Annotated in this window: 52 protein-coding genes and 1 tRNA gene (2 of these 53 only partly in view); 23 read left to right on the top strand and 30 right to left on the bottom strand. The window is 73.9% G+C overall.

The genetic code is table 11. The features are described 5' to 3' along the window. The 5 genes in view from HBO46_RS03610 to HBO46_RS03590 are tightly spaced (at most 58 nt apart) and all read right to left on the bottom strand, a layout consistent with a single transcriptional unit that may run on beyond the window. Positions 1-2,754 carry the 5' portion of a PKD domain-containing protein gene (locus tag HBO46_RS03610; RefSeq protein WP_166136699.1) on the bottom strand. 432 nt of this gene lie to the left of the window's left edge, so only the first 2,754 of its 3,186 coding nucleotides appear in the window; its start codon is at positions 2,752-2,754; the stop codon falls past the left edge of the window. Positions 2,755-2,777: 23 nt separating this feature from the next. Then, positions 2,778-3,341 (bottom strand): glycosyltransferase, encoded by a 564-nt coding sequence (locus HBO46_RS03605; protein WP_166136702.1) that lies wholly within the window; start codon positions 3,339-3,341, stop codon positions 2,778-2,780. Then, positions 3,338-3,793, bottom strand: a complete 456-nt coding sequence (locus HBO46_RS03600; protein WP_191480199.1) for a glycosyltransferase family protein — start codon at positions 3,791-3,793, stop codon at positions 3,338-3,340. Before HBO46_RS03600 ends, HBO46_RS03605 begins: the two co-directional genes overlap by 4 nt. Then, positions 3,793-5,226: a sugar transferase gene (locus tag HBO46_RS03595; RefSeq protein WP_166136705.1), complete on the bottom strand. Its 1,434-nt coding sequence runs from the start codon at positions 5,224-5,226 to the stop codon at positions 3,793-3,795. The genes HBO46_RS03600 and HBO46_RS03595 overlap by 1 nt, the downstream gene beginning before the upstream one ends. Positions 5,227-5,284: 58 nt before the next feature. After that, a complete protein-coding gene (locus HBO46_RS03590) occupies positions 5,285-5,992 on the bottom strand; it encodes a helix-turn-helix transcriptional regulator (RefSeq protein ID WP_166136708.1) in 708 nt (235 codons plus the stop codon). 537 nt (positions 5,993-6,529) lie between these two features. On the opposite strand from HBO46_RS03590, the gene HBO46_RS03585 reads away from it, so the two are divergent. Continuing rightward, positions 6,530-7,936, top strand: coding sequence for a sensor histidine kinase (locus HBO46_RS03585; RefSeq protein WP_166136711.1), 1,407 nt, complete (start codon positions 6,530-6,532; stop codon positions 7,934-7,936). Further along, a complete protein-coding gene (locus HBO46_RS03580) occupies positions 7,929-8,618 on the top strand; it encodes a helix-turn-helix transcriptional regulator (protein WP_166136714.1) in 690 nt (229 codons plus the stop codon). The genes HBO46_RS03585 and HBO46_RS03580 overlap by 8 nt, the downstream gene beginning before the upstream one ends. Before the next feature lie 5 nt (positions 8,619-8,623). Here HBO46_RS03580 and HBO46_RS03575 read toward each other — a convergent pair whose 3' ends face one another. From HBO46_RS03575 to HBO46_RS03560, 4 genes are all read right to left on the bottom strand, one after another. After that, entirely contained in the window at positions 8,624-9,373 is a 750-nt protein-coding gene (locus HBO46_RS03575; protein WP_166136717.1) for a lytic transglycosylase domain-containing protein, read from the bottom strand. A gap of 117 nt (positions 9,374-9,490) precedes the next feature. Continuing rightward, complete coding sequence (locus HBO46_RS03570; protein ID WP_166136720.1) at positions 9,491-10,291, bottom strand: 3'(2'),5'-bisphosphate nucleotidase CysQ; 801 nt, start codon at positions 10,289-10,291, stop codon at positions 9,491-9,493. 300 nt (positions 10,292-10,591) lie between these two features. Continuing rightward, the gene (gene pth, locus HBO46_RS03565; RefSeq protein ID WP_166136723.1) at positions 10,592-11,185 is read right to left on the bottom strand and encodes an aminoacyl-tRNA hydrolase; all 594 of its coding nucleotides are present in this window, start codon (positions 11,183-11,185) and stop codon (positions 10,592-10,594) included. 53 nt (positions 11,186-11,238) lie between these two features. Continuing rightward, complete coding sequence (locus HBO46_RS03560) at positions 11,239-11,886, bottom strand: 50S ribosomal protein L25/general stress protein Ctc (protein ID WP_166136726.1); 648 nt, start codon at positions 11,884-11,886, stop codon at positions 11,239-11,241. Positions 11,887-12,229: 343 nt separating this feature from the next. Here HBO46_RS03560 and HBO46_RS03555 point away from each other — a divergent pair, with 343 nt between their 5' ends. After that, entirely contained in the window at positions 12,230-13,009 is a 780-nt protein-coding gene (locus HBO46_RS03555; RefSeq protein ID WP_166136729.1) for a hypothetical protein, read from the top strand. 43 nt (positions 13,010-13,052) lie between these two features. Here the strand turns inward: HBO46_RS03555 and HBO46_RS03550 are convergent, their stop codons facing one another. From HBO46_RS03550 to HBO46_RS03540, 3 genes are all read right to left on the bottom strand, one after another. Beyond that, positions 13,053-14,033 carry a ribose-phosphate diphosphokinase gene (locus tag HBO46_RS03550; protein ID WP_449866940.1) on the bottom strand — a complete coding sequence of 327 codons (981 nt, stop codon included), beginning with the start codon at positions 14,031-14,033 and terminating at the stop codon, positions 13,053-13,055. 129 nt (positions 14,034-14,162) lie between these two features. Further along, positions 14,163-15,635, bottom strand: a complete 1,473-nt coding sequence (gene glmU, locus HBO46_RS03545; protein ID WP_166136732.1) for a bifunctional UDP-N-acetylglucosamine diphosphorylase/glucosamine-1-phosphate N-acetyltransferase GlmU — start codon at positions 15,633-15,635, stop codon at positions 14,163-14,165. A gap of 1 nt (position 15,636) precedes the next feature. Then, positions 15,637-15,715: transfer RNA gene (locus HBO46_RS03540), tRNA-Gln, on the bottom strand. 105 nt (positions 15,716-15,820) lie between these two features. On the opposite strand from HBO46_RS03540, the gene HBO46_RS03535 reads away from it, so the two are divergent. After that, positions 15,821-16,945 carry an ATP-dependent DNA ligase gene (locus HBO46_RS03535; RefSeq protein WP_191480198.1) on the top strand — a complete coding sequence of 375 codons (1,125 nt, stop codon included), beginning with the start codon at positions 15,821-15,823 and terminating at the stop codon, positions 16,943-16,945. Then, positions 16,945-17,544, top strand: a complete 600-nt coding sequence (locus tag HBO46_RS03530; protein ID WP_207949888.1) for a hypothetical protein — start codon at positions 16,945-16,947, stop codon at positions 17,542-17,544. Before HBO46_RS03535 ends, HBO46_RS03530 begins: the two co-directional genes overlap by 1 nt. A 234-nt stretch (positions 17,545-17,778) precedes the next feature. Here the strand turns inward: HBO46_RS03530 and HBO46_RS03525 are convergent, their stop codons facing one another. Next, a complete protein-coding gene (locus HBO46_RS03525; protein ID WP_166136735.1) occupies positions 17,779-18,864 on the bottom strand; it encodes a DNA polymerase domain-containing protein in 1,086 nt (361 codons plus the stop codon). 86 nt (positions 18,865-18,950) lie between these two features. On the opposite strand from HBO46_RS03525, the gene HBO46_RS03520 reads away from it, so the two are divergent. Next, on the top strand, positions 18,951-20,237 hold the full coding sequence (locus HBO46_RS03520) for a GNAT family N-acetyltransferase (protein ID WP_166136738.1): 1,287 nt from the start codon (positions 18,951-18,953) through the stop codon (positions 20,235-20,237). Positions 20,238-20,244: 7 nt separating this feature from the next. Here HBO46_RS03520 and HBO46_RS03515 read toward each other — a convergent pair whose 3' ends face one another. Then, the gene (locus tag HBO46_RS03515) at positions 20,245-20,772 is read right to left on the bottom strand and encodes a mycothiol transferase (RefSeq protein ID WP_166136741.1); all 528 of its coding nucleotides are present in this window, start codon (positions 20,770-20,772) and stop codon (positions 20,245-20,247) included. A gap of 44 nt (positions 20,773-20,816) precedes the next feature. On the opposite strand from HBO46_RS03515, the gene msrB reads away from it, so the two are divergent. Further along, entirely contained in the window at positions 20,817-21,233 is a 417-nt protein-coding gene (gene msrB / locus HBO46_RS03510; protein ID WP_166136744.1) for a peptide-methionine (R)-S-oxide reductase MsrB, read from the top strand. 173 nt (positions 21,234-21,406) lie between these two features. Next, positions 21,407-22,792 (top strand): FAD-binding oxidoreductase, encoded by a 1,386-nt coding sequence (locus HBO46_RS03505; protein WP_166136747.1) that lies wholly within the window; start codon positions 21,407-21,409, stop codon positions 22,790-22,792. A gap of 45 nt (positions 22,793-22,837) precedes the next feature. On the opposite strand, the gene hemQ is transcribed toward HBO46_RS03505, so the two are convergent. The 5 genes from hemQ to HBO46_RS03480 are packed head-to-tail and all read right to left on the bottom strand — an operon-like array spanning position 22,838 to position 27,239. After that, positions 22,838-23,548, bottom strand: coding sequence for a hydrogen peroxide-dependent heme synthase (hemQ, locus tag HBO46_RS03500; protein WP_166136750.1), 711 nt, complete (start codon positions 23,546-23,548; stop codon positions 22,838-22,840). Between the two features lie 46 nt (positions 23,549-23,594). Then, a complete protein-coding gene (gene hemG, locus HBO46_RS03495) occupies positions 23,595-25,007 on the bottom strand; it encodes a protoporphyrinogen oxidase (RefSeq protein WP_166136753.1) in 1,413 nt (470 codons plus the stop codon). A gap of 50 nt (positions 25,008-25,057) precedes the next feature. Next, complete coding sequence (locus tag HBO46_RS03490) at positions 25,058-25,576, bottom strand: flavin reductase family protein (RefSeq protein ID WP_166136756.1); 519 nt, start codon at positions 25,574-25,576, stop codon at positions 25,058-25,060. After that, complete coding sequence (locus HBO46_RS03485) at positions 25,573-26,088, bottom strand: NAD(P)H-dependent oxidoreductase (protein ID WP_166136759.1); 516 nt, start codon at positions 26,086-26,088, stop codon at positions 25,573-25,575. Before HBO46_RS03485 ends, HBO46_RS03490 begins: the two co-directional genes overlap by 4 nt. Beyond that, positions 26,085-27,239 carry an LLM class flavin-dependent oxidoreductase gene (locus HBO46_RS03480; protein WP_166136762.1) on the bottom strand — a complete coding sequence of 385 codons (1,155 nt, stop codon included), beginning with the start codon at positions 27,237-27,239 and terminating at the stop codon, positions 26,085-26,087. The genes HBO46_RS03485 and HBO46_RS03480 overlap by 4 nt, the downstream gene beginning before the upstream one ends. Before the next feature lie 243 nt (positions 27,240-27,482). On the opposite strand from HBO46_RS03480, the gene HBO46_RS03475 reads away from it, so the two are divergent. Continuing rightward, a complete protein-coding gene (locus tag HBO46_RS03475; RefSeq protein ID WP_166136765.1) occupies positions 27,483-28,409 on the top strand; it encodes a LysR family transcriptional regulator in 927 nt (308 codons plus the stop codon). Here HBO46_RS03475 and hemE read toward each other — a convergent pair. Beyond that, entirely contained in the window at positions 28,391-29,491 is a 1,101-nt protein-coding gene (gene hemE / locus HBO46_RS03470; RefSeq protein ID WP_166136768.1) for a uroporphyrinogen decarboxylase, read from the bottom strand. The genes HBO46_RS03475 and hemE overlap by 19 nt on opposite strands. A 69-nt stretch (positions 29,492-29,560) precedes the next feature. On the opposite strand from hemE, the gene HBO46_RS03465 reads away from it, so the two are divergent. Both HBO46_RS03465 and HBO46_RS03460 read left to right on the top strand, forming a co-directional pair. Further along, complete coding sequence (locus HBO46_RS03465; RefSeq protein ID WP_166136771.1) at positions 29,561-30,196, top strand: DUF3000 domain-containing protein; 636 nt, start codon at positions 29,561-29,563, stop codon at positions 30,194-30,196. Next, complete coding sequence (locus HBO46_RS03460) at positions 30,196-31,554, top strand: HRDC domain-containing protein (protein WP_166136774.1); 1,359 nt, start codon at positions 30,196-30,198, stop codon at positions 31,552-31,554. Before HBO46_RS03465 ends, HBO46_RS03460 begins: the two co-directional genes overlap by 1 nt. 357 nt (positions 31,555-31,911) lie before the next feature. Here HBO46_RS03460 and HBO46_RS03455 read toward each other — a convergent pair whose 3' ends face one another. The 3 genes from HBO46_RS03455 to HBO46_RS03445 all read right to left on the bottom strand — a co-directional run bounded on the left by HBO46_RS03455 (position 31,912) and on the right by HBO46_RS03445 (position 35,288). Then, positions 31,912-32,316: an HNH endonuclease signature motif containing protein gene (locus tag HBO46_RS03455; protein ID WP_166136777.1), complete on the bottom strand. Its 405-nt coding sequence runs from the start codon at positions 32,314-32,316 to the stop codon at positions 31,912-31,914. After that, the gene (locus HBO46_RS03450; RefSeq protein ID WP_166136780.1) at positions 32,253-33,221 is read right to left on the bottom strand and encodes a DUF222 domain-containing protein; all 969 of its coding nucleotides are present in this window, start codon (positions 33,219-33,221) and stop codon (positions 32,253-32,255) included. The genes HBO46_RS03455 and HBO46_RS03450 overlap by 64 nt, the downstream gene beginning before the upstream one ends. A 666-nt stretch (positions 33,222-33,887) precedes the next feature. Further along, a complete protein-coding gene (locus tag HBO46_RS03445; RefSeq protein WP_166136783.1) occupies positions 33,888-35,288 on the bottom strand; it encodes an ABC transporter substrate-binding protein in 1,401 nt (466 codons plus the stop codon). Positions 35,289-35,418: 130 nt separating this feature from the next. Between HBO46_RS03445 and HBO46_RS03440 the strand changes: the two genes are divergently transcribed. After that, positions 35,419-36,225 (top strand): hypothetical protein, encoded by an 807-nt coding sequence (locus HBO46_RS03440; RefSeq protein ID WP_166136786.1) that lies wholly within the window; start codon positions 35,419-35,421, stop codon positions 36,223-36,225. A 43-nt stretch (positions 36,226-36,268) separates the two neighbouring features. Here the strand turns inward: HBO46_RS03440 and HBO46_RS03435 are convergent, their stop codons facing one another. The 3 genes from HBO46_RS03435 to hrpA all read right to left on the bottom strand — a co-directional run bounded on the left by HBO46_RS03435 (position 36,269) and on the right by hrpA (position 41,532). Then, complete coding sequence (locus HBO46_RS03435) at positions 36,269-36,784, bottom strand: type II toxin-antitoxin system PemK/MazF family toxin (RefSeq protein ID WP_224769359.1); 516 nt, start codon at positions 36,782-36,784, stop codon at positions 36,269-36,271. Positions 36,785-36,985: 201 nt separating this feature from the next. Next, a complete protein-coding gene (locus HBO46_RS03430; RefSeq protein WP_224769358.1) occupies positions 36,986-37,579 on the bottom strand; it encodes a hypothetical protein in 594 nt (197 codons plus the stop codon). Between the two features lie 53 nt (positions 37,580-37,632). Then, positions 37,633-41,532, bottom strand: coding sequence for an ATP-dependent RNA helicase HrpA (hrpA, locus tag HBO46_RS03425; RefSeq protein ID WP_166136789.1), 3,900 nt, complete (start codon positions 41,530-41,532; stop codon positions 37,633-37,635). A 200-nt stretch (positions 41,533-41,732) separates the two neighbouring features. On the opposite strand from hrpA, the gene HBO46_RS03420 reads away from it, so the two are divergent. From HBO46_RS03420 to HBO46_RS03405, 4 genes are all read left to right on the top strand, one after another. Continuing rightward, positions 41,733-42,884, top strand: coding sequence for an acyl-CoA dehydrogenase family protein (locus HBO46_RS03420; protein WP_166136792.1), 1,152 nt, complete (start codon positions 41,733-41,735; stop codon positions 42,882-42,884). A gap of 12 nt (positions 42,885-42,896) precedes the next feature. Next, the gene (locus HBO46_RS03415) at positions 42,897-44,087 is read left to right on the top strand and encodes an acyl-CoA dehydrogenase family protein (RefSeq protein ID WP_166136795.1); all 1,191 of its coding nucleotides are present in this window, start codon (positions 42,897-42,899) and stop codon (positions 44,085-44,087) included. Between the two features lie 9 nt (positions 44,088-44,096). Then, positions 44,097-45,119, top strand: coding sequence for a phosphatase PAP2 family protein (locus HBO46_RS03410; RefSeq protein WP_166136798.1), 1,023 nt, complete (start codon positions 44,097-44,099; stop codon positions 45,117-45,119). Positions 45,120-45,199: 80 nt separating this feature from the next. After that, the gene (locus HBO46_RS03405; RefSeq protein ID WP_166136801.1) at positions 45,200-47,047 is read left to right on the top strand and encodes an FG-GAP-like repeat-containing protein; all 1,848 of its coding nucleotides are present in this window, start codon (positions 45,200-45,202) and stop codon (positions 47,045-47,047) included. Here the strand turns inward: HBO46_RS03405 and HBO46_RS03400 are convergent. Genes HBO46_RS03400 through HBO46_RS03390 form a run of 3 tightly spaced genes read right to left on the bottom strand, consistent with a single transcriptional unit; the run spans position 47,034 to position 48,850 of the window. Beyond that, complete coding sequence (locus tag HBO46_RS03400; protein ID WP_166136804.1) at positions 47,034-47,483, bottom strand: hypothetical protein; 450 nt, start codon at positions 47,481-47,483, stop codon at positions 47,034-47,036. The two genes, HBO46_RS03405 and HBO46_RS03400, sit on opposite strands and share 14 nt — an antisense overlap. A 5-nt stretch (positions 47,484-47,488) precedes the next feature. After that, a complete protein-coding gene (locus HBO46_RS03395; protein ID WP_166136807.1) occupies positions 47,489-48,178 on the bottom strand; it encodes a GntR family transcriptional regulator in 690 nt (229 codons plus the stop codon). Positions 48,179-48,223: 45 nt separating this feature from the next. Then, on the bottom strand, positions 48,224-48,850 hold the full coding sequence (locus tag HBO46_RS03390) for a TetR family transcriptional regulator (RefSeq protein ID WP_207949887.1): 627 nt from the start codon (positions 48,848-48,850) through the stop codon (positions 48,224-48,226). A gap of 95 nt (positions 48,851-48,945) precedes the next feature. Between HBO46_RS03390 and HBO46_RS03385 the strand changes: the two genes are divergently transcribed. The 6 genes from HBO46_RS03385 to HBO46_RS03360 are packed head-to-tail and all read left to right on the top strand — an operon-like array spanning position 48,946 to position 54,946. Continuing rightward, positions 48,946-49,698 (top strand): SDR family oxidoreductase, encoded by a 753-nt coding sequence (locus HBO46_RS03385; protein WP_166136810.1) that lies wholly within the window; start codon positions 48,946-48,948, stop codon positions 49,696-49,698. Next, positions 49,698-50,507 (top strand): SDR family oxidoreductase, encoded by an 810-nt coding sequence (locus HBO46_RS03380; RefSeq protein ID WP_166136813.1) that lies wholly within the window; start codon positions 49,698-49,700, stop codon positions 50,505-50,507. The genes HBO46_RS03385 and HBO46_RS03380 overlap by 1 nt, the downstream gene beginning before the upstream one ends. Beyond that, positions 50,504-51,556, top strand: coding sequence for a phosphotransferase family protein (locus HBO46_RS03375; RefSeq protein ID WP_166136816.1), 1,053 nt, complete (start codon positions 50,504-50,506; stop codon positions 51,554-51,556). The genes HBO46_RS03380 and HBO46_RS03375 overlap by 4 nt, the downstream gene beginning before the upstream one ends. Positions 51,557-51,566: 10 nt before the next feature. Then, positions 51,567-52,799, top strand: coding sequence for an acyl-CoA dehydrogenase family protein (locus HBO46_RS03370; protein ID WP_166136819.1), 1,233 nt, complete (start codon positions 51,567-51,569; stop codon positions 52,797-52,799). A 3-nt stretch (positions 52,800-52,802) separates the two neighbouring features. Next, a complete protein-coding gene (locus tag HBO46_RS03365) occupies positions 52,803-53,954 on the top strand; it encodes an acyl-CoA dehydrogenase family protein (RefSeq protein ID WP_166136822.1) in 1,152 nt (383 codons plus the stop codon). 32 nt (positions 53,955-53,986) lie between these two features. After that, on the top strand, positions 53,987-54,946 hold the full coding sequence (locus HBO46_RS03360) for an alpha/beta hydrolase (protein WP_224769357.1): 960 nt from the start codon (positions 53,987-53,989) through the stop codon (positions 54,944-54,946). 47 nt (positions 54,947-54,993) lie between these two features. Here the strand turns inward: HBO46_RS03360 and HBO46_RS03355 are convergent, their stop codons facing one another. Next, on the bottom strand, positions 54,994-56,217 hold the full coding sequence (locus HBO46_RS03355) for a PucR family transcriptional regulator (RefSeq protein ID WP_166136825.1): 1,224 nt from the start codon (positions 56,215-56,217) through the stop codon (positions 54,994-54,996). A 155-nt stretch (positions 56,218-56,372) separates the two neighbouring features. Here HBO46_RS03355 and HBO46_RS03350 point away from each other — a divergent pair, with 155 nt between their 5' ends. After that, positions 56,373-56,390 carry the beginning of an ABC transporter ATP-binding protein gene (locus HBO46_RS03350; RefSeq protein WP_191480197.1) on the top strand. It continues 789 nt past the right edge of the window, so the window shows 18 of its 807 coding nt (coding positions 1-18); the start codon lies at positions 56,373-56,375; its stop codon lies beyond the right edge, outside the window.

Genomic DNA, 56,390 nt, shown 5'->3' with positions numbered 1-56,390 from the left:
GTCGTCGAAGGTCGTGGTGTTCCACGCCGTGGGCGGGGCGCCGGCGGCGTAGCGCCAGGCCCAGGTCACGCCCCTCTCGACGACCACGCTCGTGGCCGGCGGCAGGGGCGCGCTCACCGTGACCGAGCGGGTCAGCTCGGTGGACGCACCGTCGTCGTCGGTGACCACCAGGGTCACGGGGTAGGTCCCCGCGGCGGCGAAGGTCCGCGACGCGGTCGCCCCGCCGGCGGTGCTCCCGTCGCCGAGGTCCCAGCGGTAGGAGGCGACCGTGCCGTCGGGGTCGCTCGACGCGCCCGCGTCGAGGGTCGCGGTCAGCCCGTCGGTGGTGAAGGAGAACGCCGCGACCGGCGGACGGTTCGCCGGGGCGCCCCCGCTCCCGCCGGCCACGCCCGCCGCCCACAGCTCCTGGACCTGGGCCGCGGTGAGCGCGGTCGGGAACGTCGCGACCTCGTCGATGGCGCCGTTGAAGTGCTCGGTCAGCGGCCACTTCTGGGCGTAGAAGTTGCGTCCGAAGACCGCCTGCTCGTTGGTGAGGTCGGTGTAGCCGACCCGCTGGTAGCCCTGGGTCAGCCCGCCCGCGGTCCCCTCGTAGGTCCCCAGCAGGATCCCGTCGACGTAGAGCGAGGCCACGGTGCCGCTCCAGGTGGCGACCACCTGGTGCCACCGCCCGTCGTTGAACGTCAGGCCCTGCAGGCGCACGTTGTTGAGCCGCGGGCCGAGCGGGTCCGGGCTGCCGGCGCGCGGCGGCTGGTGCACCGAGAACACGACGTTGCCGTTGTTGTCCATCGTCACCGCCCGGTCCGACAGCGTGCCGACCCCGGTCTTGGCGTCGGTCACCGCGAGCAGCGAGCCGCCGGTGATCGAGGTGGTGTTGAACCACGCCGACTGGGTGAACGTCGGGGTGAGCGCGAGCGGGTCGCGGGAGGTGAGGTGGCCGGTGGCGCCGTCGAGGCGGACCGCGCCGTCACCGGCGATCGCGCCGGGGGTGGTGGCGACGCCGCCGACCTTCTCCCCCGGGGAGCCGCCACCGTTGGCGCTGTCCTCGAGGGTGCCGCCGAGGTCCCCGGCGCGCCAGTACAGGTTCGCGCCGAGCGAGCGCACCACGTCGGCGTACGCCGGTGGGACACTGGCGCGCACGGTCCCGCTCGTCGAGGGCGAGCTGGCGCTCGTCCGGGTGCCGTCGCTGACCCGCAGCCGATAGGCGTACGTCGCGCCGGGGGTCAGGCCGGTGTCGTCGAAGCGCATCGTGGGCCGGCTCCAGGGATAGGACTCGACGGTCTGCTCGTTGACGACCGTGTTGCCGCGCAGCAGCTGGTAGGTCAGCGTGCCGCTGTCCTTGTCGATGACGGCCGGCCACTGCACGGTCAGCCCGCCGGCGGCGTTGGCCTGCACGGTGGGCGCGGGCGGGTTGTCCGGCGCCGAGCCGTTGCCGGGCGCGAAGCGCGCCAGCCCCTGCTGCGCTGCGTTGTTGACCCGGCTGAAGTCGCCGCCGACGAACATCTGCGACCCGTCGGTGGCCAGGACGCGCGGGCCGACCGGGCTGGTGCCGGTGCTGGCGTTGGTGTTGGGCGACCAGTGCACGAACGAGCCGTCCTCGACGTCCTGCCCGACCAGGCGCCACCAGATGAACCCGTCGCGGGAGGTACCGCCGACGTAGCCGCCGCGGGCGTCGCCGTAGTTGAACGCACAGTCGTGCTGGTGGGAGGCCTTGTAGAGCACCCCGTCGAGCACGGCCAGGCCCATCGAGGCGCCCAGGCAGGTGCTGTTCCACTCCAGCTCGCCGTCGCTGATCCGGGCCGCGTAGGTGCCCTCGTAGCAGCCCGGCGGGTCGCCCTCGGCGGTGACGTACGCCGTGCTCCCCGAGGAGACGATGTCGGTGACGCGGGCCTTGCAGTTGATGTTGATCGGCTGGGTGGTGTTGGCCTCCCAGGTCGCCAGCGCGCCGGTCGTCGGATCGACCGAGGCGATCGCGCCGGTGGTGGTGCCGTTGACGGTGGCGAACTCGCCGCCGACCAGAACCCGGCTGCCGTCGGGCGCGATCTCGATCGCCTGGCCGCGGGCGTCGAGGTCGGCGGTGAACCCGGCCCGCAGCGCCCCGGTCGCGGGGTCCAGCGAGGCGAACCGGGACTTGGCGGCGCCACGGATCGAGGTGAAGTCGCCTGCGACGTAGAGGCCGGTGGCCGAGGCCGCGACCGCCATGACGGTGGCGTTGGCGTTGGCGGTGAAGCCGGTGGCGAGGGTGCCCGAGGGCAGGTTGAGCGCCGCGACCCGGTTGCGGGTCTGGCCGTTGACGGAGGTGAACATCCCCACGATGTACATCCGCGAGCCGTTCGGGGAGATCGCAATGTCGTCGACGCGGCCGTTGAGGGTCACGTTGAAGCTGGTGACCAGGGCGCCGCTGCTCGTGTCGAACGCGGCGAGGTTGGTGCGGGTGACCTCCCCCGCGCCGCCCACGGCCACGCCCGGCGGGCGGACCCGGTTGAAGGTGCCGCCGGCGTACACCACCCCGTTGGAGACAGCGATCGCCTCGACGTTGTTGTTGGTCTGCCACATCGGCGAGGTGACCCCGCTGAGGCGCTGGTCGCGCTCGGCGGCGAGCGCCTGCGGGGCGGCGGCGACACCGACCGCGAGCAGCGACCCGGTCCCGAGGACACCGGCGAGCAGGGTCCCCAGGGCCCGGCGGGCGCGTGCGGCCCGCGAGCGGGTGCGACGTGGACCGGAGACGCCCCCGGAGGGCAGGCTGGTGGAACGCATGGCGGGCCTTTCGTGGCGGAGGATCAGCGAAGCGCGTGCGGACGGCGCCGCCAGCCGGGGCGCCCGTGGCGACGGGACGCGTCGAGGAGGAGGTCGAGCTCCTCGGCGAGGGCGGCGCGGGCATGGATCGTGGCGGCGCTCTCCTCGAAGGTGCGGACGGCCCGGAGGCCGGGGCCGTCGAGCAGGGCGGTGTCGAGCGTGGTCTGGAAGTCCGCGGCGTCGTGGACCGCGCGCACGACCCCGGCCGCGCCGACCAGCCGCGCGAAGCGGAGCTGGTGGCCGTCGACGTGCTCGCCCAGTCCGGGGTCGCGCGGCACGCAGAGCGGCACGTGTCCCGCGGCCCGCGCGTCCATGATCGTGCCGGGGCCGCCGTGGCAGACGACCGCGGCACACCGCGTCATCTCGGTGGTCAACCGGGCGTGTGACAGGAACTTGTGCCCCTCCGCGACCAGCGGCGGGGCCGCGGCGCCGTGCTGCACGACGAAGCGCACGTCGGGGTGGCGCACGGCGGCCGCGTCGACCCAGTCGACCAAGCGGTGGAAGGGGTGGTGGTCGGTACCGACGAGGGCCAGGACGGTGGCCCTCACAGCAGCGGCCCCACGAGCCGGGCGTCGGGGTAGAACGCGAGCTGGTCCTCCCACTGCACGATGCGGCGGGTGGTGAACGGCCCGCACAGGCGCCCGGTCATCGTGGGGGTGTCGACGCGGTCGTAGACCTCGATGAACACCGTGGGGATCCCCATCGCCCGCGCCACCACGAAGAACGGCACCGCGACCCCGGCACCCGCGCTCACCACGAGCGCGGGGCGCTCGCGGCGCAGCACGCGCAGCGCCAGGACGGCGTTGCGCACCAGGTTGGGCAGGTGGCGCGTCGTCGGCGACCAGGAGTGGACGATCCGCTCGCCGGCCAGCCGGTCGGCGACATCGGCGGTGTCGGGGGCGACCCAGAGCCGGTCGCGTCCGCTCCACCACCCGCGCATCGTCAGCAGCTGGGCCAGGTGGCCGCCCTGGGAGGTGATCAGCAGGACCTCGGTGGCCATCAGTAGGCCCCGCGCCGGCTGGTCACCGCACGCACGGTGCGCAGGCAGATGCCGAGGTCGCGCCCGAGGGTCACGTTGTCGGTGTAGCTGAGGTCCAGCCCCACCGACTCCTCCCAGCCGAGGTCGGAGCGGCCGCTGACCTGCCACAGGCCGGTCAGGCCCGGGCGCACGGCCAGCCGGCGCCGGGTCCGGTCGTCGTACGCCGCCACCTCGCCGGGCAGGGCCGGCCGGGGCCCGACCAGCGACATCTCGCCACGGACCACGTTGAACAGCTGCGGCAGCTCGTCGAGCGAGGTGCGGCGCAGCACCCGGCCGGCGCGCGTCACCCGCGGGTCGCGGTGGATCTTGAACAGCACTCCGGCGCCCTGGTCGGTGTGCGCGAGGCTGGCGCGCACCACCTCGGCGTCGGTGACCATCGTGCGCAGCTTGTACATCGTGAACCGGCGCCCGTTCCTGCCCACCCGGACCTGGCGGAAGAACGCCGGGCCCGGGGAGTCCAGCCGGACGACCAGGGCCAGCGTCGCCAGCACCGGTGCGGCGAGCAGCAGGAGGCCGAGGCCGACCACCCGGTCGAAGGCCACCTTGGCGCCGCGGACGGCGAGCGGGGCGCGGCTGCGGTCGACCACCGCGAAGGGGCTGCCGCCCGACCAGCCCGTCCGCAGGCGGTGAGGGGCCACGCCGTCGAGCAGTCCGTCCCAGGAGACCGCGACGCGCACCGGGCTGGACTCCAAGCGCCAGCACAGCCGCTCCAGGGTCTGCGGGCCGACGGCGCCGCCCGGGAGCAGCACGACGGTGTCCGCACGCCAGGTGGCGGCGGCCCACGGGTCGGCGGAGACCGGCAGCGGCAGGACCACGTCGAGCGCCGGCGAGTCGCGGTCGTCGTCAGGCACGATCACCGCGCCGACGACCTCCACGTCACCACGCGCACGCCAGTGCAGGGCGGTACGGGCGACCACGGCGGCGTCGCCGGCGAGCACGACCCGCAGCGGCGGCCGCCCCAGACGCGCCAGTGCGCGGGTGAGCCCGGACACCGCGGTCATGACGGCCAGCAGTCCCAGCATCGGCGCCACCGCGGTGGCGCCGACCATCCATGCCGTGAGGACCCCGGTCAGCAGCACCGTGAGCGCGGCGCGGGCCCCACCGGGCGACTCCAGCCAGCCGCAGCGCGCCGCGGTCCGGGCCCTCAGCACGACGCTCGCGCCCGCCGCCACGAGCATCGCGACCGCCACCAGGGGGTCCGCGGCCAGCGCCAGCGCGGCCAGCGAGCCGGCGGCCAGGACCATCACGACCTCGCCTCCCGCGGCCAGTGCCGCGTGGTTGCGGCGCTCGGGGGACGCCGCATCGACGTCGATCAGGGGCCCGGCGACCGCCTCGACGGCGGTCGCCGAGAAGGGCTGCGTGTCGAGTGCCTGGGCATCGGCGATCGAGCTCACGAGGGGCCTCCTGCGGTGCGGACTGGGACAGGCTTCGAAGGTTGGTTCATCGCGGTCGTCACGGCCGCTGGACCGCAGGGGCGTTTGCCAGATTTTGGGTAGTGCCGCCACCGCCGGCCGAATCCCGCCGCTCGTCCACCAGTGAGGCGTACGCCGCCACGGCGGCCAGCTGGGAGTTCACCGCGAGCTTGCGCAGCACGGCCCGCACCTGGCTGCGCACCGTCGCCTCGGAGACACCGAGCTGGGTGGCGATCCGCGCGACGTTGTCGCCGGCGTACAGCAGGCCGAGGATGCTGAGCTCGCGGCGGGTGAGCCGCCGCATCCGCTCGGCGAGCTCGCGCTGCTCGGCCAGCACCGCACGCCACGAGTGCCGCAGCCGGTTGACCTCGGCGGGGTCCATCGGGCGGACCCCGCCCACGGCCCGTCGCAGCACGGCGGACAGCTCCTCCAGGCCGATGTCGGCGCCGAGCACGCCCAGCGCATCGGCGTCGAGGACCGCACCCCAGCGGGGACCGCGGGGCGCCCCGGTGAGCACCAGCCAGCGACCCGGCCAGGCCGCCAGGATCCGCTGCGCCCGCTCGAGCCGCTCGGCGGGCTCGAGGTCGCTCACCAGCACGCCGAGGGCGGTGCCCGGCGGGATCGGCACCGGACCGCCCGCACGCTCGGGCCAGCGGGCCAACCGCACGTCCCAGCCCTGGGTGGCCAGGGCGGCCCGGATGGTCTCGGCGACGAGCATCTGGTCGGAGACGACGACGACGCTGCTCATCGCACACCGTCCCGCTCGGTGGCGGCACGGCTCACGGGAGACCGGCTGGACAGGCCGAGAACGGGCATGGGCGCATCGTCAGGACCGGCGGGCGACGCCGGTGCCCGCACGGCGAGGAGAGCCCTGAATTTGGGGATGCCGGGTCCCCGCCCCCCGATCCACGCTGGGGGCGCGTCGAGTACGCCGGCTCCCCCTGTCCCTGCCCTCCCTCTTCCCCTCCTGCCCCTCGCCCTCCCTCTGCCCGGGGCGCTCGCAACCGTGTCATGACCTTCCCCGGAAGGTAAATGTTGCGCCCCGAGAGGTTTCGCTCCGTCCGTTCTTCACCAATAACGGGTAAGCGGGGGCGATCCTTGTGGAGCGCCGTGACGCGGAACACAAGCATCGGCCCGGCGAGCAGACAGAGCTCGTTCTCGGGAGGGAGAACACCGTGGGGCCGTCTCGGCCCCGACGGACGAAAGGGCGCGGGGGGTAGGAGTGTCATCAGGTAGTACCGGATCGAGCGGCTCGTCCCGATGGGGCGGCGCTCTGGTGGTGTGCGTGCTTCTCGCGGTGCCGCTCGTCGTCATCGAGGCCACGACGTCTCGTGGCACGTTCGACGAGCTCGCCGTCGCCTCCAGCCTCGTCTTCGCGCCGGCGCTCGTCGTCTCGGCGCTGTTCCTCTACCTGCACTGGCGCATCACCGACAGCCAGCCGGTCGCCTGGCTGACCGCCTGCACCATCGTGATCGCCGCGCACGTGCTCGTCCTGGCGGCGCTGCACCTGGGCGGCGCCGGCACCGGGCAGGACGCCTGGGTGCTGGCCACCGACCTCATCGTCGTCTCGATCGTCGCGATCACCCTGGGCTTCTCCGAGACCGTTCCCGTCTTCGCCGATCCGGCCGCCTTCGGCCTGGGCGTCGGCGTCGCGCTCGCCGGCGCCCATGTCGCCGTGGCCGAGATCGGCTGGGAGCTCCCGCTGTCCACCACCGGACGGATCATCGGGGCGATCGCCCTGGGCCTGCTCAGCCTGCCGATCGTCGCGGGCCTCGCCCGCATGCCGCTCCCCCGGTGGGCGGCGCTGCGGCTCCAGCTCGGGCTGCTGCTCTTCATCGTGTCGCTGACCGTCGGCCGCCTCGAGGCTGTCCCCGTCGCCGCCCCGATCATCGGGCTGGTGAGCGGGTTCGTCGCCACCGCGACGGTCTGCTCGGCCTCCTTCGCGCTGCTCTGCGCGGCCATCGGCGACGACCTGCGCGCCATCGCCGACCTGCGCCGCTCGCTGCGGGCCATCGAGAACCGTGCCCGCTCCGACCGCGCCCAGCTGCACGAGGTGAAGGGCACGATCGCCGGCATCGCCTCCGCGGTGGAGCTGCTCACCGGCGACTACGGCTACGAGGCCGCCCCTGCGGTGGCGACGTCCGGGACCGCCGGTCCGACGCTGCGTTCCAAGGCCTCCCTGGGCCACATGGTCGCGAAGGAGACCGCCCGGCTGACCCGCCTGCTGCAGAAGCCGCCGGTCGAGGGGGCCTCCGAGGTCGACGTCGACGAGATCCTCGCCCCGCTCGTCATGGCCCACCGCGCCCAGGGTCGCACCGTCCGCTGGGCGCCCAGCGGGCTGCGGTGCCGCGCGGTCCCCGACCACCTGAGCGAGGTCGTCAACATCCTGCTCGCCAACGCCGCGGCGCACGCGCCCGGCAGCACCGTCGAGATCGGGGCCTCCCTGGCGCAGGACCGGGTGCTGATCCGGGTCTGCGACGACGGGCCCGGTGTGCTGCCCGACCTGGCGGACTCGATCTTCGAGTGGGGCGCGCGCCGCCCCGAGTCCGCCGGCAGCGGGATCGGGCTCAACATCGCCCAGACCCTGCTCGACGCGGACGGGGGCTGCCTGCGCCTGGACCGTACCTACCGAGACGGGGCCTCCTTCGTGATCGGCCTCGAGCTCGCCCGCGAGGAGAGCGACGTTGCCTAACCTTCAGCAGCAGCCACGCCGCCGTACCCGCGTGGTCATCCTCGAGGACCACCACCTCTTCGCCGAGTCGCTCGAGGTCGCCCTGTCCATCGACGGGTACGACGTGCGCCGGGTCGGCGTCAACGACGTCGCCTCCGCCGCCGCGGCGATCTCCGCCGTCTCCCGGTTGCGCCCGCGCATCCTGCTGCTCGACCTCGACCTCGGCCCGCTGGGCGACGCCGTACGCCTGATCACCCCGATGGCCAAGGAGGGCATCAACGTCGTGGTGGTCACCGCCTCTGACGACCATGCCCGCTGGGGCGAGTGCGTCGCCAACGGCGCGCGCCGGGTGGTCTCGAAGACCCGCCCGCTCAACGAGGTGCTCTCGGTGGTGCGCCGGCTCAGCCAGGGCCTGCAGGTCCAGGACCCCCAGGAGCGCGAGGAGCTGCTGAAGGCCTGGCGCGACCAGCGCGCGAGTCAGCAGGACGTCCGCGGCCGGCTGAACTCCCTGACCCCGCGCGAGCGCCAGGTCCTCGGTCACCTGATCGCCGGCCACCAGGTGCGCGAGATCGCCCGGATCGGAGTGATCTCCGAGGCGACCGTGCGCACCCAGGTGAAGTCCATCCTCTCCAAGCTCGGCGTCTCCTCCCAGCTCGCGGCGGTCGGCATGGCCAACTCCGTGGGCTGGCGCGTCGACGCCTGAGCGGCTCAGGCGGTGCGCTCGGCGTAGCTCGTCGCCGCGTCGTGCACGTCGAGGACGTACTGGCGCGAGTGGTTGTAGGAGAACACCGCGTCGGACCACCCGTCGCCGGAGGTCAGGTCGCGCTCGTCGTGGCACAGGTAGCGCGCGGCGGCCAGCGCCGCGTCGTCGAGGTCGTTGGGGTCCGCGACGCCGTCGCCGTCCCCGTCGGCCGCCCAGGTCCGCCAGGTGGAGGGGATGAACTGCATCGGGCCCACGGCGTGGTCCCAGCGGTCGTTGCCGTGCCAGCGCGCGCTGTCCGGCGTCGCCGGGATCGCCGCGAAGTCCCCGGCGCCGTCGAGCGCCGGCCCCAGGATCGGGGCCGAGGAGTGCCCGTCGCGGCGCAGGGTGCGCTCGCCGATCGTGCCGTGCTGGGACTCCACCCACCCGATCCCGGCCAGCGTCGTCCAGCCGAGGGCGCAGGTGCGACCCACCGCGAGCTGCGCGGTGGCGTAGGCGCGCAGCGCGGTCGCCGGGATGCCGGCCCGCTCGGCGGTGCGCTCCAGCCAGGCCGCGTCGATCTCGGGAACGCCGAGCGGCTGGTCCGGCGGCAGCACCGGGCTCTGCGCGGTCGTGGGCGCGGGCGCGACGACGTACGGCTGCAAGGTGGCGGGCGCCGGCTCGGGACCGGCCAGCACCGTCTGGGATCCCGCCCACCCGAGTCCGGCCACGGCGGCCAGTGCCGTGGCGAGCGTCGCGATGAGGCGCGTGGGGCTCACCGGGAGCGACCGGCGACGCCGGCGCGAGGGCGCGGATGCCGGAGGTCGTCGGGGGTCATGGCGTCAGTATCGCCCGGCCCGCCACCTGCGGCGAGCCGGGCTCCCGCCGCCGAGTGCTCAGCCGGCGGAGGTGACGCCGTTGCGCTCGATGAAGGCCAGGATCTGCTCGGCGAGCTCGGGGCGGCACACGATCAGGTCGGGCAGGTAGACGTCGTCCTGGTTGTACTCCAGCGGCGTGCCGTCGATGCGCGAGGTGAACAGCCCGGCCGCGCGCGCGACGGCCACGGGGGCGGCGGAGTCCCACTCGTACTGACCGCCGGCGTGCACGTAGGCGTCGGTGAGGTCGCGGGCCACCGAGATGACCTTGACCCCGGCGGATCCCATCGGGACCAGCTCGGCGTCCAGCTCCGCGGCCAGCGCCTGCACGAAGGCCGGCGGGCGGCTGCGCGAGACCGCGATCCGCGGGCGCGGGGCGGTCGACGGGGGCACCACCGGCGGGGCACCGGTGTGGAAGGTCTCGCCCAGGGCGGGCTGCGCGACGGCGCCCGCGGTCAGGTCGCCACCGTCGGCGTTGCGCTCCCACAGCGCCACGTGCACCGCCCAGTCCTCGCGCGGGACCTCGGAGAACTCGCGGGTGCCGTCGAGCGGGTCGATGATCCACACCCGGTCCTGGCCCAGGCGCGCCTTGTCGTCCTTGCCCTCCTCCGAGAGCACGGCGTCGCCGGGACGGTGCTCGGCGAGCAGGCTCATCAGGAGCTCGTGGGCGGCGCGATCGCCGGCGTCCTTGAGCTCCCGGCCCTCCAGGCCCTCCTGGCGCACCTCGAGGAGGCGGCGCCCGGCGGCCTCGGCCAGCCAGGTGGCGAGGACGTGGTCGTCGGTGGCGGCGGCGGGCGGCGGGGTTCCGGGGTCGAAGCTCACGCCCCGGAGCCTATCGGGACGGCCGGACCCCGGCGCGGCCGAGTCGACGGCGCAGCTCGGCGACCCCCTCGTCGAGGTGCCAGCAGACCGCGCCGGGTCGTCCTTGGTGGCGCCGACCTCGCAGGAGCAGAAGCAGCGCTCGAAGAGGTCGGCGTACCCCACGTCGTGCAGGAGGTACGCCGCGCGCACGTCATTCTGGTGGGTGGCCAGGTGGCAGCCCAGGCCGGCGGCCCGCGGCCAGCCACCCGTCGGGGTTGCGCGGGAGGACCCCGTCGGCATCGACGAGCACGGCCCGCACGGTCAGGAGTTGAACTTCTGCTGGGTGCGCTCGAGCCCCTCGGTGACCAGGCACTCGACGGCGTCGGCGGCGGAGTCGACGCCGAAGGGCAGCAGCTTGCGCTCGGCGGCGGAGTAGTTGGAGAGCACGAAGTCGGCGACGTCCTGGCGTCCGGGCGGGCGGCCGATGCCGACGCGCACCCGGTGGAAGTCGCCGGTGCCGAGGGAGGAGCGCATGGACTTCAGGCCGTTGTGGCCGTTGTCGCCGCCGCCGAGCTTGATCCGCATCGTGTCGAAGGGGATGTCGAGCTCGTCGTGGATGGCGACGATGTGCGCGGGGTCGACCTTGTAGAAGCTGGCGAGCGCCTTGACCGGGCCCCCGACCTCGTTCATGTAGGACCGCGGCTTGGCCAGCACGACGCGCGGCCCGGGCCGGCCGGGCGCGCCGAGTCGTCCTTCGACGACCTCGGCGCGACCCGACTTGTGGGCGCGGAACGACGATCCCAGCCGGGAGGCCAGCTCCTCGACCACGAGGTAGCCGATGTTGTGGCGGTGCCCGGCGTACGTCGGGCCGGGATTCCCCAGCCCGACGACGAGCCACACGGGTGCGTCGGTCACGGTGGAGTCCCGGCCCTTCGTAGAGATCGTCGCGATCAGGCGTTCGAGGAACGTCACTCCGCCGCGGCGGAGTCACCCTCGGTCTCGGTCTCGGGGGCGTCCTTCTCGATGCCGGCCTCGGCCTCGGCCTGCTCCAGGTCGGCCTCGAGGGCGGCGGCGCTGACCTGCTCGGTCACGTTCACGATCAGCGTCGCGGGGTCGACGAGCAGCGAGACGTCCTGGGGCAGCGGCAGGTCGGCGGCGGTGATCAGGGTGCCGGCGACGGCGCCCTCGACCGAGACCTCGATCTGCTCGGGCACGTGGGTGGCCTCCGCCTCGAGCTGGATGCTCGAGGCCTCGGTCACGACCAGGGTGCCGGGCTTGGCGTCGCCGGTGACGATGATCGGGACGTCGACGGTGACCTTCTCGCCCCGGACGACGGCGACGAAGTCGACGTGCTCGATGACGCGCTTGATCGGGTCGATCTGGACCTGCTTGGTCAGGGCCAGGTGGGTCTCGCCGTCGACGGTGAGCTCGAGCAGCGCGTTGTAGCCGTGGTGCTTGAGCGCCATCATCGTGGCGTGACCCGGCAGGATCACGTGCAGCGGGTCGGCGCCGTGGCCGTAGACGACGGCGGGGATCTTGTGCTCGCGGCGGATCCGGCGGGCGGCGCCCTTGCCGAACTCGGTGCGCTTCTCGGCGGTGATCTTCTCGGCGGACATGCGGCTCTCCTGTTGCGTGCAGACATTCAACGGACCGGGGGTCGCCGTGCGAGATGTTCCGCCGATCACCAGTGCGGCACACGAGACGAGCCGGCCCTGTCGATCACGGAGCCGCGAGCCCGGTGGACCGGACGCGCTCCCTCGCCGAGGCAACTGCAGAAGTCTAGGCGCGGGTCGCGCCGGCTGCCCAATCCGCGTGCCGCCCCGGGTACCCGTCAGGCACCGCGGCCGCCCGGGTTGAGGGTCACGGTCGGCGGGTAGGCACCACCCAGCGGGCGTCCGGCCGTGATCCCCCGCCCAGCCGCTCGAGGTGCCACCCGGGCCCTGCTCGTGAGGAGGCGTCGTGTCCGACCGACCGGTCTTCGCACGCGTCGCCGTCCCGGTCGCGCTCGTCACGGTCGCGGTCCTCATCGCCCAGCTCGGCTACGAGTTCACCGTCCCGGAGCACGGCGCCGCGCGCGACGCCGAGCGGCACACGACGCTGCCGCTGGTGCTGCGCTGGGGCGGTGCCGCGCTCGTGTCGCTGGCCTCGCTCGCCCTGCTGCCGGCTGCCCGCCGCGATCGCGCCGAGGCCACGGCGGGCGATGACCGCCTGGTCGGCAGCTACTGGGCCTTCGGGCTGGTGATGGTCGTCCTGGGCGCCGCGACCGGGGCCGCGCCCGCCATGCTCGTCGCCACCGCCTGCCTGGTGCTGCTGAGCGCCTGGCGTGCCGCCGCCGGCCCCGCCGACCTGGCCCGGAGCGTCCAGGCGCTGGCGTTCGCCGTGGTCGCCGTCCACGCGCTCGCCCTCGGCGTACGCCTCCTGATCGGCACCTACCTGCGCTGGCAGCACGGCTTCGCGCCGCAGGCCGAGGTCGCGCAGATCCGCGAGGACTGGCACGTCGCACTGGTCCAGGACGTCTTCGTGCTGATCGCGTTCCTCAGCACCCTGGCGCTGCCACTGCTGCTGTGGCGCCACCGCGACCAGCTGCCGGCGGCCCGCGGGCAGCTCTCCTGGGCCTGTGTGGGCGTCGCCGTCGTGGCCGTCGCCGCGCTCGACCACCTGGGTGCGCTGGTCGCCCTGGGGTGCCTGCTCGCCGTGCGCTCCGCGCGGCGCCGGACGCACGAGGACGCCACCGCCTGAGTGGCGATGGCGTCCTGGTGACGGTGCGGGTGGGCCGCTGGGCTCAGGCGTGGCCGTCGAACATCGAGGTCACCGAGCCGTCGTTGAAGACCTCGCGGATCGCGCGGGCGACCAGCGGGGCGATCGAGAGCACGGTCAGCTTGTCGAAGCGGCGCTCCTCGGCGATCGGGAGCGTGTTGGTGACCACGACCTCGATGGCCGGGCTGTTCTTGAGCCGGTCCACGGCCGGGTCGGAGAGGATCGCGTGGGTGGCGGCGATGATGACGCCCGCCGCGCCCTCCTTCATGAGGGCCTCGGCGGCCTTCACGATCGTGCCGCCGGTGTCGATCATGTCGTCGGTCAGCACGCACATGCGGCCGGCGACCTCACCGACCACGCGGTTGGCGACCGTCTCGTTCGGGCGGTCGGTGCGGCGCGTCTTGTGGATGAACGCCAGCGGCGCGCCGCCCAGCTTGGCCGACCAGCGCTCGGCGACCTTGATCCGGCCGGCGTCCGGGGAGACCACGCACAGCTGCTCGCTGCTGTACTTGGACAGGACGTACTCGGTGAGCAGCGGCAGCGCCATCAGGTGGTCGACGGGACCGTCGAAGTAGCCCTGGATCTGGTCGGCGTGCAGGTCGACCGAGATCAGCCGGTCCGCGCCCGCGGTCTTGAACAGGTCCGCGATCAGCCGCGCGGAGATCGGCTCGCGGCCACGGTGCTTCTTGTCCTGGCGGGAGTAGCCGTAGAACGGCATCACCACGGTGATCCGCTTGGCCGAGGCGCGCTTGAGCGCGTCGACCATGATCAGGTGCTCCATGATCCACTCGTTGATCGGAGCCTTGTGGCTCTGGATCACGAAGGCGTCGCACCCGCGGACGGACTCCTCGTAGCGGACGTAGATCTCGGAGTTCGCGAACTCGTACGCCGAGGTGGGCACGAGGTCGGTGCCGAGGATCCCGGCGACCTCCTCGGCCAGCTCGGGGTGTGCCCGACCACTGAAGACCATCAGGTTCTTCTCGGTGGTCTTCTTCATTCCGGTCACAAGTGACTCCTGGATCGCCGGGAGGGGATGGGAACGATTGTGCCCCGCCAAGATGAACGGCCTCAAAACCCGGTCCGCGTCTGAGACGTCACGTGTGAGCCGGCTCTCGCGGCGGACGCCGCGCGCCGGCTACTCCGGCTGCTGCCCGTCGGTCTCCCCCGCCGCCTCCGCGGCCTCGCGTGCGGCCCGGGCGGCCTCGGCCTGCGCGGTGCCGGCGCGCCGGCGCTCGACCCAGCCCTCGATGCTGCGCTGCTCCCCGGCGCTCACGGCCAGGGCGCCCGGCGCCACGTCGCGTCGTACGACGGTGCCGGCGCCGGTCGCCGCGCCGTCGCCGATCTCGACTGGGGCGACGAAGGTGTTGTTCGAGCCGGTGCGGGCGTGGCGGCCGACCTTGGTGCGGTGCTTGTTGACCCCGTCGTAGTTCGCGACGATGGTGCCCGCCCCGATGTTGGTGCCCTCGCCGATCTCGGCGTCACCGATGTAGGACAGGTGCGGCACCTTGGCGCCGGCGGCGATCTCGACGTTCTTGGTCTCCACGAACGTGCCGATCTTGCCGCCGTCACCCAGCTCGGTGCCGGGGCGCAGGTAGGAGAACGGCCCGACGTTGGCCCCGGCGCCCACGACGGCGAGCTCGCCGTGGGTGCGCACCACCCGGGCGCCCTCCCCCACCTCGCAGTCCTTCAGCGTCGTGTCCGGGCCGACCACGGCGTCCTCGGCCACGGCGGTCGTCCCCAGCAGCTGGGTCCCCGGCAGCAGTGTGACGTCGCGGGCGAGCACCACGTCGGCGTCGACCCAGGTCGTGGCGGGGTCCATCACCGTGACGCCCTCGCGCATCCAGCGGGTCAGGATCCGGCGGTTCATCTCCCGGCCCAGGTCGGCGAGCTGCACCCGGTCGTTGGCGCCCTCGGTCTGGAGCACGTCGTCGATCACGAGCGCCCCGACGGCGAGGCCGTCCTCGCGCGCGATGTTCACGGTGTCGGTGAGGTAGTACTCGCCCTTGGCGTTGTCGTGGGAGATCCGCGGCAGCGCGGAGAGCAGGAACTCGGCGTCGAAGGCCAGGATCCCGGAGTTGATCTCGGCGATCTCCCGCTGCTGCGGCGTCGCGTCCTTCTCCTCCACGATCGCCACGACCTCCCCTTCGTCGTCGCGCACGACGCGGCCGTAGCCGAACGGCTGGGGCACCACGGCGCTGAGGATGCTGACCGCACGCTGGGCGGCCTCGTGCTCCTCGGCCAGGGCGCGCAGCGACTCGCCCTCGAGCAGCGGGGTGTCGCCGTAGGCCACCAGCACGGTGCCCTCGAGCGTGCCCTCGGACGCGAGCAGCGCCTCGACCGCGACGCGGACGGCGTGGCCGGTGCCGGCCTGCTCCTCCTGCACGGCGAGGAGGGCCTGCGGCATCAGCTCCTGCACGTGCGGTCCGACGACCTCACGCTGGTGCCCGACGACCGTCACCACCCGGTCCGCACCGGATCCGGCGACCGCAGTCAGCACGTGACCGATCATGCTCCGCCCACAGATGGGGTGGAGCACCTTCATCGTCTTGGACTTCATGCGGGTGCCTCCACCCGCGGCCAGCACGATGACTGTCAGTTCACGACTCATGCTCCCCGGGTAGGAGTCGAACCTACGTCGCTAGTCCTGATTCAAAGTCAGGCGGGCCCTGCCGGCAGACCAACCGGGGAATGTCCCTCGCGGGAGCTGTTCCCTGTGCGGACATCGACCGATCTTGCAGAGGATCTCCGTCAGGGGACTGCCACACCTTAGTTGCTCGCCCTACGCTCGCACCCGTGGACCTGCCCGTGATGCCGCCCGTCCAGCCGATGCTCGCCAAGTCCGTGTCCGGGCTGCCCGCCCCCGATGCGCACGGTGGTCTGCTCTTCGAGCCCAAGTGGGACGGCTTCCGCTGCCTGGTCTTCCGCGACGGTGACGAGGTCGAGCTGGCCTCGCGCAACACCAAGCCGCTGACCCGCTACTTCCCCGAGGTCGTCGCCGCGGTCAAGGAGCAGCTGCCAGAGCGCTGCGTCGTCGACGGCGAGATCTTCGTGGCCCTGCCCGCCGAGGGCGGCGGCAGCCGGCTGGCCTTCGAGTCGCTCCAGGAGCGCATCCACCCCGCCGCCTCACGGGTCGCGCTGCTGGCCGAGGAGACGCCGGCGGGGTTCGTGGCCTTCGACCTGCTCGCGCTGGGCGAGGAGTCGCTGATGGCGCGCCCGTTCGCCGAGCGGCGCGCGGCGCTCGAGGACGCGCTGGCCCACCTGGCCGGGCAGCACGGGCCCTGCTTCCTCACCCGGACCACGGTCGACGGCGACGAGGCGCAGCGCTGGTTCACCGAGTTCGAGGGCGCCGGCCTCGACGGGGTCGTCGCCAAGCCGCTCGACGCGCCGTACCGGCCGAACGTGCGCACGATGCTCAAGGTCAAGCACGAGCGCACCGCCGACGTGGTGGTCGCCGGCTACCGCGAGCACAAGACCTCCACCCCGCAGCGCCCGCTGCTCGGCAGCCTGCTGCTCGGGCTGTACGACGCCGGCGGCCACCTCCAGCACATCGGGGTCAGCGCGAGCTTCACCGCCGCCCGGCGTGCCGAGCTGATCGAGGAGCTGGCGCCGCTCGTGGTCCCGCTGGAGGAGCACCCGTGGGGCCACTGGGCGCAGGCGCTGACCGCGAACCCCGATCGGGTACCGGGGACGCAGAGCAGATGGAGCGCCGGCAAGGACCTCGGCTTCGTCCCGCTGCGACCCGCACGAGTCCTGGAGGTGAAGTACGACCACATGGAGGGATCGCGACTTCGCCACACTGCCCAGTTCAAGCGCTGGCGGCCCGACCGGGACCCGCTCTCGTGCGGGTACGACCAGCTGGAGGAACCCGCCGGCTACGACCTCACCACGATCCTGACCAGCACACCGGAAGGCACCTGATGACCGAGCAGACCCCGTCCACGCCCCCCGGCGACCGGCGCAACGACCGGATCGACGACGGCATCGGCACCTACGACGTCGTCCTCCTCGTCGAGCAGACGCTCTCGGCCAGCGACGCCGCGCAGGTCCACTCGCTGCACGACACCATCGCCGACCAGGTCGTCTACCACGTGCTGCTGCCGCTCGAGGACGCCGCGTCACGCATCGAGGCCTCGCTGGGGACCATGGGCGCCGGCGACATGATGGGGTCGCCCGCGATGGCGATGGAGGACATCGACCTCGACGCGGTCCGCGAGGACTGCCGCGACCGCGCCGGCGAGTCGCTCCAGCACACGCTCAGCGCCCTGCGCGCCACCGGCGCCGAGGCGGTCGGCGAGGTGACCGCGGCGCCGCCGGTCGACGCGCTCGCGGCCAAGGTCAAGGCGGTCGACGCCGCCGAGGCGATCATCCTGACCCGCCCGCACCTGGTCGCGGAGTTCTTCCACGTCGACTGGTCCTCGCGGGCGCGGCGCCGCATCGGCGTACCCGTCCTGCACCTGCTCGAGCGCGAGACCTTCGACGAGCAGGCCGGCGGCGGCGAGGGCGTCACCGGCGTGTGAGCGGCTGTCTGTTACCCGACGCTGGATGCTCTGTGGATCTTCTGTGGACCTCGCCTCCCTAGTGTTTCGGGCACAGACAGGCAGCACCTCGTGAGGCCTGTCGGACCGGCGGCCCCTGGGGGGAGCCCGCCAGTCCATGAACGAAGGAACGGCCCGCACCGCGCGTCTGGGGGGAGGCGCGGGCGGGCCCTTCCTCATTTCCGCGAGTCGGCCCCTGCGGTTGCTTGAGTCGACTCAGTCCTCGCGCCGCTGCCCGTCCTCGGTCCAGTGCTCCGCGACCTTCTTGCTCGGCTGCACCCGCGGCGGCTCGCCGGGCATCTTCGGGTAGTCCGGCGGATAGGGAAGCTCGACCGCCCCCTGTTCCTCCCACAGCTCCAGCAGCGGGGTGAGGTCGTGGTGCACCTCGTCGATCTGCGCCCACGGGTCGCCGTGCTCGGCCAGCCGCTGCGGCACCGTCAGCAGGTTGAGCCCGCGCGGGTCGGTGAGCTCGGCCAACTCCTCCCACTCCAGCGGGGTGGAGACCGGGGCGCCGGGCAGCGGGCGCAGCGAGTACGCCGAGGCCATGGTGCGGTCGCGGTTGTTCTGGTTGTAGTCCACGAAGATCCGCTCGCCGCGCTCCTCCTTCCACCACGCGGTGGTGACGCCCGGGTCGCGCTTCTCCAGCTCGCGACCGAACGCGATCGCAGCGTGGCGCACGTCGACGAACTCCCAGCGCGGCTCGATGCGCACGAAGACGTGCACGCCGCGGTTGCCGGAGGTCTTGGCGAACCCGCGCATGCCGAGCTCCTCGAGCAGCGCGCGTGCCTGCCCCGCCACCCGTACGGCGTCGGTGAACGACGTGCCCGACTGCGGGTCGAGGTCGATGCGCAGCTCGTCGGGGCGGTCGACGTCGTCGCGGCGTACCGGCCAGGGGTGGAAGGTCAGCGTGCCCATGTGGGCGCACCAGACCGGGACCGCGATCTCGTCGGGGCAGATCTCCTCCGCCGTCCGCCCGGAGGGGAAGCGCACCTCGACGGTGCGCACGTAGTCGGGGGCGCCCTTCGGCACCCGCTTCTGGTAGAACGCCTCGGCGTCGTTGTCGCGGGGCCCGGTCGCCAGCCGCATCCCCTCGCGCACGCCGCTGGGCCAGCGCTCCAGCGCCGTCGGCCGGTCGCGCAGGGCGCACATCAGGCCGTCCCCGACGCTCGCGACGTACTCGGCGACCATCAGCTTGGTGATGTCGGGCGTGGTGTCGGTGGCCTCGTAGATCACCCGGTCCGGGGAGGACACCCGGACCGTGCGCTCCCCCGCCCTGACCTCGCCCGCCGCCGTCTTCGCCATGGCGACACGCTAGCGGCCGCCGGGGCGTCCGGGGCGCGCGAAACCCAGAGGCGGCACCGGCTCCTCGCTGCGTATCTTGGACGCCCGTGAGCGCCCACGACGACCTGACCTTCTCCGACCTCGACCCGCACGACGAGGCCCCGCGGGCCACCGAGCTGATCACCGGCTGGATCAAGGCCGCGACCCGCGGGTTCCACGCGCCGCGGATGGACGACACCGCGCGCGCCCTGTGGCTGGAGGGCTGCCGCGCCGACGACGCGGTGCTGCGCGGCGCCTGGCCGGCGCGTCCCGTCGTCGGGCCCGACACCGTCCCGGTCGCGACGTTCGCCGCCTTCGACAAGGAGCTGAACGTCGGGGGCGGGCGCCTGCTCGCGCTGCGGATGATCACCGACGTCACGGTCAGCCCGACCCACCGCCGCCGCGGCCTGCTGCGCCGGATGATGACCGAGGACCTGCGCGACGCCGCCGCCCGGGGGCTTCCGGTCGCGGCGCTGACCGCCACCGAGGGCTCCATCTACGGCCGCTTCGGCTTCGGCGCGGCGACCTGGCACCAGCGGGTCATGGTCGACACCGACGCCCGCTTCGCCCTGCGCGACCCGCTGGGCCGCGGGTCGGTCGAGCTCGTGGACCCGACCGACGCCTGGCCGGTGATCAGCGCGGTCTACGCGCAGCACCTCGCCCGGGTGCGCGGCGCCGTGGGCCGCCCCCACGACTACGAGCCGATGCTCACCGCCCGCTACGACTGGGAGGAGCGCGGACCGGACCGCAAGATGTGGACCGCGGTCCACCTCGACGCGAGCGGTACGCCGGACGGCTACGTCTGCTACGGCTCGGCCGGGGACGTCGAGGGCCGTCCCACCCTCCAGGTCAGCGACCTCGTGGCGCTGACGCCGGACGCGCACCTGCGGCTGTGGCGCTTCCTCGCCGACGTCGACCTCGCCGACCAGGTCAAGCACCGCACCGCGCTCGACGACCCGCTGCGCTGGGCGCTGGTCGAGCCGCGCGTCGTGCGCACCACCGGCCTGGGCGACATGCTCTGGGTCCGCCTGCTCGACCTCCCGACCGCGCTCACCGCCCGGCCCTGGTACGCCGACGGCGAGCTCGTGCTCGACGTGGACGACCCGCTGGGCCACATCGCCGGGCGCTGGCGGGTCCGCACCCGGGGCGGGGAGGCGCGGGTCGAGGCCGCGCCGGACGACGCCGCGCCGGCGGTCCGGATGGGCGCCGACACCCTCGGCGCCGCCTACCTCGGCGGGGTGTCCGTGCCGACGCTGCACGCCGCCGGGCGGATCACCGGTCCCGCTGAGGCCGTCGAGACGCTGGCCGCGATGGCCGACGGCGGCCCCGCGCCGTACTGCGCGACGAGCTTCTGAGCGCGCCTCACTCCCCGGTCGGGCCGCCGGCCACCTCGACGGCGACGTCGAGGTGGCCGACGTGCCGGGCGTACTCCTGGAGCAGGTGGAACACGATCCAGCGCAGGTCGGGAAGCTGCTCCCCGGTCTCCGCGCCGAAGCGGCCACCGGTGCCGGCACGGGTCTCCAGCGGAGTCGTGGCGAGCAGCTCCTCGGTGCGCGCGGCGGTCGCGCGCAGGTCGGCGGCGACGTCCTCGAGGGTGCGGTGCTCGGGCACGTGCCAGCGGGTCGCGGTGTCGCCCTGCCACCAGTCGCCCCACGGGTCGGCCACCGGCTCGGCGAGGAACCCCCACACGACCCAGCGCCGCTCCACGTGGGCGACGTGGTCGACCAGCTCCAGCGGCGTCCACCCCGAGGGCACGTGCGGGCGGCGCTGCTCGGAGACCGGCAGCGCCGCGCAGCGCTCGAGCAGCGTCGCGCGCAGGAAGCGCAGGTACGCCGCGTGGTGGGCGGCCTCGCCGCCGAGCCCGGGGCGTGGCTCCTCGCGCGTCACCATGCCGGCAGGCTAGCGCCCCTCGGAGGCCCCCGTACGATGCGAGCATGGGCTACGACGTGGAGAAGACCGACGAGGAATGGCGCCAGCAGCTCTCCCCCGAGGAGTACGCCGTGCTGCGCCAGGCGGGCACCGAGCGGGCCTTCACCGGTGAGTACAACGACACCGAGACGACCGGCGTCTACCGCTGCCGCGCCTGCCAGGCCAAGCTGTTCGAGTCGGACACCAAGTTCCACTCCGGCTGCGGCTGGCCGTCGTTCTACCAGCCCGTCACCGACACCATCGAGTACATCGAGGACACCTCCCACGGCATGAAGCGCGTCGAGGTGCGCTGCGCCTCGTGCGGCTCCCACCTCGGCCACGTCTTCCCCGACGGCTACGGAACCCCGACCGGTGACCGCTACTGCATCAACAGCCTGAGCCTGACGCTGGAGCCCGCCGCGGGCGCCGGCGAGCAGCAGTAGCGCGAGGTCCTCGCACGTCGACCGGCCGGGCGGCGGGTTCGGCAGGAAGGCGCCGGGTTCGGGCAGAAAACCGAGTCGCCAACCGGCCCGCTCGGTGCGCACGCTGGTGGGGATACGACCCACGTCGCCGTCCGCGGCCACGGGTCGCCCGACGAGCGCGAAGGACCCCGCCCATGACCACCCTCGACCCGGCCACAACCGCCTCCGCACTGCGCGGAGTCTGCGAGATCCACCTCCCCGGCGATCCCGGGTACGACGCCGCACGGCGCCCCTGGAACCTCAGCGTCGACCAGCGGCCCGCCGCGGTCGCCGTACCGGCCACGACGCAGGAGGTGCAGGACCTGGTCGTGGCGGCCGCGGCCGCCGGCCTCCGGGTCGCGCCGCAGAACGCCGGTCACGGCGCCGCCGCGCTGGCCGCGGACGGGCTGGACGACGTGGTGGTCGTGCGGCTCTCCGGGCTCAGCGACGTGAGCGTCGACCCTGACGCCCGCACGGCCCGCATCGCCGGGGCGACGACGTGGGGCCAGGTCGTCGCGGAGTCCTCGCCGCACGGGCTGACCGCCCTGCACGGCAGCTCCCCGAGCGTCGCCGCGATCGGCTACCTGCTCGGCGGCGGGATCTCCTGCTACGGCCGCACCCACGGGCTCGCGGCCAACTCGCTGCGCGGCATCGACGTCGTCACCGCCGACGGCGCCCTGCGGCACGCCGACGCCACGGAGCACGCCGACCTGTTCTGGGCCCTGCGCGGCGCCGGCGCCAACCTGGGCGTCGTGGTGGCGGCCGAGATCGACCTGATCGCCCAGCCCGACGCGCACGCCGGGATGATGATGTGGGACCGCGAGCACGCGCCGGCCGTGGTGGCCACGTGGGCGAGCTGGACCCGCGATCTCCCGGAGTCCGTGACGAGCTCGTTGCGCATCATGGCCTTCCCGCCCGCGCCCGAGCTCCCGCCCTTCCTGAGCGGGCGCGACCTGGTGGTCGTCGACGGCGTCACGCTGGAGGACGACGACGAGGCCACCGGGCTGCTGGAGCCGCTGCGCGCGCTCGAGCCCGAGCTCGACACCTTCGCCCGGATCCCGGCGCTGGGGGTGCTCGACGTCCACATGGACCCGCCCGAGCCGGTACCGGGCATCGGCGACCACGCGATGCTGGGGCCGCTGGAGGACGACGCGGTCGCGGCGTTCCTCGGCGTGCTCGGGCCCGGTACGCGCTCCGGGGTCACCATCGCCGAGCTGCGCCACCTCGGCGGCGCGCTCGCCCGCCCGCACGCGGCCGGCGGCGCGCTGTCGGCGGTGCCCGGCGACTACGCGCTGCTCTGCCTCGCGATGGCACCCGACGCCGAGGCGGCCGCCGCCGGCCGGGCCGCCGCGGCGGACGTCATACGCGCGATGGCGCCGTGGACGCTGCCCACCCGGATCCCGACGTTCACCGAGGCCCGCTCGGACCCCGCCACGATGTTCGACGCCGCGGCCCGGGAGCGGCTCACCGGGGTGCGCGACACGTTCGACCCGCAACGCCGGCTGGTGGCCAACCACCCGGTGGCGGCCGAGCGGCCCTGACGCCGGCCGGTCACGCAGGCGCCAGGGCCGGCGTCAGGTCGGCCGTCAGGGCAGGCGCGCGACCAGGTCGCCGACGGGGGCCAGGGAGCCGGTGTAGAACGGCACCTCCTCGCGCACGTGGCGGCGGGCGTCGGAGCCGCGCAGGTGACGCATCAGGTCCACGATCCGGTAGAGCTCGTCGGCCTCGAAGGCGAGCATCCACTCGTAGTCGCCCAGCGCGAACGACGCCACGGTGTTGGCACGCACGTCGGCGTAGTCGCGGGCCATCTTGCCGTGCTCGGCGAGCATGCGGCGACGCTCCTCGTCGGGCAGCAGGTACCACTCGTAGGAGCGCACGAACGGGTAGACGCACACGTGCGCCTTGGGCTCCTCGTTGTTGAGGAACGCCGGGACGTGGCTCTTGTTGAACTCCGCCGGGCGGTGCAGCGCCATCTGCGACCACACCGGCTCGAGGCGGCGCCCGAAGCGGGTGCGGCGGAAGCGGTGGTAGGCCGCCTGGAGCTCCTCCGACGTCGTCGCGTGGGTCCACACCATGACGTCGGCATCCGCGCGCAGGCCGGACACGTCGTAGGTGCCGCGCACGACCACGTCGGCCTCGGCGAGGTCGGCGAAGAGCTTCTCGACCTCGGCCGCCTCCCCGGCCCGGTCGGCATCCTCGCCCAGCACGTCGCGCAGCCGGAAGACCGACCACATCGTGTAGCGGATGGAGTCGTTGATCTCGCGGACGCGGGCGGCGTTGGACTTGGTCTCGCTCATGCCCCCATTGTCACCAACGCGCCCAGCGCGCCTCGCCCGGCCCCGGTCAGCCCGCGGCGGACTCCGCCGACGACTCCGCCGGCACCCCGGGCGGCACCAGCCGCGCGACCGCGGTGCGTGCGGAGGCGATCACGGCCGGGATGCCCACCCCGTCGTACGCCGCTCCGCAGACCGCCAGCCCGGGCACCCGCTCGACCGCAGCGCGGATCCGGGCGACGCGCTCGACGTGGCCCAGCGCGTACTGCGGCAGGCCGCCGCCCCACCGCTGCACGTGCGCGTCGACGGGGGTGGCGGCGAAGCCGGTCGCCTCGGCCAGGTCGGCCAGCGACCAGGCGATGAGCTCCTCGTCGCTCGCCTGGAGCGCGGCCTCCTCGCGGTGACGGCCCAGCGAGGTGCGCAGGTGGACCAGCGGCTCCTCGGCGGCGGCGCCGGCGCGGCGCACCCAGCCCCACTTGGCGAAGGAGAACGTCGAGGCCTTGATCCGCCGCCCGTCCACGGGCGGCACCAGGAATCCCGAGGACCCGGTGGCCTCGAGCGCGGCGGCGTCGGCGGCGCGGAAGGCCAGGCTGACCACGGCCATCGAGGCGTACTCGATGCCGGCGAGGTCGGCGGCGGCCGTCGGGGCCAGGTCGGCGAGCAGCCGCGCGGTCGGCGCGGCGGGCGTCGCGAGCACCACCGCGTCCACGTCGAGCGCCACCGGTGCGGTCGTCGGCCCGGTCACCAGCCGCAGGCCGTCCTCGGTACGCTCCAGCGCCCGCACCGTCGTGGACAGCCGTACGTCGAGCGACGCGGCGAGCGTCTCGGGCAGCCGGCCCATGCCGCCGGGCAGCCCGGCGAAGACCGGGGTGTCCCGGTCGCTGGGCAGCGCGGCGCCGAGCTCGAGCAGGGAGCCGCGCTGGGCCAGGGAGACCAGCTGCGGGACCGCCGCCCGGGCGGAGATCAGCCGCGCGTGGCCGGCGTACACGCCGCCGAGCAGCGGCTCGACGAGCCGGTCCACGACCTCGTCGCCGAGGCGGCGCGCGACCAGGTCGCCGACGGTGACGTCCTCGTCGAGGACCTCGGGCGGCAGCGTCGGCTCGCGGCGGACCCGGGCCAGCCCCTCGGGGCTCAGCACGCCGGAGGCGGCCAGCTGGTCGAGGTCGAGCGGCACGCCCATCAGCGAGCGCGGCAGCTGCCGCAGCGCGCCACGGGTCCAGATCCGCGAGGACACGACGGCGGGGTGCTCGACCTCGAGGTCGAGGGAGCGGGCCAGCTCGAAGCCCTCGGGGCGGCGGTGCAGCATCGCCTCGGCGCCGACGTCGACGGTGACCCCGGCGACGTCGGTGCGCCGGATCTTGCCGCCGACGCGGTCGGCGGACTCCAGGACCACCACCTCGCACCCGCGGGCGCTGAGGTCGTGGGCTGCGGTGAGACCGGCCAGGCCGGCACCGACGACGGCGACTCGGGTCGGGGAAGGCACGGCCTCAGGCTATGCCCCGGCCCCACCTGCGGCGGGCGGGGCCGGGTGGGTCAGGCGGAGGCCTCGAGGCGGCCGAACCCGCTGCGGTGGAAGACCAGCGGCGAGCCGTCGCCGGTCTCACCGAGGCGTTCCACGGCGTGCACCTGGAGCAGCACGATCGTGTGGTCCCCCGCCTCGACCTCGCGGTAGATCGAGGTGTCGTAGCGCACCAGACCCTCGTCGAGGGTGGCGGCGCCCTCCTCGGTGACGGTGGCCGCGACCCCGGCGAAGCGCTCCTCGACCGGACCGGCCAGCTGGCGGCAGACCGAGCCGTGGTGGTCGGCGAGCACCGTCACGCCCAGGTGGCCGGCGCGGCGCAGATCCGGCCAGGTCATGGAGGTGTTCGCGATCGAGAACGACACCAGCGGCGGCTCCAGGCTCACGGAGGTGAACGAGCTCGCGGCGAGCCCGACGAGCCGCCCGTCGACCTCCGCGGCCACGGCCACGACGCCGCTGGGGAAGATCCCGAACGCCTCGCGCAGCCGCTGGGGGTCGAGGTCCTGGTTGGTGCTCAGCGGGGTGACGCTCATGCGGGTGCTCCTGAGGTGAGGTGGGCGCGGACGCGCGGGCGGGACTCGGCCAGCCAGTCGGCGTACGCCGTGGGGTCGTCGTGGCGCGAGTCGAGGACGTAGAGGCCGCGCACGGGCACGACGGCACCGATCTCGCTGAGCACCGGGCGCAGGGTGAGCTCGGGGGCGAGCGCGTGGGCCGGACCTGCGCCGAGCATCAACGGTACGGCGACGCCCTGCAGGCTCCCCTCCCCGCTCGCGGCGAAGCGGTCGAGGAACAGCTTGAGCAGCCCCGTGTACGTCGCCTTGTACGTCGGGCTCGCGACCACGACCAGCTCCGCGGCGCCCACCTGTCGCACCAGCGAGCCGACCTCCGGGTCGGCCCAGTCGAGCAGGCCCGGACCGACGGCGCCGAGGTCGACGACCAGGTCCGGCTCGGCGCCGCTGAGCTCGCGCGCCACGTGGGTCGCCGCCGCCAGGGTGCGGCTGCCGGGTCGGGGGTTGCCGACGACGACGGCGACGCGCGCGCTCACGACGCGGCCGCGGCGCCGCCGAACGGCACCGACGCGGGGCCCGCGACCGGCGGGGCGGGGTGCTCCCAGAGGCCGCGCCGGGCCAGCTCGGGCAGGACGCCCTCGCCGAACCAGTAGGACTCCTCCAGGTGCGGGTAGCCGGAGAGGACGAACTCCTCGATGCCGACCTCGGCGTACTTCTCGACCAGGTCGGCGATCTCGCTGTGGCTGCCGACCATCGCGGTGCCGGCGCCGCCGCGCACCAGGCCGACGCCGGCCCAGAGGTTCGGGAAGACCTCGAGGCCGTCCTTGCTGCCCTTGTTGAGCTCGAGCATGCGGCGCTGTCCGACCGAGCCGCTGCGCGCGAGCCCGGCCTGGATGCGGGCGATCTCGTCCTCGGAGATCCCGGAGAGCATCCGGTCCGCCTCGGCCCAGGCCGCCTCGGAGGTGTCGCGGGCGATGGTGTGCAGGCGGATGCCGAACCTGACCTCGCGGCCCTCCGCGGCGGCGAGCTCGCGGATCCAGGCGATCTTCTCCGCGACCGCGGCCGGCGGCTCGCCCCAGGTCAGGTAGACGTCGGCGTACTTGGCTGCGACGGTGCCGGCCGCCGGCGAGGAGCCGCCGAAGTAGACCTTCGGCACCGGGCCGGGGATCTGGGTGAGCACGGCGTCCTCGACGCGGTGGTGCTTGCCCTCGAAGGTGACCTTCTCCCCCGCCCACAGCGCCTTGACGATGTGCAGGAACTCCCCGGCGGACTCGTAGCGCTCGTCCTTGGTGGAGAAGTCGCCGAACATCCGCTGCTCATGGTCCTCGCCGCCGACGACGACGTTGAGCAGCAGCCGGCCGCCGGAGAGGTTCTGGAAGGAGCCGGCCATCTGCGCGGCCAGGAACGGCGCGATGAGGCCGGGACGGAAGGCGACGAGGAACTTCAGCCGCTCGGAGAGGCTGCTGATCATCGCGGTGGTCACCCAGGCGTCCTCGCACCAGGCGCCGGTCGGGGTCAGCGCGGCCTCGAAGCCGAGCTGCTCGGCGCTGCGCGCGATCTGTCCCAGGTAGGGGATGCTCGCCGGCCGGCCGGCGGCGGTCGCGGCGACGCCGTGGCCGCCGCCGACGATGGCGCGGCCGTCTCCGCCGTTGGTGGGGAGGAACCAGTGGAACTTCAGCGTGCTCATCGTCTGCCTTTCAGCGGCGGGATGCGTGGGTGGTGCCTCGTGCGAGCTCGGGGTCGACGACAGGATCACCTTTGTCCACTAAACCAGTAGATATTAAGCAGTTGCAAGGCGGGGGCCATGCACCCGTCCCAGATTCGGGCGAACCGGTGACAGGCAGCGCCTTCCACCTCCCCCCGCGCACCCCTTCCACGCGCTACGATGCCTTATCTTGACTGACTTAATAGACAAGGACAGGACCTCCCGTTGCGCATCGAGCAGCTCGAGTACATCGCAGCAGTCACCCAGTACGGCTCGCTGCGCAAGGCCAGCGAGCGCCTGCACATCTCCCAGCCGGCGCTCAGCGAGGCGGTGAGCAAGCTCGAGCGCGAGCTCGGCGTGACCCTGCTGGACCGCCGCCGCTCCGGCGCCCGGATCAGCCGACAGGGCCGCGACCTGCTGCACCCCATGGTCGAGGTGCTCGAGGCGGTCAGCCGGCTGCGCACCGCCGCCGGGGACCAGACGGCGAGCGCGCGGGCGATCCGCCTCGGCACCGTCAACGCCGCGACCTCCACGGTGCTGCTGCCCGCGGTACGCCGCTTCCACGACACCCACCCGGGCTCGCACGTGGAGATCCTGACCATGCAGCAGGCCGACATCCACGTCGCGCTGGTCGAGGGGTCGCTCGACCTCGGCCTGGTCAACCTGCTCTCCGGGGACGACGTCGCGCCGGACCTGCTCAGCACCGATCTGCTGCACGGCCGCCCGGTCGCCGTCCTGCCCGCCGGCCACCCGCTCACGTCGTACGACGAGGTGACGGCGGAGCAGCTGCGCGGCGAGCAGGTGATCACGATGCGCGCGGGCTACCTGATGCACCGCTTCGCCCACCGGCTCTTCGGGACCGACCTGCCGGCGTCGTGCCACAGCACCGACGGCGCCGAGATGGGCAAGGTGATGGTGGCCGACGGCCTCGGCGTGACGCTGCTGCCGGACTACAGCGTGGTCGGCGACCCGATGGAGCGCGCCGGGCTGATCACCACCCGGCCGATCGCCGGGGACCACACCGGCGTGACCCTGGTGGTGCAGCAGCGGGCGGGCGGGCACGTGCCGCGGGCCGTGCGCGACCTGCACGAGGCGTTCCTCGCCCAGGCCGCGCGCCGGTCCCCGAACGAGGACTACCTGCTCAGGTCGTAGGACTGCACGAACTCGGTCAGCCGGGCCAGCTGGTCGGGGTCGGTGGAGGGGATCACGCCGTGGCCGAGGTTGAAGATGTGGCCGCGCGCGGCCCGGCCCGCCTCGATGACCTGCGCGGCGCGGGCGGTCATCACGTCGGTGGGGGCGAAGACCAGCGTCGGGTCGAGGTTGCCCTGGACGCCGCGGTCGCCGACGAGCGGGATCGCCCGCTCCAGCGGCGTGCGCCAGTCGACGCCGACGACGTCGGCTCCGGCCTCGCCCATCAGGTCGAGCAGGTTGGCGGTGCCCACGCCGAAGTGGATGCGCGGCACCCCGAGCTCGCCGGCCGCGGCCAGCACCCGGGTCGAGTGCGGCATCACGTGCTCGCGGTAGTCGGCCGGGGTGAGCGCGCCGGCCCAGGAGTCGAAGAGCTGGACGGCGGAGGCGCCGGCCTCGACCTGCACGCGCAGGTACGCCGCGGCGATGCCGGAGATCTTGCGCATCAGCGCGTCCCAGACGTCGGGGGCGCCGAACATCATCGCCTTGGTGCGGGCGTGCTCCTTGGAGGGACCGCCCTCGACGAGGTAGGAGGCCACCGTGAACGGCGCGCCCGCGAACCCGATCAGCGGGGTGGCGCCCAGCTCGCCCACGAGACCGCGCACGGCCTGGGTGATGAAGGGGACGTGCTCGGGGGTCAGGTCCGAGATCGCCTCCACGTCGGCCATGGTCCGCACCGGGTTGGCCACGACCGGCCCGACGCCGGGCACGATGTCGAGGTCGACGCCGACGGCCTTGAGCGGGAGCACGATGTCGGAGAAGAAGATCGCGGCGTCCACGCCGTACCGCCGGACCGGCTGGAGGGTGATCTCCACGACCAGCTCGGGGTCCATGCAGGACTCGAGCATGCCGACGCCCTCACGCACCCGCAGGTACTCGGGCAGCGAGCGGCCCGCCTGGCGCATGAACCACACCGGCGTGTGCGGCACCTCCTCGCCGCGCGCGGCCTTGAGGAAGGCGCTGTCGGCGAGCTGCGGAGCCGCTGCCGGAGTGCTCGCGGCGGCGGAGTCGGCGGGGACGGAGGCGGGGGCGGGACGCTGGCTCACGCCACAAGGGTCGCACCCGCCCGGCGTGTTCGCACATCGGTTCGAGGGTCGCGGACCTACGCTGGCCCCATGGTCGCGCGTCAGGAGACGCACCCTGGCCCGGGTGCGCCCAGTCCCCTCGAGTTCCGGGAGGCCGTGGCCAGCATGCGCCGTGCGCGGCTGCGCCCGGAGATCCTCTGCGAGGAGATGCCCGCGCCCCAGCGGATCGCCCCCTACGCCTCCGCCCTCTCTGCCGACGTCACCGTCGACGACGTCGACCTCGGCAGCGGCCGGCTGATCCTGCTGCACGACCCCGCCGGCAACGACGCCTGGGAGGGCACCTTCCGCTGCGTCGCCTACGCCCGCGCCGAGATCGACAACGACCTGAGCACCGACCAGATGCTCGCCGCCGTCGGCTGGTCCTGGCTGACCGAGGCCCTGGACGCTCACGGCGCGACGTACGCCGCCATCTCCGGGACCGTCACCGTCGTCACGACCGCGAGCTTCGGCTCGATGGCCGACGAGGACGGCACCGCCCAGGTCGAGGTCCGCGCCTCCTGGACGCCGCTCGGCGTCGGGCCCGTCGGTCCCAGCCAAGGCCCCGACCTGGCACCGCACGTCGAGGCGTGGGGTGAGCTGATGTGCACCGCCGTCGGCCTGCCGCCGGTGCCCGAGGGTGTCACCGCCATGCCGAGCCGACGGGGCCAGCGGGGCGCAGCGCACTGATGCCGACCCCCGACACCACCCCCGACACCACCCCCGTCGACGAGACCCCCGAGCCGGAGACGCCCGCGACCGACGCGCCGGCAGCCGAGCCGGCCGACGAGACGCCCCCCGCGCCGATGCTCACCCTGCGCGACGGGCTCCCCCCGGTCATCGAGACCGACGCCGCACTCCTGGACTACGTCGCCCGGCTGCGCGAGGGCTCCGGCCCGATCGCGATCGACGCCGAGCGGGCCTCCGGGTACCGCTACTCCGGCCGCGCCTACCTCCTGCAGCTGCGCCGCGAGGGCTCCGGCACCGCACTGGTCGACCCGATCGCACTGTCCACCCTGGCCCCGCTCGCGGAGGTGCTCGACGGTCCCGAGTGGATCCTGCACGCCGCCACCCAGGACCTGCCCTGCCTCGCCGAGATCGGCCTGCGCCCCGCCGCCCTCTTCGACACCGAGCTGGCCGGTCGCCTGCTCGGCCACCCGCGCGTCGGCCTCGCCACCCTGGTGGAGACGGTGCTCGGCCGGCGGCTGAAGAAGGAGCACTCGGCCGTCGACTGGTCCACCCGGCCGCTCCCCCGCCCCTGGCTGGAGTACGCCGCCCTCGACGTCGAGGTCCTCGTCGAGCTGCGCGACGCGCTGGCCGCCGAGCTCGAGGAGAGCGGCAAGGCCGAGTGGGCACGCCAGGAGTTCGAGGCGTTGCTCAGCTTCGAGCAGACTCCCCGCGCCGACGCCTGGCGCCGTGTCTCCGGACTGCACCGCGTGCGCGGGCGCCGCGCGCTCGCCGCCGCCAAGTTGCTGTGGGAGACCCGCGACGAGATCGCCCGGCAGCGCGACGTGACGCCCGGCCGGATCATCCCCGACGCCGCCCTCGTCGCCGCAGCCCAGGCGATGCCGACCGAGCGGGCGGCCCTGCTCGAGACCAAGGGCTTCCACGGCCGTGGCGCCGAGCGCTACTCCGTGCGCTGGATCGCCGCGATCCGCGAGGCCGCCGCCCTGCCCGAGAGCGAGCTCCCGCCCCGTGCCCCGCGCGGCGACGGCCCGCCCACGCCCCGCGCCTGGGCCGACCGCGACCCGGTGGCCGCCCGCCGCCTGGCGATCGCGCGCGAGGAGATGGCCACGCTCGCCGAGACCCACCAGATGCCGGTCGAGAACCTGCTCACCCCCGACTACCTGCGCCGCACCCTGTGGACGCCGCCCGCGTCCCGCGAGCCGGCCGAGCTCGCCTCGCAGGTCGCCCAGGCCCTCCTCGATCTCGGCGCCCGCCAGTGGCAGGCCGACCTCACCGGCCCGGTGATCACCGACGCGATCCTGCGCGCCGACACCGAGCCCGACCCCCAGCCGAGCCCGGAGCCCGCAGAGCCCGACGCCTGAGTCGGCGCCTGACTCGGCGCCAGGTTGGTCGAGCGGGCGTCCGTCGGTCCTGTCATAGGTCCAGGCCGCTGGGAAAGCCCGACGTCAGCTGTCCATCGCTGCTCTGCTCCGCAGCAGATCCGAGACCGGCTCGCCGGCCAAACTGCCCTCGACGGGTACGCGCCGCGGCCGCCTGGCGGATCCGTCCCGGCCATGCCGCTGCCTCGAGCGCCCCATCGCCGGCTACCTCTACCGACGCCTCGGGAGGCTCCGCCTCACACCCTCGACAGACAGCGGAGCATCCCAAGTCCGGGGTAGCCGGACCGGGCAGGGGTATGGCCCCGCCGGCGGGCTGTCGACGGGGCCGGGGCGGTCGATCTACTCGTCCGGTGGGTGTGCGGTGACGAGCCGGGTCTCGCCGTGGTCCTTGACCAGGTGCAGCCCGTGGGGCGATCGCCAGAGGTACGTCGAGGCATCGGTGGTGTCGTAGGTCCACGCGGTGTGGGTCTTCGCTCGGTGATGTCGCCGGCAGAGCGGCGCGAGATTGCACGAGCACGTCGGGCCACCGTCACCGTGGGCGGTGACGTGGTCGGTGTCGCAGCGCCGGGCCGGTCGTTCGCACCACGGGAACGCGCACACCGGCTGGGTGAGACGGGTCTGCTCGACGAGCCGGTCAGGCACTGCGTAGGCGGCGGTGGGGTGGTGGGCCTCGAGGTCGATCACCGGCCTGACGACCACCTGGGCGTCGCCGCTGCACCACTGGCGGACCTGCTCGGTGGACACGATCGACCGGGTCTCCTCGACGTGGGCGATGCCGGCCTCATCACGGCTGATCGCGGCGTGGGAGAGGTGGACGTGGATGACACGACCTGGCGCGGCTTCACGACCGAGGCAGCACCATCACCGGCTTCGGCCCGCAGGTCGAGGGCGAGTTGCCGTCGGGCCAGCTCACCGGCCGCGATCGAGCGACGCACGTCCAACGCCTCCGTCGACCCGAGAGCCGCCAGTTCCTCGGCGCCGTGCCGGATCGCGGCGTCGAGGTCGAGTGCGTCGGCGAGGTCGAGCACCCCCTCGACGTGGACGGTGCCGTCGTGGGTGGCCTCGCGGGTGTGGACGTCGAAGCGACGCGCGTCCGCAGCGGCAAGGCGCTGCTTCTCCGCGCCCTCGGGGTCGAACATCACGCGGGCCTGATCGACGAGCCGCTCGATCCCGGCCCAGCTGATCTTCCCGACGACGGCGGCGAGCTGGCGGTCCACGAAGTCCGCCCCATCGAGCGGCAGGGTGGTGGTCAGCTGTGCGAGCCGCCGCGCCTTCCACAGCGGCACCTTGCCGGCGCGGACCAGCTTCCAGGTCCGCTTCAACCGATGCGCCAGCTCCAGCGCGTCCCCGACCAGCGCTCGGGCGGAGTCGGTCGACAGACCCAGCGCGGCGCCGAACTCCATCGGCGCGAACTCCGCCACCAGCGGCGCACCCTCACCCGCCAGGGGCACCGCGCCCTCCCCGAACACCAACCCGTTGGTTGACCCTGTCGAAACCTCAGAGACCGACTCCTCCGGGTGCATCGACGCCCACACCAGAGCCGCTTCCACGACGTCGATCTCCGCCCGCTGGGCCGCAGCCCGGCGGCGCTGCGCGAACGCCAGCACGGCGGCTGGGGTGTCGCACTCGGGGAGTTCGGGGGAGGCCATGCCTCATTCTACTCGAACGCATGTTCGAGAATAAGGGGTTGTCCACCGCGATCTCGGCCAGGCGTCCGACGGAGGTCGACCACCGTTGGTCGAGCAGCGCGCGCCAGCGAGGCCGTCGAGACCCTCACCAGCCGGGGACGCTCCTCTGTCTGGTCAAGGGGTGCGGGGCGGGGACTTTCGTGGTTTGTCCGCTGTTCGCCGTGACGGGCGGCGCCGGCGAGCATCGCGAACGCGGCCTCGGAGTGGACCCGGCCGCGGTGCGCACCATCGCGGGCAGCTTCTGGGCGGCGAACCGGCCGGTGCGTGCGGAGCGCCGCAGCGGCGCGAAGTCCCCCTCGACGCGGTCCGCGTCGCGCGTAAGGCCCCGTCCCAGCCCCGGCTGGACACCCCGCGCGTCGGCGGGGACCGCCAGGCGCAGCGGTGCTGATCACCAAGGACTGTGATGAGACACGACCGGTGCGCTTACACCGGTCGGTCAAGCTCCTGACCAGGCCAGCCACTCCAACCCAGGCCGGGCCGGCAGCCGGAAACGGACAAGTCCCGGGCAGGACACCCGCTGACTACGCGGGGCCAGTCTCGACAAGCTCGACCAACGGCGGCGGCCGGCCAGCGGGGCATCGACAAGGTTCACCCACACCCCCGCCACCGACCAACGAAGCGGAGAAACTACTCCGTCGGTGAACCCGAGGGCTCCTCCGTGGGCGACTCCTCGACCGACTCGGGGTCCAGGACGGCGCGGGAGGCCTCGTCGATGCGCTCGGTGTAGTCGCCGATGTCATCGACGACCGGGACGGTGAAGAGCTCGCGCAGGATCGGGTTCACCGCGGCCTCGAGCTCGCCCCACACGTCGAGCAGCGGCGGGATCTGCAGGGCCCGCACGCTGGTGTTGAACGCGCCGGCGTGCTCGGGCTGGCGGCCGGGCTGCAGGAAGTCCTCGCTGAGCGCGACCTCCTGGTTGGCGGGTGCCAGGTAGCCCGCACGCGTCACCTCGCGCACCGACTCGGTGGACAGCGCGTGCACCACGAAGTCGGCGGCCTCGGGCACGCTGCGGGCGGTGGTGGAGACGCAGAGCCCGGTGATGTCGCCGACGGTCGCCGGGGACTCCAGGACCGGCATCGGGATGACGTCGAAGTCCAGCCCCCGCACGCGGCGCAGCTCGGGCACGAGCGAGCGGTCGCCGGGGATCATCGCGACCTTGCCGGCCTTGAACCAGTCCAGCGCCGTACGGCGGGCCAGCTGGGCGTCGGACAGCGTCAGCGTCGGGTCACGCAGCACCCGCAGGGACTCGGCCAGCGCCTCGCGCGAGTCGTCGTCGTTCAGGGCGAGCGAGGTCGGGTCGGTCTCGTCGTCGAACAGCGGGCCGCCGGAGTACACGAACGGCGCGAGGCCCAGGAGGGTCGGCGGGACGTGCACGCCCTTGGTCCCCCGGCGCTTGCGGGAGGCGAAGTTCGCGGCCTCCTCGAACTGCGCGAAGGTCCACTTGGTGCGGGCGGCCGACGGGACGTCGAGGCCGAGCTCGGCCATCCGGTCGAAGTCGACGAGGTCGGTGTTGTAGTACATGACCGTGGGCGAGATGCCGTAGGGCATGCACTGCAGCTCGCGGTCGAGCCCGAAGGCCTCGAGCGCGGAGCGGGAGTAGCGGTCGCCGAACTCCACGCCGCGCTCGTCGAGGAGCTCCCCGATCGGGATGTTGAGGTCGTCGTCGTGGGCCCAGACCAGGTCCTGGCGGTCGAGCATGTAGACGTCGGGCGTCTCGCGGGCGCCGGTGCGCAGCGCCTTGACCAGCGCCTCGCGGTTCGGGAACGCCACGATCCGGACGTTGCTCTCCTCGGAGATGGCGTTGAACTGCGCCACGGTCGACTCGTACGCCGCGATCTCGTCGTCGCTGCCCCACACGCCGAAGGTCAGCTCGACCTCGCGGGGCTGCGACGGCGCGGCCGAGGTGGTGCGCGGGGACGTGGGCTCGGGGTCCTCGTCGGTCGAGCACGCGGCCAGCCCCAGGGTGAGCGCGAGTGCCGCGGTCCAGCAGGTCATGCGTCGTACCCCTCGGACCTGCCTGCTGCTCACGTCTCCACCGTTCTGCTCGACCCCACCGGGCGGACCGCCCGGAGCCCTGACAGCCTACCGACTCGACCCGCGCCCCTCGCGCGCATGTCGGAGCGCCGTCTTCGGCCCGTGGCTCCCTACGATTCTCGACGTGCTCCGCGTCCTCGCTGCCTCCTCCCTCGCCCTCCTCCTGCTCGCCGGCTGCGGCGCCGAGGACACCTCCCCGGAGGCGGCGCTCCCTTCGACCCCGCGGACCTCCCCAGCCGCCACGCCGGACCCCTCGCCCGAGACCAGCCCCGAGACAACTGCCGAGCCGAGCCCGGAGACCAGCCCGGAGACCAGCGCTGAGACCACCCCCGGGACCACCCCCGGCACCCTGAGCCCCCAGACCCCGCTGAGCCGCCGGGCCGCGGGCGGTGGCCGCGCGCTGCTGCTCGACCCGGCCGAGCTGCCGGTGCTCGCCGACGGCAACGGCTGGGTGACGACGGCGACCACGCCGCAGGACACCGACCCGGTCGGGGTGTGCCAGCGCGCCAGCCTCACCGACATCGGCGCCGTGAGCACCCTGCGCCGCACCTTCGCCAACAGTCACGGCGAGGCCCGGCGGCCCGCCGGCGCCGTGCAGGTCGTGGCCGAGTTCGCCGACACCCGCTCGGCGACCCGGGCGCTGAAGGTGCTGGAGTCGTGGTGGCGCGACTGCGCCGAGCAGATCTCCGAGCCGCACCAGCGCGTCGCCGCCCTGCGGACCATCGAGGTCCCGGCCGGCACCGCGCGCGCCTACCGGGCGACGTACGGACCGCGTGCGCGTGCGGCCCGTCGCCTGGAGGGCCTGGCCTTCCTGCGCCGCGGCGCGACGATCACGGTCGTGCACGTCGAGGCCCGGGCCGGCGGCTTCGCGGGCCCCCGGGCCAACCCGGCCCGTGGCGCCGTACGCCGCCTCGCCGCCCGCGTCGGCTGACCCCGGTCAGGTACCGCTCAGGTGCCGCTCAGGCCAGTACCACTCAGGACAGGTGCGGCCGGGCGGCGGCCAGCACCGCGTCGAACCTGCTCCGGTCCAGGGCCGCGCCCTCGCGGCGTACCGCCGACTCCTCCAGCACCAGGAGTCGGTCCAGGCGCACCTCGCTGGGCCGCCCCCGGCCGTCCCAGGCGCCGGTGCCGACGTCCATCCAGTGCCGCCCGCGGCGGGCCTCCTCGGCGGCGTCGCGGTCGTGGTCCTTGCTGGTGAGCATCAGGCCGAGCAGCTGGTCCCCGCGGCGCCCGATCACGAGCACCGGCCGGTCCTTGCCGCGGCTGGCGTCCTCCTCGTAGGGGACCCAGCCCCACACGATCTCACCGGGGTCCGGGCGGCCGTCGGGGCGCGGGTCGTAGCCGATCCGGTCCCGTCCGCGCTGTGCTCGTGGGGCGCGCGGCGCGCGCTGCCGGGGGCCGGCGGTCCCCCGCGACGGCGGGGTGAGGGTCCGGACGAGGCCGCGTCCGGCCCGCTGGAGCAGGCGGCGCGGCATGCGGGGAAGAGCCATGGCCCGAGACTAGTGAGGCGAGGCCGAAAGAGATGAACACGCCGGACCGGGAGCGCCTCACGGCGCGTGGCCGCTCGTAGCGGCTAATTTTGGGACCCGGGGCTGCCGCGGTCCGACGTGTTCGTTGTCCATTCTAACGGTCGCCGGGTCGCTGCCAAGGCGATGAGTCGTTCGCGACACTCCGCGACCTCCGACCCGCGCTCAGGACAGGCGGTGCGCCAGCTCGACGTGCCCCGCGGCCTCGAGCTGCTCGGCCAGCGCGCGCATCCGCTGCACCGGCTCGCCGGTCACGCCGCGCGCGGCCCGGCCGGTGGCGATCACGTGGGCGAAGGCGGCGGCACGGAACAGCACGTCGGCGAAGTCGCCGGTGGCGATGCCGCGCAGCACCGCGTCGATCATCGCCTTCAGCTGCTCGGGGCCGGGCGGGTCGGCGACGCCGGCGACCACCCGCGCGACCTGGGCGTCGGCGCGGCCGGCCTCGAACTCCGTGGCCACCGCGACCGGCTCTGCATGCACCCACGAGCGCAACAGGTACAGCCGCCACAGGCAGCCGGCGACCGTGTCCGCGGCGGAGCCGGCCCAGACCTCGGCGATCGTCTCGATGCCCTCCGTGTCGGCCAGGTGCAGGAGCCGCTCGGCGATCTCCGCGTCCCCGCTCTCACGCGCCCCGCGCACCAGCAGCCGGGCGGCCTGGTCGGCCGCCTCGCGGACCACCGCGGGGTCCGCGCCTCCGATGGCCTCGGCGATCACGTCGTCGCCGGGCAGCATCGGTCGGTGGTGGGGGCGCGAGCTCACCCGACGAGCCTACGACGCACCCGATCCGCCCACGGGAGCCGGTCGTGCGCGGCTCAGGAGCCCGCGCGCCCCAGCGCCTTGCGGATCCGCTGGTCGCTGACCGGGTACGGCGTGCCGAGCTGCTGGGCCCACAGCGAGACCCGGTACTCCTCCAGCATCCAGCGCACCTGGCGCAGCGACTCCCCCGGCGGGCGGCCCTCGGGCAGCGCCGCCACCTGGTGCAGCCACGAGGCCTGGAGCTCGCCGATGCGGTCCATCAGCTGGCGGTCCTTGTTGATCGCAGCGACTCCCTCGTCGAGGCGGGCGCGGCGCTGGCTGAGCGCGGCGAGGTAGACCGGGTAGCGACGCAGCTGGGCCGGCCCGGCCTCCCCGATGAACCCGCGGTGCACCAGCCGGGCGAGCTGCGCCTTCATGTCCGAGAGCGCCGGCAGCTGCGCCATCTCCGCGCGGCCGCTCAGCGCCTTCTCGGCCTGGCGCCAGGCGTCCAGGACCCGCAGCACGTCAGTGAGCATCCCGCGCAGGTGCGCCTCCAGGTCGCGTCCGGCCTCGGTGCGCAGGGCGGCGTACTCCTGCTCGCTCCACACCGGCGGCCGGGCGTCGACCGCGGCGCCGAGGATCGCTGCCCGGCAGTCCTCCAGCAGGTCCGTGACCGAGGCGTACGGCGACCCGGCCAGCCCGAGCTTCTCGGCGTTGCCAAGCCCGTCCAGCACCCGCTTGACCGGTCCCCCGCGCCCGTCGAGCTTGTCGAGGTCGAGCAGCAGCAGACGGCGTACGCCGAGGCGGTGCCGGGCCTCCTGCTCCTCGGCGGAGCCGTAGACCTGGAGCCCGACGGTGCGACCCTCGTCGACCAGCGCGGGGTAGGCCTGCACCTCGTGCCCGGCGCGCTTCTGCTCGAAGGAGCGCTCGATGGTGCCGAAGGCCCAGGTGGTCTCCCCGGTGCGGCTCAGGCCGCTCTCGCTGGCGACCTCGGCGATCGCCTGCTGGAAGGAGCCGCGCAGCGGCGCCTTGAGCGCCTCGAGGTCCTTGCCCCGCCCGCGCTCCTGGCCCTGGTCGTCCACCACGCGGTACGTCGGGCGCAGGTGCTCGGGGACCTTGTCCCAGTCCCAGGCCTCGCGCGGGACGACCAGCCCGGTGCGCGCGCGGCACCAGCGCTCGAGGGCGTCCAGCAGCGGCTCCTCCCCCGCCGGCACGTCGGCGAGGAACTCCCGTGCCCGGTTCGGGGCGGGGACCAGGTTGACCCGCAGGTTCTTCGGCAGGCTGCGGATCAGCGCGATGACCAGCTCCTCGCGCAGCCCGGGGACGTTCCAGGAGAAGTCCGCGGCCGAGACCCGGTTGAGCATCGCGACCGGCACCTCGATGGTGAGGCCGTCGTCGTCGGTGCCGGGCTCGAAGTGGTAGCTGATCGGGAAAGTGAGGCCCGCCCCGATGTCGGTGCGCCACTCCTCGGGGTAGTCCTCGGCGCGCACCTCCTCCACCGTGTCGTGGGTGAGCATCGCCGGGTCGAAGGTCAGCAGGTCCGGCTGGGCGCGCCGCGCCTGCTTCCACCACTGGTCGAAGTGGGCGCCGCTGACCACCTCGGCGCCCACCCGGGCGTCGTAGAAGTCGAAGAGGGTGTGCTCGTCGACCACGAGGTCGCGGCGCCGGGCGCGATGCTCGAGCTCCTCGGCCTGCTCGAGCAACCGCTGGTTCTCGGTGAGGAACCGGTGCCGGCTGTGCCACTCCCCGTGCACCAGCGCGTGGCGGATGAACAGCTCGCGCGCGAGCGCCGGGTCGACCCTGCCGTAGTTGACCAGCCGGTCGGCCACCAGCGGTACGCCGTACAGCGTCGCGCGCTCGTAGGCCATCACCGCGGCCAGCTTCTTGCTCCAGTGCGGCTCCGACCAGGTCCGCTTGACCAGGTCACCGGCGAGGCGCTCGGCCCACTCGGGCTGGATGCCCGCGACCTGGCGCCCCCACAGCCGCCCGGTCTCGACGAGCTCGCCGGCCATCACGAACTGCGGGTTCTTGCGGGCCACCACGCTGCCGGGGAAGATCGCGAACCGCGCGCCCCGGGCGCCGAGGTACTCCCGCGGACCACGGCGGCGTCCGTCGCGGGCCTGGCCGCCCTGGCCCGAGGAGCCCTTGTCGCGCTCCTCGAGCAGCCCGATGTGGGACAGCAGGCCGGACAGCAGCGCCTGGTGGATCCCGTCGGCGTCGGGGGTGTCCGCGGGCTGGCCGATGTGGACGCCCATCTCCTTGCAGACCTGGCGCAGCTGGGACTCGAAGTCCTGCCACTCGCGGACCCGCAGGTAGTTGAGGAACTCCTTCTTGCACATCCGGCGGAACGCGCTGCCGGAGAGGTCGCGCTGCTGGTCCTTGAGGAAGCGCCACAGGTTCAGCCAGGTCAGGAAGTCGCTGCCCTCGGCCTTGAACCGGGCGTGCAGCTGATCGGCGCGCGCCTGCTCGGCGGGGTGGTCGGGGCCGGGGCGCTCGCGGGGGTCCTGCAGGGACAGCGCGGCGGCGATCACGACCACCTCGCGCAGGCAGCCGACCTTCTCGGCCTCGAGCACCATGCGGCCCAGCCGGGGGTCGATCGGCAGCCGCGCCAGGCGCCGTCCCAGCTCGGTCAGCTTCGTGCCGGCGCGCGCGGCGGCGGGCGCCGAGGCCGCACCGGTCCGCAGCGCGCCGAGCTCCTCGAGCAGCTGGACCCCGGCGGTGATGTTGCGCCGGTCCGGCGGCTCCACGAACGGGAAGCGGGCGACCTCGCCGAGGCCGAGGCTGGCCATCTGGAGGATGACGCTGGCCAGGTTGGTGCGCAGGATCTCGGGGTCGGTGAACTCCGGGCGGCCTTCGAAGTCCTCCTCGGAGTAGAGCCGGATCGCGATGCCGGCCTCGACGCGGCCGCAGCGCCCGGAGCGCTGGTTGGCCGAGGCCTGGCTGATCGCCTCGATCGGGAGCCGCTGGACCTTGCTGCGCACCGAGTAGCGGCTGATCCGGGCCACGCCGGTGTCGACGACGTAGCGGATGCCGGGCACGGTCAGCGACGTCTCCGCGACGTTGGTCGCCAGCACCACCCGGCGCCCGCTGTGCCGGGCGAAGACCCGGTGCTGCTCCGCGGCCGAGAGACGGGAGTAGAGCGGCACGATCTCCAGCGGGTTGCGCAGGTTGAGCCCCTCGAGCACCTCGGCGGTGTCGCGGATCTCCCGCTCGCCGGGCAGGAAGACCAGGATGTCGCCGGGCCCCTCGGCCACCAGCTCGCGCACCGCGTCGGCGATCGCCTCGGTCTGGTCGCGGACGACCGGCTCGCCCTCCTCGTCCTCCTCCGGCAGCTCCATCAGCGGCCGGTAGCGCACCTCCACGGGGTAGGTGCGCCCGGAGACCTCGATGATCGGCGCCGGCTCACCGGTGCGTACGTCGGCGAAGTGCGCGGCGAACCGCTCGGGGTCGATGGTCGCGGAGGTGATGACCAGCTTGAGGTCGGGGCGGCGCGGCAGCAGCTGCTTGAGGTAGCCGAGCAGGAAGTCGATGTTGAGGCTGCGCTCGTGGGCCTCGTCGATGATGATCGTGTCGTACTTGCGCAGCATCCGGTCGCGCTGGAGCTCGGCGAGCAGGATGCCGTCGGTCATCAGCTTCACCCGCGTGCTGCGCGAGGTGCGGTCGGTGAAGCGGACCTGGTAGCCGACCACCCCGTCGGGACCGCCGAGCTCGGTGCCGAGCTCCTCGGCGATCCGCTCGGCCACCGAGCGCGCGGCGATCCGCCGCGGCTGGGTGTGCCCGATCAGCCCGCCGCCCTTCTTGCCGCGGCGGCCGCGGCCGAGCTCCAGGCAGATCTTCGGCAGCTGGGTGGTCTTGCCCGAGCCGGTCTCGCCGGCCACGATCACGACCTGGTGGTCGCGGATCGCGGCCGCGATGTCCTCGCGGCGCTGGGTGACCGGGAGCTCCGGCGGGTAGGTGATCGAGAGCTCGTCGGTCATGGCCCGGCCATTGTGCCAACCCCCACCCCATGGCGGTGCCGCGGTGGACGCCGACGGGACGGCGCGGCGTACGGCGCGGACGGGGCGGAGCGCACAAATCGCGGCCCGGGAGCGGGCGGCGTGGGCCGAATCGGTATCGCCGTTGGACCGCACCAGCCATGATGTGGGTCACACCGCCACACCAGGAGGAAGGGGCTCGCATGCAGCTCGAGCTGTCAACGGAGGACGAGGCGTTCCGCGAGGAGATGCGCACGTTCTTCACGACCCAGGTCCCCGCGGAGATCCGCGAGACCGTGATCGCCGGTCGAGAGCTCGGGCGCGACGGCTACGTCGAGACCCAGCGCACCCTCAACGCCGCGGGGCTCGCCGTCCCGCACTGGCCGGTGGAGTGGGGCGGTCGCGACTGGAGCGACCTGCGCCGCCACCTGTGGCTGGAGGAGATGCAGGCGGCCGGCGTGCCCGCACCGCTGCCGTTCAACGTCAGCATGATCGGGCCGGTGCTCGCGCAGTTCGCGAGCCAGGAGATGAAGGAGCGCTTCCTCCCCGCGACCGCCAACCTCGACATCTGGTGGAGCCAGGGCTTCTCCGAGCCCGACGCCGGGTCCGACCTGGCCGGCCTGCGCACCAGCGCCGTGCGCGACGGCGACGACTGGATCGTCAACGGCCAGAAGACCTGGACCACGCTCGGGCAGTACGGCGACTGGATCTTCACCCTCGTGCGCACCGACCCCGAGGCCAAGAAGCAGGCCGGCATCTCGATGCTGCTCATCGACATGACCACCCCGGGCCTCGAGGTCCGCCCGATCCAGCTGATCGACGGCGGCCACGAGGTCAACGAGGTGTGGTTCACCGACGTCCGCGTCCCCGGCGAGAACCTCGTCGGCGAGGTCAACCAGGGCTGGACGATGGCCAAGTTCCTGCTCGGCAACGAGCGGGTGGGGGTGGCGCCGGTCGGCACCGTCAAGCGCAACCTGGCCCGCGCCAAGCGGCTGGCGGGCAACCAGCTCAACGACCCGCTGCTTCGCGCCCGGGTGGCCGAGCTGGAGAACGAGCTGCTCGCCCTCGAGCTGACCGCGCTGCGCGTGGCCGCCCACTCCGCCGGCGGCGAGCCGCACCCCGCCAGCTCGGTGCTCAAGCTCAAGGGCACCGAGCTCCAGCAGGCGGTGAGCGAGCTGGTGCTCGACCTGGCCGGACCCGCGGCGTACTCGTCGGGGGCGGGTGCCGGGAGCGACCTGCCCGAATGGACCCACCTCGCGGCGCCGGCGTACCTGAACCTCCGCAAGGCCTCGATCTACGGCGGGTCCAACGAGATCCAGCGCCAGATCATCGCCCGCACGATCCTGGGACTCTGAGGGAGCACGGCAATGGACTTCACCTATGACGACGAGCAGGTCGCGCTGCGCGACGCGGTGCGCGGGCTCGCGACCCGCGCCTACGGCGACTTCGAGCAGCGGCGCCGCGTGGTCGCCGAGGACCCCGGGTTCAGCGAGAAGGTCTGGACCCAGCTGGCCGAGATGGGCCTGCTCGGGCTGCCCTTCCCCGAGGAGGTCGGCGGCGTCGGCGCCGGACCGGTCGAGGTCGGGATCGTGGCCGCCGAGCTGGGCCGGGTGCTCGCCCCGGAGCCCTTCCTCACCTCCGTGGTGCTCGCCGGCGGACTCGTCGCCGCGGCCGGCACCCCCGAGCAGCAGGCCGACGTCCTGGGCCGGCTGAGCGCCGGCGAGGCGGTGCTCGCCTTCGCCCACCACGAGCCCTGGGGCAGCCCGGGACCGGCCGCGCGCTGGAGCCCGACCGCCACCACCGTGACCGCCTCGGACCCGGACGGCACCTGGCTGCTCGGCGGGGTCAAGGAGCCGGTCGCCCACGGCCTGCGCGCCGACCTGCTCGTGGTCAGCGCCGCCCTGCCCGCCGGCGGCACCGGGCTGTTCCTGGTGCCCGGCGACGGCCCCGGGGTCAGCCGCACCGGCTACTCGACGTACGACGGGGGCCGGGCCGCGCGCGTCGCGTTCGACGGCGCCCCGGCGATCCGCCTCGGTGCGCCCGGCGTCGACCAGTCGGCCACCATCGTCGCCGCGGCCGCCCAGGCCCGCGTCGCCGCCTGCCACGAGGCGCTCGGCGCGATGGAGGTGGCGCTCTCGGCCACCACCGACTACCTGCGCACCCGCAAGCAGTTCGGCGTGCCGCTGGCCACCTTCCAGTCGCTGACCTTCCGCGCGGCCGACATGTACGTCTCCTTGGAGATGGCCCGCTCGGCCACCCTGTGGGCGGCGATGGTGCTGGCCTCCGGGGACCGCGAGCGGGCCGCGGAGGCGGCCTCGCGCGCCGGGCTCCAGGTCAGCCGCTCGGGTCGCCACATCGGACAGGAGGCCATCCAGCTGCACGGCGGCATCGCGATGACCGCCGAGTACCTCGTCGGCAACCTCACCGCCCGGCTCACCGCGCTCGACCACCTCCTCGGCGACGGCCACCACCACCTCACCACGCTCGCGGCCGGCGTCGGCGACTACGGCGCCCTGGATCCGCTGACCGGTCGAGGGTCGAAGGAGGAGCACGCCTAGACTGGCCCGATGGTCGACCGGGTCGGAACCGTCAGCACCGATCCGGCGCTCCTGTCGCCGCTGCCCCCTGATCCGCGGGGCCACACCGGCCGGTGGGCGCGGGTCGGCGCGATGGCGGTGTACGCGGGGCTGCTGATCGTCTGGATCGAGCTGCTGGGCATCCCGAACGACACGGTCCAGGTCTTCCTCTGGCTGTGGCTGGGCACGGTCGCCTGGAACATCGAGGCCCCGGCGCGCTCGCACCTGCGCTTCCTGCGTGACTGGTCGCTACCGGTGCTCGGGCTGATCGTGTACTTCTACAGCCGCGGGCTCACCGACGAGCTCGGCCTGCCGGTGCACATCACCATGCCGATCCGGGTCGATGAGTGGCTCGGCGGCGGGGTCACGCCCACCGAGCGACTCCAGGACGCCTGGTGCGGCGACCCGTGCACCCGTGGCCTCGCGCCGCGCTGGTACGACGTCGCGCTCACCACCGTCTACGCCTCCCACTTCCTGGTCGGGCTGACCATGGCCGCGGTGCTGTGGATGCGCAACCGCACCGAGTGGCTGATGTGGATGCGGCGCTACCTGATGATCAACTTCGGCGCGCTCATCGTCTACATCCTCTACCCGATGGCACCGCCGTGGATGGCCTCGCGCGACGGCTACATGGGCGAGGTCACCCGCATCACCAGCCGCGGCTGGGCCGACCTCGGGCTGGGCCGGTTCGACCTGGTCCTCCAAGGCGTCGGCAACCCGGTCGCCGCGATGCCCTCGCTGCACGCCGGGATCGCCTTCCTCGTCGCGATGTACGCCGTCTGGCGGCTGCGCACGCCCTGGCGCTGGCTGTTCGTGGCCTACCCGCTGGCGATGTCGCTGGCGCTGGTCTACTTCGCCGAGCACTACGTCATCGACGTGGTCGCGGGCGCCGCGCTGGCCGGCGCGGTGATGCTGGCCGCCCGCGCCTGGGAGCGGCGCCGGGACCGGTCGACCGCGGGAGACGACACAGGAGTCACGGGAGACATGGCGGGCACGATCGCAACCCGTGACTGATTTCGCATAATCCTCCTCACATTGTGCGAAATTCCGCCATGGTGGGCGCTCCAGCTCCGCGACCCCCAAGGACGGTCCTCGTGTCCCTGCTCCGACGACGGCGCCGACGCGCCGGTGGCGCCCTCGCGCTCGCCCTCCCTCTCGCGCTCCTGACCTCCGCCCCCGGGACCGCGGCCCCCGCGGCACCTGAGGCGACGCCGGCCTCCTTCGACCGGGTCAACGTGGACACCGCGGTGCAGGGAGCGAGCTTCACCGTCGTGGGCGAGGTCTTCGCCGGCGAGCAGAACATCGTGACCAGCGGCTTCGGGGCCCTCGGACCGCGCGGCGTGCCCGGCACCGGCGGCAGCCTGCAGGTCTACCGACCCCTCGCCAACCTCGCCGACTGGCGCAAGGTGAGCGTCTTCGACGCCAGCGCGAACATCATCTTCCCGAACCAGCCGACCCTCGCCGACGTGGACGGCGACGGCGACACCGACCTGATCGTCCCCTCGGGCAACTTCTTCGACTCCTTCTCCGGCAACGACCGCGGCGCCGTCACCTGGTGGGAGAACGCCGGCCTCGCCGCCGACGGCACTTCCCTGCCGTTCGTGCGCCACGACGTCGTCACCGGCCAGGCCTGGTCCTACCACGGCGTGCAGCACGTCGACCTCGACGACGACGGCATCCTGGACCTGGTCAGCGTCGCTGAGCAGGGCGGGGACCCGGGCGTCCAGACCGACGACCAGGTCGAGACCCACTTCTTCAAGGGCAACGAGGACCTGACGTTCGACGCCCCGGTCGCCCTGGCCGAGGTCGGCGGCAGCCTGCCGGTCGTGCGCGACGTCGACGGGGACGGCGACCTCGACATCGTCACCGCGCAGTACTTCGACGTGGGCGGCGGCCCCGAGGACGCCGGACGGGCGACGTTCCTGTGGCTCGAGCACGTCGGCGACGACAGCCCCGGCCTCACCGCCGCAGACTTCACCGCGCACACGATCGCGACCCTCGCGCAGACCGCGGGTAACGCCGTGGGCGTCGGCATGGGCTTCCAGATCCGCGCGGTCCCGGGGTTCCGCGGCCCCGGCACCGTGTCCTGGATCGGCACCAACCACATGAACCGCTGCCTGCAGTGGTACCTCCCGGCCGAGCAGGTGATGGAGTTCGTCCCGCAGGCCGACCCGCGCCAGCCCTGGTCTGTCACCACGCTGTCCACGCCGACCACGCCGACGCCGACCTGCCCCGCCGACTACACCGACGGCACCGTGCCGATCTTCCCCGGCGACGAGATCACCTCCCGTCCCACCTACGGGCAGGGCGCCCCCGGCGTCTTCGGGTACGGCGACGTGGACGGCGACGGCGACATCGACCTCGCGGTCTCCGGCGACGGCGACCGCCGGCTGTTCTGGATCGAGCAGCTCGCCGACGGCACCACGAAGCTGCACACGCTGACCAGCCCCGGCGAGGAGTTCGGGCAGTCCGGCGGCGGCGCGGTGGCCGACCTCGACGGCGACGGCGTCAACGAGATGGTCTTCAGCTCCTTCGACCGCAACACCGTGGCGATCTGGAAGCGCCGCCCGGCGACCTCCACCCCGCCGGTGACCCCGCCGACGACCCCGGTGATCAAGACGGTCGTCTCCTCCGCCCTGCAGGTCACCGCGCCTGCCACGCGCGTCGCCGCCGGCAGGAAGGCGACCTGGAAGGTGCGCCTCACCGGCGCCCGGGGCGGTGACGTGCGCCGGGTGAAGGTCACCTTCGAGCCGCGTCGCGGCGCGGCCCGTGAGCTGCGCACGCTGCGGCTCACCCCTGCCGGCGCCACCGCCCACACGGCGAAGCTGACCTGGCGCCCGACCAAGGCGGGCCGGCTGCGCTTCGACTACGCCGGCACCGTCGTGAGCGCCACGCTCCGCGACACCTCGGCACGCGCACGCAGCCGGGTCATCGTCCGCTGAGGGCCGCCACGGCGTGCTGCGCGGCCCGACGCCGGGCCGCGTAGCGCGCCGCGAGCAGCAGGTGCACCCCGATCGCCGCGAACATCGCCACGGTCAGCCAGGTGTGCAGCGGCTCGCGGTCGAGGTTGGTCTGGGAGGCCCAGATCAGGGCGCCGAGCAGGTAGCCGAGGTAGATGTGCAGGACCTTCAGGCTGCGGCGCGGCGCGACCAGCCCGAAGACGTAGACCGACAAGGCGATGTGCAGCGTGTTGAGCACCGCCACCGCTCCGACCAGGTACGGCGTCCAGGCCTGGAGCGTCGCGCCCCCGGCGTAGTGCGCCGCCGTGGAGGCGATCACCAGCGGCAGCAGCAGCCAGCCCACCCGGCGTCCCAGCACCCCGGCCCGCTGGCGCCGCCGCAGGGCGAGCGCGGCGGGGTGCGGCGCGAGGGTGGTCATCGACCTCAGGCGCCGAAGCGGTCGTCGCCGAGGTCCTCGACGGCGCGGGTCACCTGGCGCCACACCGAGCGGGTCGCGACGACCGCGCTCTCGACGTCGCGGTCCGCGGCGGCCGCGACGACCGCTGCGTGCAGCGAGCCCTGCAGCGCGAGGTAGTCGAAGGGGTCCAGCAGCCGCACCAGGCGCTGCAGCTGGGGCAGCACGGCGCGGAACGCGTGCGCGAGCTCCGCGCTGCCGCAGCGATCCAGCAGCGCGGCACCGAAGCGGTCCGCCTCGGCGTACGCCGTCGCGACGTCCCCGCTGCGGTAGGCCAGCTCGAAGTCCAGGCAGACGCGTCGCAGCGCGGCCACGTCGCCCGGGGTGTAGCCGGGCATGCCCCAGCGCAGGACGTGCTCGAGGAACAGCGCCCCCACGCGCAGCACGTCGTCGGCGCCCGCGCGGCTCAGCGGGGCGACCGAGGCGCCGCGGTTGCGCTGCACGACCACCAGGCCCTCGCTGGCCAGCTGGGCGAAGGCCTCGCGCAGCGGCGAGTTGGAGACCCCGAAGCGCTGCATGATCGCCTCGGTGCGCAGCGGCTCCCCCGGCTCCAGGCGGCCGTCGATGATGTCGGCGCGCAACGCGGCGACGACGTTCTCGCGCAGGGCGCCGTGCTCGCGGGTCACCGAGCCCATCGCTGCCTCCTGCTGCCAGGGCACGGGCCGGATGGCCCCGCCGGGAGCAGGATAGTGCCGCCGGAGCGGCTACCGGGCCGGTTCGGGCGCGACCCCGACCATCGCGAGCACCAGCCCGCGGTAGTGGCGGGCGAGGTCGTCGGGCCCCCAGCTGCGGCCCTCCCGGTACCAGCGCGCCAGGTCGATGCCCATCGAGAGCACCGCCGTCGCCGTCATCGCGGGGTCGTCGGTGACGAGCACACCGGCGGCGACCCCGCGGCGCAGCACGTCGCGCACGAGCCCGTCGATCGCCGCCCGCAGCCGGTCGATCTCGGCGCGGTGCTCGGGCGCGAGCGCACCGAGCTCGTAGTTGAGGATGCGCGCGGTCGTGTGGTGCACCGCGTGCCAGCGCACGTAGTCCTCCACCAGCCGGGCGAGCTGCGCGACCGGGTCGGACGAGGTCGCCAGCGCCGCCTCGCACAGCGCCAGGGTCTGCTCGTGGCCGACGAGGGAGATCCGGTGCAGCAGCTCCTCCTTGGAGCGATGGTGCACGTAGAGCGCCGCCGGGCTCATCCCGGCCGCCGCCGCGATGTCGCGCGTCGTGGTGCCGTGGAATCCCTTCGCCGCGAACGCCGCCACGGCCGCGGCGAGCAGCCGGTCGCGGGCGTCGCCCCGGCGTCCGGGGCCGGCGGCGGGCCCGTTGACGGCGTCGGTCATGGCAGCCATAGTAAGCGAGCGCTTAGTCACCTGGGTCACACCCGTCCTCGGCGGGCACCCGGGCCCACCCGCTCGGAGCACCAGACGGAGGACGCATGCAGGGTCTGCAGGGCAAGGTCGCGATCGTCACCGGAGCCAGCCGGGGCATCGGCCTCGGGGTCGCCGAACGGCTGGTGGCCGAGGGGGTCCGGGTCTGCGTCACCGCCCGCAAGCCCGAGGCGCTCGAGGAGGCGGTCAAGACCCTCGGCGGCGCCGACTGCGCGATCGGAGTGGCCGGCAACGCCGGGGACGCCGCGCACCGCGAGGACGCGGTGGCCCGCACCCTCGAGGCGTTCGGCAGCGTCGACCTGCTGGTCAACAACACCGGCATCAACCCCGTCTTCGGCCCACTGGTGGACATCGACCTCGACGCCGCGCGCAAGATCGTGGAGGTCAACGCGATCGCCGCGCTCGGCTGGGTGCAGGCCGCCCACCGCGCCTGGATGGGCGAGCACGGCGGCGCGGTCGTCAACGTCTCCTCGGTGGCCGGCATCAAGCCCGCCCCCGGGATCGCGATGTACGGCGCGACCAAGGCGATGCTGGCCAGCCTCACCGAGAGCCTGGCCGTCGAGCTCGGCCCGTCGGTCCGCGTCAACGCGGTCGCCCCGGCCGTGGTCAAGACCCGGTTCGCCAGCGCGCTCTACGAGGGCCGCGAGGAGGAGGTCGCCGCGGCGTACCCGCTCCGGCGGCTGGGGGTGCCCGACGACATCGGCAGCGTGGTCGCGTTCCTGCTCTCCGACGAGGCGGCCTGGCTGACCGGCCAGGTGCTGGTCGTCGACGGCGGGCTCACCCTCACCGGCGGGGTCTGATGCCGGCCGGCTCCCCGCTCGCGGGCGCGGGCGCGGTCGTCACCGGTGCCGGCAACGGCATCGGCCGGGCGCTCGCGCGCCGGCTGGCCGCGGAGGGGGCCCGCGTCGTGGTCAACGACCTCGACGCCGCCGCGGCCACCGCCGTCGCGGCCGAGATCGGCGGGCACGCCGTGCCCGGCGACTGCGCGTCCGACGCCGGGGTCGCCGCACTCGTCGAGCAGGCGCGCGCGGCGCTGGGCCGCATCGACATCTTCTGCGCCAACGCCGGTATCGACACCGCCGCCGAGGCCGGCCCGGACACGCTCCAGGCGCCCGACGCGGTGTGGGAGCGGATGCTCGAGGTGAACGTGATGGCCCACGTGCGCGCCGCCCGGGCGCTGGTGCCCGACTGGCTGGCCGACGGGCGCGGCGGACGCTTCGTGGTCACCGCCTCGGCGGCCGGGCTGCTGACGATGATCGGCAGCGCGCCGTACTCGGTGACCAAGCACGCCGCCGTCGGGTTCGCCGAGTGGCTCTCGGTGACCTACGGCGACCGCGGCGTCACCGTGCAGGCGATCTGCCCGCAGGGCGTGCAGACCCGGATGCTGGAGCAGTCCGGCGACCTCGCCCAGCTGCTCTCCCGCGACTCCGCCCTCACCCCGGAGGCGGTCGCCCAGGCGTGGGTCGACTCGCTGTCCGACGACCGGTTCCTGGTGCTCCCCCACCCCGAGGTCGCCGGCTACTACGCGGCGCGGGCCGCCGACACCGACCGCTGGCTGGCCGGGATGCGCCGGCTCCAGGCCAAGGTCGACGCGGGGGCCGACCGATGAGCGGCCCCGAGCAGCCCGAGCTGCCCGGGCTGGACCTGGCCGCCTGGCGGCGCTGGTACGACGGGCAGCGCCCCGGCGAGATCACCGGCGAGCTGCGCGGCGCGCTGATCGCCGGCGGCAAGTCCAACCTCACCTACGAGGTCACCGACGGGGACCGGTGGTGGATCGTGCGCCGCCCGCCGCTGGGCCACGTGCAGGCCACCGCCCACGACATGGGCCGTGAGTTCACGGTGATGAGCGGGCTGGCCGACACCGACGTGCCGGTGCCGCGCACCTACGCCCACTGTCCCGACCCCGACGTGCTCGGCGCCCCGTTCTACGTCATGGAGCGCATCGAGGGCACGCCGTACCGCACCGCGGCGGAGCTGACCGCGATCGGCGAGCAGCACACCGCCGAGCTCGGCGCCGCGCTCATCGACGTGCTCGCCCGGCTGCACGCCGTCGACCCGGCCGCGGTCGGGCTCACCGGGCTCGGGCGCCCGGCCGGGTTCCTGGAGCGCCAGGTGCGCCGCTGGGGCCGGCAGCTGGAGGGCTCGCGCACCCGCGAGCTGCCCGACGCCACCCGCCTGCTGGAGCACCTCGCCGCGACCGTGCCGCCGGAGACCGGCGACGCCGGCCAGAGCGGCATCGTGCACGGCGACTACCGCCTCGACAACCTGCTCGCGGTCGCCGGGGCCCCCCAGCCCGTGCGCGCCGTCGTCGACTGGGAGATGGCCACCCTCGGAGACCCGCTCACCGACGTGGCGCTGCTGCTGGTCTACGACAGCCTCGGCGAGATCTCCGGCGGCGCGGCCGTCGCCGACGCCAGCACCGCGCCGGGCTACCCCTCCCCCGAGGCCCAGCTCGAGCGGTACGCCGCGGCGAGCGGCCGCGACCTGGGCCGGATGGACTTCCACCTCGGCCTGGCCCACCTCAAGCTCGCCGTGATCCTCGAGGGGATCCACCACCGCCACCTGCTCGGCCAGACGGTCGGGGAGGGCTTCGACACCGTCGGCGAGGCGGTCGAGCCGCTGCTCGCCGCCGGGCTCGCCGCCGCCACCGGCTCCTGAGAGGACCCCCATGGACTTCGACTTCGACGACCGCACCCGCGAGCTCCAGCGCACCCTGCTGGGGTTCATGGACAGCCACGTCCACCCCGCGGAGGACGTGTTCGACCAGCAGCTGGCCGCCCTCGACGACCCGTTCGCATGGACCCGCACGGCGATCCTGAAGGACCTCCAGGCGGAGGCCCGCGAGCGCGGGCTGTGGAACCTCTTCCTGCCCGGCGACACCGGTGGGCGCGGTGCCGGCCTGACCAACCTGCAGTACGCGCCGCTGGCCGAGATCAGCGGGCGCAGCGGCAACCTCGCCCCCGCGGCGATGAACTGCGCGGCGCCCGACACCGGCAACATGGAGGTGCTGCACATGTTCGGCTCCCCCGAGCAGCAGGAGCGCTGGCTCGAGCCGCTGCTCGCCGGAGAGATCCGCTCCGCGTTCGCGATGACCGAGCCCGACGTCGCCTCCTCCGACGCGACCAACATCGCCACCTCGATCGTGCGAGACGGCGACGACCTCGTCCTCAACGGGCGCAAGTGGTGGATCACCGGCGCGATGAACCCCGACTGCGAGATCTTCATCGTCATGGGGCGCACCGACCCCGAGGCCGCCCGGCACCGCCAGCAGTCGATGGTGCTCGTCCCCCGCGACACCCCCGGGCTGCACGTCGTACGACCCATGCACGTGCTGGGCTACGACGACCACGAGCACGGCGGTCACGCCGAGCTGCTCCTCGAGGACGTCCGGGTGCCGGCGAGCAACCTGATCGGCGAGCAGGGCGCCGGGTTCGCGATCGCCCAGGCGCGCCTCGGGCCGGGGCGGATCCACCACTGCATGCGCGCGATCGGCGTGGCCGAGCGGGCCATCGAGCTGATGTGCCAGCGCGTCGAGAGCCGGGTGGCGTTCGGCCGGCCGCTGTCGCGGCAGGGCGTGATCCGGGAGTGGATCGCCGAGGCCCGGGTGGCGGTCGAGCAGCTGCGGCTGCTGGTGCTCAAGACCGCCTGGCTGATGGACACCGTGGGCAACCGGGGTGCCCACACCGAGATCCAGGCGATCAAGATCGCCACCCCCAAGGTCGTCCAGGAGATCCTCGACCGGGCGATCCAGGTGCACGGCGCGGGCGGGCTGTCCCAGGACTTCCCGCTGGCCGCCAGCCTGGCCGGGATCCGCACGCTGCGCTTCGCCGACGGACCCGACGAGGTGCACAAGAACTCCCTGGCCAAGGCCGAGCTGGCCCGCCACACCACCGGGTCCTGAGCCGTGGACCTCTCGCTGAGCACGGAGCAGGAGGCGTTCCGGGCGGTGGCCCGGGAGTTCCTCGAGCGCGAGGCGGTCCCGCACCGCGCCGAGTGGGACCGCCGCGAGTCCATCGACACCGCGATCGTGCCGCGGATGGGCGAGCTCGGGTTCTTCGGCCTCACCCTCCCCGAGAAGTACGGCGGGGTGGGCGGCGACCACGTCACCTCGGTGCTGGCGATGGAGGAGCTCGGCCGCGCCGACTCCGCGCTGCGCGGGATCGTCTCGGTCTCCAGCGGGCTGGTCGCGGGCTCGGTGCTGCGCGCCGGCACCGAGGAGCAGCGCCGCGAGTGGCTGCCGCGGCTGGCGGCCGGCACCGCGCTGGGCTGCTTCGGGCTCACCGAGCCGGGCGTCGGCTCCGACGCCGGCAACCTGACCACCCGCGCCCGGCGCGACGGCTCCGACTACGTGCTCGACGGCGAGAAGCTGTTCATCACCAACGGCACCTGGGCCGACCTCGCGCTGGTCTTCGCCCGCACCGGCGGGGACGGCCCCCGCGGCGTCTCCGCCTTCCTGGTGCCGACCGGCAGCGCCGGCTTCGAGGCGCGCGAGATCACCGGCAAGCTCGGCCTGCGCGGCCAGGCCACCGCCTCGCTGCACCTCGACGGCGTACGCGTGCCGGCCTCGGCGCTGCTCGGCGAGGAGGGCCAGGGGTTCCGGATCGCGATGACCGCGCTCGACAAGGGCCGGGTCTCGGTCGCCGCCGGCTGCGTCGGGATCGTGCAGGGCTGCCTCGAGGCGGCGGTCGACTACGCCACCACCCGCACCCAGTTCGGCCGGCCGATCGCCTCCTTCCAGCTGGTGCAGGACCTGATCGCCGACATCTCCCTGGACGCCGACGCGGCCCGGCTGCTGGTGTGGCGCTGCGCGGACCTCCTGGACCGCGGCGAGCCGGTCGGCGTGGCCGCCTCGAAGGCCAAGCTGTTCGCCTCCGAGGCCGCGGTGCGCGCCGCCAACAACGCGCTCCAGGTGCACGGCGGCTCCGGCTACATCGACGACTACCCGGTCGCGAAGTACCTCCGCGACGCCCGGGTGATGACCCTCTACGAGGGCACCAGCCAGATCCAGAAGCTGCTGATCGGTCGCGCCGAGACCGGCATCAGCGCGTTCGTCTGACCGCGCGCACCGCCCACCGAGAGGACCCGATCGTGACCCAGCTCGACCCCCGCCTCGACCCCGAGATCGCCGCGCTGCTCGCCTTCATGGAGTCCACCGGCACGCCGCCGATGCACACCGGCACCCCCGCGCAGGCGCGCGCGGCCTTCCGCACCCTCACCGTCGACATGCGCGACGCCTCCCTGCTGCCGGAGGTCGCCGAGGTCTCCGAGACCACGGTGCCCGGCGGCGACGGCGAGCGGCCGGCCCGGCTCTACCGCCCCCGCCCGCGGTCCGAGGGCCCGCTCCCCACCGTCGTGCTCTTCCACGGCGGCGGCTGGGTGATCGGCGACCTCGACACCCACGACCTGATGGCGCGCACCCTGGCCACCGCGTGCGACGCGGTCGTGCTCAGCGTCGACTACCGGTTGGCTCCCGAGCACCCGTTCCCCGCGGCGGTGGAGGACGCCGTCGCCGCAGCGCGCTGGGCCGCCGCCCACCTCGGCGACCTCGGCGGCGACGAGCGGCTCGGCCTGGCCGGCGACAGCGCGGGCGGCAACCTCGCCGCGGTGGCCGCGCAGGCGCTGCGCGACGACGCGGTCCCGGTCGCCGCACAGCTGCTGCTCTACCCCGCCACCGACCTGGTCGGCGAGACCGCGTCGCGCACCGAGAACGCCGAGGGCTACTTCCTCGACCGCGACACGATGCTCTGGTTCGCCCAGCAGTACGTCGGCGCGCTGCCCCCGGACCGGCTCACCGACCCCCGGCTCTCCCCGCTGCATGGCGAGCTCGGCGGACTCGCGCCCGCGGTCGTCGCGGTCGCGCAGTTCGACCCGCTGCGCGACGAGGGCACGGCGTACGCCGAGGCGCTGCGGGCCGCCGGCGTACCCGTCCGGCTGGCGTCGTACGACGGGCTGATCCACGGGTTCGTCGACATGGGCCGCTTCTCCGCCGCCGCCCGCACCGCCGTCGAGGAGACCTGCGCGGCCTTCCGCGACCTCCTCCACCCCTGACCCCTCGCCGAGTCGGCCCCAGTGGTTGCGCGAGTCGGCCCGCGGGCTCAGGGCGCGCTGCGGCCGCTGGCCATCAGGGCCAGGGCGAGCAGCATCTTGTCGCGCGGGTCGGCGAGGCTGCGCCCGGTGAGCTGCTCGAGCTGCTTGATGCGGTAGATGACGGTGTTGCGGTGGCAGAACAGCTCCGCGGCGGCGTGCGTCGGCGAGCCGTCGTGGCGCAGCAGCGCGGCCAGGGTGTCCAGCAGCGTGCGGGACTGCCCGCCGGGCAGGGCCAGCACCGGGCCGAGGGTCTCCGCGACCAGCAGCGGCGCGACCTGGGGGCTGCCCGCGAGCAGCACCTCCGGCAGCCGCTCGGAGACCGCGACGACGCCACGGGTGCCGCGCGGAAGTGTCTCCGCGGCGCGGTGGGCCAGCTGGAACGCGGTCGCGAACCCGGCGATGCCGTCCTGGCTGGCCGCCACCCCGGCGCGCCCCGGGCCGGCGTGCGCGAAGAGCTCCACGATGCCCGGCTCGTCGGGGAGGTCTCCGGAGAGCAGGCCGTAGGAGACCCCGGAGCGCACGTGCCAGCGCACGGAGATCCGCAGCCGGTCCAGCCGGTCCTCCGCCGCGGCGAGCGCGTCGACGCCGTCGGTGCCGTCCCCGAGCACGACCACGCACGCGACGTCGTCGTCGGGGCCGACCCCCAGCACCGCGCGGGCCTCCTCGGCGAGCTCGGGGTCCGCGCCGCGCCCCTCCAGCAGGGCGTCGAGCATGCTCTGCTGACGCTGGAGGTCGTGTCGCTGAAGTCGCGCGCTCTCGCGGCGGTAGGCGTCGATGAGCACGCCGTTCTGGGTGTCGAGGTTGGCCCAGACCCGCCGCGCCGCGGCGAGCAGCACCCGGTCGTCCACCCCGGCCGAGGCCTCGGAGCGGGCGCGGGTCACCAGCGCCTCCCACAGGATCCGCGCCCCCAGCGTGTAGGCGTTGAGCACCACCTCCAGCGGCACCCCCTGGCGGGCCCGCCGACGACCGGTGTCGCGCCACAGCTCGACCGCCGAGGTGCGCCCGTCGCCGTCCTCGCGACGCCCCGCCAGGATCCGCAGGCCGCGGCGGATGTGCTGCCGGGTGCTCGCCCGGACGTCGGCGCGCAGCTCCGGGCCGATCCGCTCGTAGATCTCGGCGTCGCGCTCGAAGAGCGTCAGCGTGATGCTGTCGGCGATCGCGTCGGCGGAGTCCATGAGCAGCACCCAGGCCTGGCGCAGTGCGAGGTCCACCTCGACGGGTTCCGCAGACATGGCGCCACGTTCGCACTCTCCGCACAACGCTGACCAGTACCGAGCGGGTTTCGGGTCCCGAAGACCAACGAGTTTTGTGCTCTCCGCCTCATGACCTATCTGTGCAACCACTCCAAGGTGGTGCAGGTCACACTGCCCAACCGCTGGAGGTCCCCGTGGCCCGTTCGGTCGCC

The sequence above is a fragment of the Nocardioides ochotonae genome, from assembly GCF_011420305.2.
Taxonomy (GTDB): Bacteria; Actinomycetota; Actinomycetes; order Propionibacteriales; family Nocardioidaceae; genus Nocardioides; species Nocardioides ochotonae.
The sequence above is the reverse complement of the archived record's forward strand: the minus strand, read 5'-3'. Positions and strand labels throughout refer to the sequence as shown.

Excerpts from the sequence above, each read along its gene's own strand:
- HBO46_RS03600 (WP_191480199.1), bottom strand. The coding sequence starts at position 3,793 with ATGGCCACCGAGGTCCTGCTGATCACCTCCCAGGGCGGCCACCTGGCC.
- HBO46_RS03590 (WP_166136708.1), bottom strand. The coding sequence starts at position 5,992 with ATGAGCAGCGTCGTCGTCGTCTCCGACCAGATGCTCGTCGCCGAGACC.
- HBO46_RS03560 (WP_166136726.1), bottom strand. The coding sequence starts at position 11,886 with ATGTCCGCCGAGAAGATCACCGCCGAGAAGCGCACCGAGTTCGGCAAG.
- glmU (WP_166136732.1), bottom strand. The coding sequence starts at position 15,635 with ATGAGTCGTGAACTGACAGTCATCGTGCTGGCCGCGGGTGGAGGCACC.
- HBO46_RS03530 (WP_207949888.1), top strand. The coding sequence starts at position 16,945 with ATGACCGAGCAGACCCCGTCCACGCCCCCCGGCGACCGGCGCAACGAC.
- HBO46_RS03525 (WP_166136735.1), bottom strand. The coding sequence starts at position 18,864 with ATGGCGAAGACGGCGGCGGGCGAGGTCAGGGCGGGGGAGCGCACGGTC.
- HBO46_RS03515 (WP_166136741.1), bottom strand. The coding sequence starts at position 20,772 with ATGGTGACGCGCGAGGAGCCACGCCCCGGGCTCGGCGGCGAGGCCGCC.
- msrB (WP_166136744.1), top strand. The coding sequence starts at position 20,817 with ATGGGCTACGACGTGGAGAAGACCGACGAGGAATGGCGCCAGCAGCTC.
- HBO46_RS03505 (WP_166136747.1), top strand. The coding sequence starts at position 21,407 with ATGACCACCCTCGACCCGGCCACAACCGCCTCCGCACTGCGCGGAGTC.
- hemQ (WP_166136750.1), bottom strand. The coding sequence starts at position 23,548 with ATGAGCGAGACCAAGTCCAACGCCGCCCGCGTCCGCGAGATCAACGAC.
- HBO46_RS03490 (WP_166136756.1), bottom strand. The coding sequence starts at position 25,576 with ATGAGCGTCACCCCGCTGAGCACCAACCAGGACCTCGACCCCCAGCGG.
- HBO46_RS03480 (WP_166136762.1), bottom strand. The coding sequence starts at position 27,239 with ATGAGCACGCTGAAGTTCCACTGGTTCCTCCCCACCAACGGCGGAGAC.
- HBO46_RS03465 (WP_166136771.1), top strand. The coding sequence starts at position 29,561 with ATGGTCGCGCGTCAGGAGACGCACCCTGGCCCGGGTGCGCCCAGTCCC.
- HBO46_RS03460 (WP_166136774.1), top strand. The coding sequence starts at position 30,196 with ATGCCGACCCCCGACACCACCCCCGACACCACCCCCGTCGACGAGACC.
- HBO46_RS03450 (WP_166136780.1), bottom strand. The coding sequence starts at position 33,221 with ATGGCCTCCCCCGAACTCCCCGAGTGCGACACCCCAGCCGCCGTGCTG.
- HBO46_RS03435 (WP_224769359.1), bottom strand. The coding sequence starts at position 36,784 with ATGGCTCTTCCCCGCATGCCGCGCCGCCTGCTCCAGCGGGCCGGACGC.
- hrpA (WP_166136789.1), bottom strand. The coding sequence starts at position 41,532 with ATGACCGACGAGCTCTCGATCACCTACCCGCCGGAGCTCCCGGTCACC.
- HBO46_RS03420 (WP_166136792.1), top strand. The coding sequence starts at position 41,733 with ATGCAGCTCGAGCTGTCAACGGAGGACGAGGCGTTCCGCGAGGAGATG.
- HBO46_RS03415 (WP_166136795.1), top strand. The coding sequence starts at position 42,897 with ATGGACTTCACCTATGACGACGAGCAGGTCGCGCTGCGCGACGCGGTG.
- HBO46_RS03410 (WP_166136798.1), top strand. The coding sequence starts at position 44,097 with ATGGTCGACCGGGTCGGAACCGTCAGCACCGATCCGGCGCTCCTGTCG.
- HBO46_RS03400 (WP_166136804.1), bottom strand. The coding sequence starts at position 47,483 with ATGACCACCCTCGCGCCGCACCCCGCCGCGCTCGCCCTGCGGCGGCGC.
- HBO46_RS03390 (WP_207949887.1), bottom strand. The coding sequence starts at position 48,850 with ATGACCGACGCCGTCAACGGGCCCGCCGCCGGCCCCGGACGCCGGGGC.
- HBO46_RS03385 (WP_166136810.1), top strand. The coding sequence starts at position 48,946 with ATGCAGGGTCTGCAGGGCAAGGTCGCGATCGTCACCGGAGCCAGCCGG.
- HBO46_RS03380 (WP_166136813.1), top strand. The coding sequence starts at position 49,698 with ATGCCGGCCGGCTCCCCGCTCGCGGGCGCGGGCGCGGTCGTCACCGGT.
- HBO46_RS03375 (WP_166136816.1), top strand. The coding sequence starts at position 50,504 with ATGAGCGGCCCCGAGCAGCCCGAGCTGCCCGGGCTGGACCTGGCCGCC.
- HBO46_RS03370 (WP_166136819.1), top strand. The coding sequence starts at position 51,567 with ATGGACTTCGACTTCGACGACCGCACCCGCGAGCTCCAGCGCACCCTG.
- HBO46_RS03355 (WP_166136825.1), bottom strand. The coding sequence starts at position 56,217 with ATGTCTGCGGAACCCGTCGAGGTGGACCTCGCACTGCGCCAGGCCTGG.